At 35.8% G+C, this 57,671-nt stretch carries 51 protein-coding genes (1 of these 51 running past the window's edge); 44 read left to right on the top strand and 7 right to left on the bottom strand.

What is annotated here, in order from left to right; genetic code table 11:
* On the bottom strand, positions 1-33 hold the 5' portion of the coding sequence (locus BUB90_RS03100) for a cellulase family glycosylhydrolase (RefSeq protein WP_073282706.1). The gene continues 2,364 nt to the left of window position 1, outside the view; only the first 33 of its 2,397 coding nucleotides appear in the window; it begins with the start codon at positions 31-33; its stop codon lies beyond the left edge, outside the window.
* A gap of 563 nt (positions 34-596) precedes the next feature.
* Positions 597-2,153, bottom strand: a complete 1,557-nt coding sequence (locus BUB90_RS03095; RefSeq protein ID WP_073282704.1) for a helix-turn-helix domain-containing protein — start codon at positions 2,151-2,153, stop codon at positions 597-599.
* A gap of 195 nt (positions 2,154-2,348) precedes the next feature.
* Between BUB90_RS03095 and BUB90_RS03090 the strand changes: the two genes are divergently transcribed.
* The 16 genes from BUB90_RS03090 to BUB90_RS03015 all read left to right on the top strand — a co-directional run bounded on the left by BUB90_RS03090 (position 2,349) and on the right by BUB90_RS03015 (position 19,828).
* Positions 2,349-4,361, top strand: coding sequence for a methyl-accepting chemotaxis protein (locus BUB90_RS03090; protein WP_073282702.1), 2,013 nt, complete (start codon positions 2,349-2,351; stop codon positions 4,359-4,361).
* A 236-nt stretch (positions 4,362-4,597) separates the two neighbouring features.
* Positions 4,598-6,130: a sensor histidine kinase gene (locus tag BUB90_RS03085; RefSeq protein ID WP_073282699.1), complete on the top strand. Its 1,533-nt coding sequence runs from the start codon at positions 4,598-4,600 to the stop codon at positions 6,128-6,130.
* A gap of 340 nt (positions 6,131-6,470) precedes the next feature.
* Complete coding sequence (locus BUB90_RS03080; protein WP_170865430.1) at positions 6,471-6,977, top strand: DUF4367 domain-containing protein; 507 nt, start codon at positions 6,471-6,473, stop codon at positions 6,975-6,977.
* A gap of 64 nt (positions 6,978-7,041) precedes the next feature.
* Positions 7,042-7,674, top strand: coding sequence for an RNA polymerase sigma factor (locus tag BUB90_RS03075; RefSeq protein WP_242952471.1), 633 nt, complete (start codon positions 7,042-7,044; stop codon positions 7,672-7,674).
* Positions 7,664-8,284: a hypothetical protein gene (locus BUB90_RS03070; RefSeq protein ID WP_139241693.1), complete on the top strand. Its 621-nt coding sequence runs from the start codon at positions 7,664-7,666 to the stop codon at positions 8,282-8,284. Before BUB90_RS03075 ends, BUB90_RS03070 begins: the two co-directional genes overlap by 11 nt.
* A gap of 244 nt (positions 8,285-8,528) precedes the next feature.
* Positions 8,529-9,830 carry a hypothetical protein gene (locus BUB90_RS23770; protein ID WP_073282695.1) on the top strand — a complete coding sequence of 434 codons (1,302 nt, stop codon included), beginning with the start codon at positions 8,529-8,531 and terminating at the stop codon, positions 9,828-9,830.
* A gap of 347 nt (positions 9,831-10,177) precedes the next feature.
* Complete coding sequence (locus tag BUB90_RS03060) at positions 10,178-11,221, top strand: LacI family DNA-binding transcriptional regulator (protein ID WP_073282693.1); 1,044 nt, start codon at positions 10,178-10,180, stop codon at positions 11,219-11,221.
* A 64-nt stretch (positions 11,222-11,285) separates the two neighbouring features.
* Positions 11,286-12,212, top strand: coding sequence for a glycoside hydrolase family 113 (locus BUB90_RS03055; RefSeq protein ID WP_073282691.1), 927 nt, complete (start codon positions 11,286-11,288; stop codon positions 12,210-12,212).
* A 16-nt stretch (positions 12,213-12,228) separates the two neighbouring features.
* A complete protein-coding gene (locus BUB90_RS03050) occupies positions 12,229-14,016 on the top strand; it encodes an ABC transporter ATP-binding protein (RefSeq protein WP_139241692.1) in 1,788 nt (595 codons plus the stop codon).
* Positions 14,017-14,236: 220 nt separating this feature from the next.
* Positions 14,237-14,779, top strand: coding sequence for a beta-class carbonic anhydrase (locus BUB90_RS03045; protein ID WP_073282689.1), 543 nt, complete (start codon positions 14,237-14,239; stop codon positions 14,777-14,779).
* Positions 14,780-14,837: 58 nt separating this feature from the next.
* A complete protein-coding gene (locus tag BUB90_RS03040) occupies positions 14,838-15,521 on the top strand; it encodes an AlkZ-related protein (RefSeq protein ID WP_073282687.1) in 684 nt (227 codons plus the stop codon).
* Positions 15,522-15,592: 71 nt separating this feature from the next.
* Positions 15,593-16,297 (top strand): lantibiotic protection ABC transporter ATP-binding protein, encoded by a 705-nt coding sequence (locus tag BUB90_RS03035; protein ID WP_073282685.1) that lies wholly within the window; start codon positions 15,593-15,595, stop codon positions 16,295-16,297.
* Positions 16,290-17,012: a lantibiotic immunity ABC transporter MutE/EpiE family permease subunit gene (locus BUB90_RS03030; RefSeq protein WP_073282683.1), complete on the top strand. Its 723-nt coding sequence runs from the start codon at positions 16,290-16,292 to the stop codon at positions 17,010-17,012. The genes BUB90_RS03035 and BUB90_RS03030 overlap by 8 nt, the downstream gene beginning before the upstream one ends.
* A 2-nt stretch (positions 17,013-17,014) precedes the next feature.
* Positions 17,015-17,773 (top strand): lantibiotic immunity ABC transporter MutG family permease subunit, encoded by a 759-nt coding sequence (locus tag BUB90_RS03025; RefSeq protein ID WP_073282681.1) that lies wholly within the window; start codon positions 17,015-17,017, stop codon positions 17,771-17,773.
* A 19-nt stretch (positions 17,774-17,792) separates the two neighbouring features.
* Positions 17,793-18,467, top strand: coding sequence for a response regulator transcription factor (locus BUB90_RS03020; protein ID WP_073282679.1), 675 nt, complete (start codon positions 17,793-17,795; stop codon positions 18,465-18,467).
* Positions 18,458-19,828, top strand: a complete 1,371-nt coding sequence (locus BUB90_RS03015; RefSeq protein WP_073282676.1) for a sensor histidine kinase — start codon at positions 18,458-18,460, stop codon at positions 19,826-19,828. Before BUB90_RS03020 ends, BUB90_RS03015 begins: the two co-directional genes overlap by 10 nt.
* A gap of 8 nt (positions 19,829-19,836) precedes the next feature.
* Here the strand turns inward: BUB90_RS03015 and BUB90_RS03010 are convergent, their stop codons facing one another.
* The 3 genes from BUB90_RS03010 to BUB90_RS03000 all read right to left on the bottom strand — a co-directional run bounded on the left by BUB90_RS03010 (position 19,837) and on the right by BUB90_RS03000 (position 23,119).
* A complete protein-coding gene (locus BUB90_RS03010; RefSeq protein ID WP_073282673.1) occupies positions 19,837-20,523 on the bottom strand; it encodes a DUF6320 domain-containing protein in 687 nt (228 codons plus the stop codon).
* A complete protein-coding gene (locus BUB90_RS03005; protein WP_139241691.1) occupies positions 20,510-21,778 on the bottom strand; it encodes a hypothetical protein in 1,269 nt (422 codons plus the stop codon). The genes BUB90_RS03010 and BUB90_RS03005 overlap by 14 nt, the downstream gene beginning before the upstream one ends.
* A gap of 489 nt (positions 21,779-22,267) precedes the next feature.
* The gene (locus BUB90_RS03000) at positions 22,268-23,119 is read right to left on the bottom strand and encodes a LysR family transcriptional regulator (RefSeq protein ID WP_073282669.1); all 852 of its coding nucleotides are present in this window, start codon (positions 23,117-23,119) and stop codon (positions 22,268-22,270) included.
* A 203-nt stretch (positions 23,120-23,322) separates the two neighbouring features.
* Between BUB90_RS03000 and BUB90_RS02995 the strand changes: the two genes are divergently transcribed.
* The 27 genes from BUB90_RS02995 (at position 23,323) to BUB90_RS02870 (ending at position 54,393) form a co-directional block, all read left to right on the top strand.
* Positions 23,323-23,835 (top strand): GNAT family N-acetyltransferase, encoded by a 513-nt coding sequence (locus BUB90_RS02995; RefSeq protein ID WP_084139056.1) that lies wholly within the window; start codon positions 23,323-23,325, stop codon positions 23,833-23,835.
* Between the two features lie 86 nt (positions 23,836-23,921).
* Positions 23,922-24,620 (top strand): response regulator transcription factor, encoded by a 699-nt coding sequence (locus BUB90_RS02990; RefSeq protein WP_073282667.1) that lies wholly within the window; start codon positions 23,922-23,924, stop codon positions 24,618-24,620.
* Positions 24,601-25,968 carry a sensor histidine kinase gene (locus tag BUB90_RS02985; RefSeq protein WP_073282665.1) on the top strand — a complete coding sequence of 456 codons (1,368 nt, stop codon included), beginning with the start codon at positions 24,601-24,603 and terminating at the stop codon, positions 25,966-25,968. The genes BUB90_RS02990 and BUB90_RS02985 overlap by 20 nt, the downstream gene beginning before the upstream one ends.
* A 139-nt stretch (positions 25,969-26,107) precedes the next feature.
* The gene (locus BUB90_RS02980; protein WP_073282663.1) at positions 26,108-28,324 is read left to right on the top strand and encodes an ABC transporter substrate-binding protein; all 2,217 of its coding nucleotides are present in this window, start codon (positions 26,108-26,110) and stop codon (positions 28,322-28,324) included.
* 274 nt (positions 28,325-28,598) lie between these two features.
* Entirely contained in the window at positions 28,599-29,489 is an 891-nt protein-coding gene (locus BUB90_RS02975) for a carbohydrate ABC transporter permease (RefSeq protein ID WP_242952470.1), read from the top strand.
* Between the two features lie 222 nt (positions 29,490-29,711).
* Entirely contained in the window at positions 29,712-30,464 is a 753-nt protein-coding gene (locus BUB90_RS02970) for a carbohydrate ABC transporter permease (RefSeq protein ID WP_330393731.1), read from the top strand.
* Positions 30,465-30,702: 238 nt separating this feature from the next.
* A complete protein-coding gene (locus BUB90_RS02965; protein ID WP_073282660.1) occupies positions 30,703-32,991 on the top strand; it encodes a hypothetical protein in 2,289 nt (762 codons plus the stop codon).
* Positions 32,966-34,183, top strand: coding sequence for a hypothetical protein (locus BUB90_RS02960; RefSeq protein WP_073282658.1), 1,218 nt, complete (start codon positions 32,966-32,968; stop codon positions 34,181-34,183). The genes BUB90_RS02965 and BUB90_RS02960 overlap by 26 nt, the downstream gene beginning before the upstream one ends.
* 333 nt (positions 34,184-34,516) lie before the next feature.
* Positions 34,517-34,720: a cold-shock protein gene (locus BUB90_RS02955; RefSeq protein WP_073282656.1), complete on the top strand. Its 204-nt coding sequence runs from the start codon at positions 34,517-34,519 to the stop codon at positions 34,718-34,720.
* A 273-nt stretch (positions 34,721-34,993) separates the two neighbouring features.
* Positions 34,994-35,518 carry a cysteine hydrolase family protein gene (locus BUB90_RS02950; protein WP_073282647.1) on the top strand — a complete coding sequence of 175 codons (525 nt, stop codon included), beginning with the start codon at positions 34,994-34,996 and terminating at the stop codon, positions 35,516-35,518.
* A 378-nt stretch (positions 35,519-35,896) separates the two neighbouring features.
* Positions 35,897-38,494 (top strand): cation-translocating P-type ATPase, encoded by a 2,598-nt coding sequence (locus BUB90_RS02945; RefSeq protein ID WP_073282645.1) that lies wholly within the window; start codon positions 35,897-35,899, stop codon positions 38,492-38,494.
* A gap of 119 nt (positions 38,495-38,613) precedes the next feature.
* Positions 38,614-39,345 (top strand): DNA alkylation repair protein, encoded by a 732-nt coding sequence (locus BUB90_RS02940; protein ID WP_073282643.1) that lies wholly within the window; start codon positions 38,614-38,616, stop codon positions 39,343-39,345.
* A 504-nt stretch (positions 39,346-39,849) separates the two neighbouring features.
* Positions 39,850-40,044, top strand: coding sequence for a spore coat associated protein CotJA (locus BUB90_RS02935; protein WP_073282641.1), 195 nt, complete (start codon positions 39,850-39,852; stop codon positions 40,042-40,044).
* Positions 40,028-40,285 carry a spore coat protein CotJB gene (locus BUB90_RS02930; protein WP_084139054.1) on the top strand — a complete coding sequence of 86 codons (258 nt, stop codon included), beginning with the start codon at positions 40,028-40,030 and terminating at the stop codon, positions 40,283-40,285. Before BUB90_RS02935 ends, BUB90_RS02930 begins: the two co-directional genes overlap by 17 nt.
* Before the next feature lie 2 nt (positions 40,286-40,287).
* A complete protein-coding gene (locus tag BUB90_RS02925) occupies positions 40,288-40,506 on the top strand; it encodes a manganese catalase family protein (protein WP_073282639.1) in 219 nt (72 codons plus the stop codon).
* A 205-nt stretch (positions 40,507-40,711) separates the two neighbouring features.
* A complete protein-coding gene (locus BUB90_RS02920) occupies positions 40,712-41,824 on the top strand; it encodes a BMP family lipoprotein (protein ID WP_073282637.1) in 1,113 nt (370 codons plus the stop codon).
* A gap of 408 nt (positions 41,825-42,232) precedes the next feature.
* On the top strand, positions 42,233-43,771 hold the full coding sequence (locus BUB90_RS02915) for a YjjI family glycine radical enzyme (RefSeq protein WP_073282635.1): 1,539 nt from the start codon (positions 42,233-42,235) through the stop codon (positions 43,769-43,771).
* A gap of 72 nt (positions 43,772-43,843) precedes the next feature.
* Complete coding sequence (locus BUB90_RS02910) at positions 43,844-44,692, top strand: YjjW family glycine radical enzyme activase (RefSeq protein ID WP_073282633.1); 849 nt, start codon at positions 43,844-43,846, stop codon at positions 44,690-44,692.
* A gap of 188 nt (positions 44,693-44,880) precedes the next feature.
* Positions 44,881-46,389, top strand: coding sequence for an ABC transporter ATP-binding protein (locus tag BUB90_RS02905; RefSeq protein WP_139241701.1), 1,509 nt, complete (start codon positions 44,881-44,883; stop codon positions 46,387-46,389).
* Positions 46,376-47,464, top strand: a complete 1,089-nt coding sequence (locus BUB90_RS02900; RefSeq protein WP_073282632.1) for an ABC transporter permease — start codon at positions 46,376-46,378, stop codon at positions 47,462-47,464. The genes BUB90_RS02905 and BUB90_RS02900 overlap by 14 nt, the downstream gene beginning before the upstream one ends.
* Before the next feature lies 1 nt (position 47,465).
* The gene (locus BUB90_RS02895) at positions 47,466-48,419 is read left to right on the top strand and encodes an ABC transporter permease (RefSeq protein WP_073282630.1); all 954 of its coding nucleotides are present in this window, start codon (positions 47,466-47,468) and stop codon (positions 48,417-48,419) included.
* Between the two features lie 268 nt (positions 48,420-48,687).
* Complete coding sequence (locus BUB90_RS02890; protein ID WP_073282628.1) at positions 48,688-50,385, top strand: aryl-sulfate sulfotransferase; 1,698 nt, start codon at positions 48,688-48,690, stop codon at positions 50,383-50,385.
* 217 nt (positions 50,386-50,602) lie between these two features.
* A complete protein-coding gene (locus BUB90_RS02885) occupies positions 50,603-50,815 on the top strand; it encodes a hypothetical protein (protein ID WP_073282626.1) in 213 nt (70 codons plus the stop codon).
* 355 nt (positions 50,816-51,170) lie between these two features.
* Positions 51,171-51,341, top strand: a complete 171-nt coding sequence (locus BUB90_RS23390) for a hypothetical protein (protein WP_170865429.1) — start codon at positions 51,171-51,173, stop codon at positions 51,339-51,341.
* Between the two features lie 22 nt (positions 51,342-51,363).
* Positions 51,364-53,022, top strand: coding sequence for a recombinase family protein (locus tag BUB90_RS23035; RefSeq protein WP_084139052.1), 1,659 nt, complete (start codon positions 51,364-51,366; stop codon positions 53,020-53,022).
* A 34-nt stretch (positions 53,023-53,056) separates the two neighbouring features.
* Complete coding sequence (locus tag BUB90_RS02875; RefSeq protein ID WP_084139051.1) at positions 53,057-53,380, top strand: manganese catalase family protein; 324 nt, start codon at positions 53,057-53,059, stop codon at positions 53,378-53,380.
* Positions 53,381-53,970: 590 nt separating this feature from the next.
* Entirely contained in the window at positions 53,971-54,393 is a 423-nt protein-coding gene (locus BUB90_RS02870; protein WP_073282622.1) for a rhodanese-like domain-containing protein, read from the top strand.
* Positions 54,394-54,396: 3 nt separating this feature from the next.
* On the opposite strand, the gene BUB90_RS02865 is transcribed toward BUB90_RS02870, so the two are convergent.
* Complete coding sequence (locus tag BUB90_RS02865) at positions 54,397-54,924, bottom strand: DUF6512 family protein (protein ID WP_073282620.1); 528 nt, start codon at positions 54,922-54,924, stop codon at positions 54,397-54,399.
* 271 nt (positions 54,925-55,195) lie between these two features.
* The gene (locus BUB90_RS23385; RefSeq protein ID WP_170865428.1) at positions 55,196-55,345 is read right to left on the bottom strand and encodes a hypothetical protein; all 150 of its coding nucleotides are present in this window, start codon (positions 55,343-55,345) and stop codon (positions 55,196-55,198) included.
* Positions 55,346-55,697: 352 nt separating this feature from the next.
* On the opposite strand from BUB90_RS23385, the gene guaA reads away from it, so the two are divergent.
* Positions 55,698-57,239: a glutamine-hydrolyzing GMP synthase gene (gene guaA, locus BUB90_RS02860; RefSeq protein WP_073282617.1), complete on the top strand. Its 1,542-nt coding sequence runs from the start codon at positions 55,698-55,700 to the stop codon at positions 57,237-57,239.
* The last annotated feature ends 432 nt before the right edge of the window (positions 57,240-57,671 follow it).

Below are 57,671 nucleotides of genomic sequence, written 5' to 3'. Positions count from 1 at the left end.
CAGCCCTTTGGTGAGAAAATGTTTCTTTTTCATTGTGTAAACCTCCCTTTAAATTATCAAAGTGAATTGTGAGATTCTAGGCTGTATAGAAAGTGTATCTTTGCCTATAAATCTTTTGGAATCACAAAGATTCTCTTAGTTCCCAATAAAGCTACAATTATATTAAAACGTTTTAATATAATCCTAAAAAAATAAATTTATGCAGTAATATAATGTTTAGAAGTGATAAGTAATGCAAAAACAAAATGGAAAATACATGTGAAAATATACTAATTTATTACTTTTTTATAATATTACCATTAAAATATTAAAAAAGCAACAAAGAAAAATAATAAATAATAAAAAATATATACAAACTGTTGTAAAATACTATTAAAATAAATCAATAATTGAGTGAAACGTTTTAACTCTGGGATGTAGTATTTGGATAAGAATACCAGTTTGTATCGTTCTAAGAGATGAGTTTTGTGTAAGTTAAAAATAAAGAGACTGTTACAAAATATAGCTTGAACATCTATAATATTTTTCAGATAGAATGCATTGAAATGCAACAGCCTCCAGACGTTAAGGAACATGTAGCAATGAACTTTATAGAACTATTGGAGCTCTTTGTATAAAACTTTGATATACTCCTCTATTAGCAAAATAATATCCTGTTTATCCTTGTTAATAGGAGATATTTTTTGCCAAAGTGAATTGTAATAGGTTACAAATGCATTTACAATCACTGGATCATTAATAGACAAACGAACGTCAGATTCACGTTTGGTATCGAATACTTCCAAAAGTACCAATTGTCTTTCTTTAATAAGCAGGGTAATATTTTGGATAAAGTCATTACTATCATGATAAACCATTGCTATTTGATAAGTAGAATATGTTTTTATAATATATATAACGTATTTCAGGTAATCAATAATATCCTGGCTTTCCATTGTTATAATTTTAATTCCTGCGTATGTATATAGATATAATCTTTTTTCTTCACATAATTTATCTAATATGGATATAAAGTAGATATCCATAAAGTTATGAATGTGAAGGTTATTATAAAAACCTTCATATTGTTTTTTATAATAATATATGGATAGCTCTTTTTCCTGTTCGGACAAATCTGTTTGATTAATAAACTTTAGATACATATTCTCTGGTAATAATAATTTGCTAAAGCTATTATTGTAGCTATACTGATTTCCTCTTTTCTCGCTTACTTCGGTTAGAGTGGAATAATAGATTCCATTCATATCAGATTTGTAATGTTTAATTATATCATTGGCATTGTTTGCAATTAGTAAATCGGCATAATTGGTAAATACATCGATAGCGGAGGTGTTAGTAAGATAAAATGCACAGTCAATACCTGAATAAGAATCAGAAGGAAAACAGGATAGGGCACCTATTGCGGATACTATATATAATTCCTTTCTGGTCATGAAGCTCTCGTAATTAGTTAAGTAAAACAGTTTAAGTTTACCGGTTTTAATTAAAGGTAAAACAAAATGAATGAATCGAATTATACTGCCTATACTACTATCTAGTCGTAGTATGAATGTGATTTGCCAATCGTTCTTAATCGCTTCTAAGAGCTTTTGTTTTAGTATATTTAAGTTGTTATCAGTAAATATAAGGCTATCTAAATTATTATGGTAAGATAGGTATATTTTTTTATTTTTATTGTTTGTGTCTAGTATAGCCAGGCTCAATAAAGATAGAAAAGCATAATAAATATTTTCAATGCCATAAAGTAATTTATCTTGATTAGATAAGCTTATAGCATTATTAAGTCCAAGATTCACAGCTTCTTTATTTGAAAAATTAATCTTTTTGTTTTGCAAGCGTGAAGAGTTGTTTAAAGAATTATGTAGTATCCAATAAATCTTATCTATATTACTATCTGTGTCTGGAGGGGGGATTCGTTCTACGTTTTTGTATAATTCGCCCAGTATCTGTAGCTGCATTGGATTGGCTGGAAATTTGTTTAAATATCCAGCAATACTATCCAAGTAGGTATAGGCTGGTATTCTTTTTTCATGCACCCATCGATTCACTAGAGAACTATCAACATTTATAGCTTTTGCTAATTGGCTCATGCGTATGTTAAATGTTGTCAGTATTAATTTGAGGCACATGCCAAAGGTCATATCATTGTTCAAAGTTTTGCTCCTTCTTTTTGTCATGTCAATGTCATTGACATTTCCAGCTTTACTATTTCTATAGATCTTTTTTTCGACTATAATCTCCAGTATGTAATACATTATAATAAAAAGCTTTATTAATGAGAATTATTATAATGTATATATCATGATCTGTGCAAGATTTAATATGCAAATAGGGAGGAAAACAAAAGAATGAAAAAGACGAACTCAGGAAAAAAAGAAAGCATTAGAGTAAAATTAATATTGTATTTTACGATGATAGTTTTACTATCGTCAATTACTTTAGGAGTTATGAGTATAAAGGTAGCCAGTAACATTATTACAAAGGAAGCAGAAAGTACAATGATAACATTGGCGAATGATGCGGCCAAACTAGAATACAGCAGACTAGAAACTCAAAACAAAAGGTTGGAAACAATTGCGGCAATAGATGAAATAAGAAGTATGGATGGAGTCTTGCAACAGCCAATTCTGGTAAATATGTTGAAGGAAATGGGTTTTTCTGAACTTGGAGTTATTCACTTGGATAGAACTGTAGTATATAGCAATAACGAATCCATCCAGTTACCGGAGTCAGATCCGATTTTAAATGTATTAGAAGGAACAGAGGCGGTAATTAATTTTACGATTAGTCCTATGACAAATGAACTTGTTTTAGTACAAGCAGTTCCTATCGTTAAGGATAATAAGGTGGTAGGTGCGCTACTAGGACGTAGAGATGGAAGCGCTTTAAGTGAGATGGCTGCAGATACCGGATATGGAAAAGAAGGGTATGGGTTTATCGTTAATAATGAGGGAACTGTAATAGGTCACAAAAATATCGATTTAGTAAATAGTCAATATAATTCTATTAAAGAGGTAGAAAATGATAAAAGCTTGGAAGAATTGGCAGCAACTATGAGAAAGGCAATTACCGAAGAACATGGAACAGGTAACTATAGTTTTAATGGAACAAGACAGTATGTCAGTTTTTGCTCTATACCAGGTACGGATTGGACATTTATATTGGCCGCTAGTGAAAGTGAAATATTAGAGCCAATACGATCATTACAAAATATGATATTTGCAATTGTCATATTCGTACTTATTATCAGTATTATTATAACGTATAGCATTGGTAATTCTATTTCCAGGCCAATTATTCATACGGTAAATTATGCGAATAAAATCGCTGCGTTAAATCTTTCGGAAGATATTGATGTAAAATATATAAGCAAAAAAGATGAGATAGGTGATTTATCAAAAGCATTGCTAAGTATAACACAAGGGTTTAAGAATATTATTTATGAAATTAACAACTCTTCTTCCCATTTGTCTACGGATTCCCAAAATTTATCCATAACTTCTCAACAGACTGCCAACTCGTCTCAGGAGGTTGCAAAGGTCGTAGAGGACATAGCTCAAGGAGCTTCCGAGCAGGCAAAACATACAGAAGTTGGATCATTAAAAGCTTCGCAGTTAGGGGAAACGATTGAGAAAGTTCAGCACTATATTGGAAATGTAAATGATTCCTCGAATGATGTAACAAAAGTAGTAAAGGCAGGTCTGAATGAAATTGATTTATTAGGAAAAATAACGCAGGAAAATACAATGGCGGTAGAAGAAATATATAGTGTCATAATGCAAACAAATGAAAGTTCCATGCGTATTGTAGAGGCAAGTAATGTAATAGAATCTATAGCATCACAGACAAATTTATTATCCTTAAATGCTGCAATAGAGGCAGCAAGAGCTGGAGAAGCTGGAAAAGGGTTTGCGGTCGTGGCAGAGGAAATAAGAAAACTAGCAGAACAATCAGCAAGTTCAACGCAAGAAATCAATGAAATAGTAAATGAACTTCAAAACAATACTAAGAATGCGGTACAAACGATGCATAGAGTAACAACCATATCAAACGAGCAAGCAATCAGTGTTACAAACAGTAAATGTAAATATAAATTAATTGAAGAAGCAATGCAAACGACTATGGAGGCAGTTAAGATTTTAAGCTCTCAGGGAAATGAAATGAATTCTATGAGACAGGACATTTTAGAAATAATAGAGAATTTATCTGCAATAGCAGAGGAAAACGCAGCTGCAGCCGAAGAGGCATCTGCGTCGACGGAAGAACAGACAGCTTCGGTAGAAGAGATTGCAGCGGCCAGTGATAATTTATCTGAACTTGCTAATAAACTTAGAGATTTAATTGGTAATTTTAAATTATAATGTTGTTGAATAAATTGTCAATAGAACCATGACTTAATAAAAGGGAACATTTCTTAACAAAGGAGCTAGAGAGACATCTGTTACCAAGGATTACAATTGTAGTATATTCTTATATGGCTTTAGTCTCTCTTGTTATGGGTAGTAAGTTATTCATATAGCTGGTATACTAAACTTATGATATAATACAAGATAATATAAGCACAAGAAAAAAATTTAAAAGTGTAGGGTGGGTAATATTGAATAAGAGTAAAGTTAAAAATAGTTTTTTTTCTCTCGGTGTCCTTTGTAGTTCATTACTTATTTGTGAAATTCTTTATCGCTATGATTTTGGATATCAGAACATAAACATTATTATGTCTATGGCAATATTTATTATTACGGCGGTTACAGAGGGATATATTTATGGTGTGTTATCAGCAGTTATCGGTGTATTTGTATATGATTTTCTAATAATTTCTCCAAGATTAGGTTTTAGTTTTACTGTGAACTTTCCAGTAACACTGATTATTCTACTACTTGTAGTATTTACTAGTAGCACGATTACTAATAGGATTAAGGCACAGGCGAAGGAGGCTAAGCAAAAGCGTCAACATGCTGAATTGTTATACAGTATTAATCGTAAGCTTCTATCTACAAGAGATATGGATACCATCATAGGATACTCGATGGAATACCTCACAGATGAGCTGGTGCATTCCATAGCATTTTTTGAAGAAATTAAACCAACGGACAAATTAAATCCTTATTTTATTCGTGTGAAAAATGATGTAGACATTGATTATTTTAAGAGAGAGGGAGTAGCTAATCTAGTACGGCAAGCGGCAGATAAACAGGAAGCCTTAGAGGATAAAGACTATGGCTACTTTTTACCAGTTGTTACACAGAACATTACATATGGGGTTTTTGCTTTTGCTTTTCTGGCAAGAGAATTGAATAAGAAGCAAAAGATATTTTTAGAAATTATAGCGGAACAAACAGCTCAAGCAATTAGAATGTATCGTCTTACGGTAGAGCAACAAGAAGTTAATGTGATGATAGAAACGGAAAAGGGAAAGAACAGTTTTCTAAGAAGTATATCTCACGATTTAAGAACACCGCTTACAGGAATTATGGGGGCTAGTTCTACTTTATTAGAAGAAGGGGAGAAGATCCCTTATGATGAACGGACCAAACTGATAGAGGGAATACAAAGTGATTCTCAGTGGCTTCTTAATATGATTGAGAACATATTATCTATTACGAAGGTTCAGAAGAACAATATGGTGATTTATAAATCGGAAGAAATCCTAGAAGAGATTATAGAAGGAGCTGTACTAACTTTTCGAAAACGCTTTCCTAATGCCAAAATTACTGTAAAACTGCCTGACGATGTGATTTTGCTTCCGGTAGATGTTATGTTAATTTCTCAAGTTATTATTAATCTTTTGGAAAATTCACAAAGACATGCGCTTGGCCAAAGATCGGATGTGGCAATAGAAGTTAAGGAGATGGAGGGCTTTGTGAGTTTTATAGTAAGCGATACTGGTCCGGGAATAGATGAAAAGATTCTTCCATTGCTATTTAAATCTGCGATTACGCCAGATGCCCCGTGTAGGGATTCGACGAGAAATTTGGGAATCGGACTCTCTATTTGTAGCACCATAATTAAAGCTCATGGAGGCGAGATATATGCAAACAATCGCCCAGAAGGTGGGGCGCAGTTTATGTTTACCATACCTCTTAGCACTGAATTGGGTGAAAAGAACGGTATTGCCTTAGAGGATAAATAAGGAACTGGAAAAGGTACTTGGATTACTTCCGCGATCACCAGTAGTACTAGAAGGGGTTACGGCTTCTAAGATTTTGCGTTGAAGAATCAAATGCTGACGTGCTCAGATTTGCAATAATTTATTAGACTTTAGGTCACCGTTTCATATTAGAAGGAAACAGTGGCCTATTTTTTATGGGTTGAAAAATTTATAAATAAATTGCAACATTTCTAACTTCTCAAGTGTATATAAGATAGAACCGTTAAGAATAATGGTTACTATTTATGGATATCGGGCCAACGGAGCCAATTTTAAGAATGACCATATTAGACCGTTGACCAAGAAGAAAGGGAATGATAATATGAAGAAAATGATGAAATGCGTAATGGCATTAGTGATGGTAGCGTCAATGACAGGTTGTGGTAAGGAGACTAAAGTACCAACAGAGCCTGTTGGAGAGAATACTCAAATTCCTAATCCATTTGCGGAGTGTGAGACAATTGAGGAAGCAGAAAAACTTGCTGGATTTGATCTTGTGATACCAGAGAAAGTACCAGAAGGATTTTCTGATAAGAATATCAGTGCAATTCAGGATGAGATGATTGATATCACTTACGATAATGGAGAAGATAAATTATGTATTCGTAAGGGAAAAGGAACGGATGATATAAGTGGTGATTATACACAGTATGATGAGATATCTACGGTAGAAGTTAACAATCAAAGTGTAACATTAAAAGGAAGCGGCGACAAGATTAATGTGGCTGTTTGGCAAGACGGAGATTATACTTATTCAATTGTTATGAACAGTGGAGAAGCAGGTATCGATAGCAACGTAATTATTGATATGGTAAAAGGGATAGAATAAAAGGAATAGTGAAGCGCGACACTGTGGAAATTGGTGTCGCACTTCATATTATGTAGGAGCGGTTATGAATAATGTATGTATAAATCAAAGACTAAATATACCTTTTGTGACACGAGTAATGCTAGTATTTTGTGAGCTTTTATTAGCGGCAAGAACAAGATTTTACTTTCTACTAAAAGAAGATTGTAAAGTCTTGGATCATGTAGTAACGAAAGCTGAAATAAACAAACAAGCAGAACATCTACTTAACGATTATGGTAATTCTGTATTACGAATGGCATATTCTTATTTGCATAATGCTAGTGATGCAGAAGATGTTTTGCAAGATACGATAATACATTTTATTAAAGATAGACCAATGTTTGAATCGACAGTACACGAAAAAGCATGGGTTATGCGTGTTGCAATTAATATATGTAAAAACAAGATTAGATATAACAAGATTAGAACTACAGATGAACTAAGGGAAGAATTGATAGGTGAAGAAAAAGAAGATTTAGTGTTTGTATGGGAAGCGGTTAAAAGCCTACCTGTAAAGTATCGTGAAGTAACACACCTCTATTATCATGAGGGATATTCCACTAGTCAGATTGCTTCGCTACTAGGGAAGAATGAGCGGACAGTCCGCTCCCTCTTACATCGAGCAAGAGGAAAGCTCAAATTGATTCTAAAGGAGGCGTATGATTTTGAAGGGTAGATATAATAAAATTATGGATAATATTCAAGTAACAGAAGTGATACATGATAGAATTATGAGAAAAATTGATGAAACAGATTTTACTACCGAAACAACAAATCGTAGTTCATATTATCAATATCGAAGAATTATATCTATAGCGGCTTGCTTAGCAATCATATGTATTGGAATTATTGGAGGAAAACTAGTATTTAATAATGGTGAGAATTTAGTTGAACAAGTAGTGCCAGATATAGTGGAGTATAATTCAATTGTTGAACTAAGTCAAAATGCGGGATTTGAGATTTCGGAGGTAAAGAACGTTCCTTTTAGTATTGAAAAGACCACATACACTCTGTATTGGGGAGAGTTAGCCGAGATAACGTATTCAAATGATGAAGAAGAACTTGTATATAGAAAAGCAGTTGGTAATGAAGATATAAGTGGTAACTACAATGAATATTCTATGGAAAAGAAATGTAAAATTGACGATTATGAGGTAACCATTAAGGGAGATATGAATGGATACACCTTAGCTGTTTGGCAAAAAGATAGTGATTCCTATTCATTAGAATTCTCTAAAAGAGTATCTGAAATGGTGATTTTAGATATTATAAAAGAGTTGAAATAATAGTATATTTCAACTCCCTATGTATTGGCATGGGGAGTTGAAATCGTATAGAAGAAATACAGAAGTATTGGACTAAACCATAGATTTGCATTCATTTGCATTCTAATAAATTGTAGTTTTTTGTAGAATATTCTAGATATATCATATAGATATAGTTGACATAGTATAGAAAATTGAGTAAAATTTAGTATAAGGTTGTTTTGTTACTAAAAACAGCTAAAAATACATAAAGAGGAGATAAATAATGAAAAGACCAAAGATTGGAGTTATGAGATTATTAGTATTAACGGTGTTATGCTGTGCACTAATGGTAGGAAACTTTATTATACCAAATCAGGTGGCAGAAGCAGCAACTAAAAAGGCTTCAATAAGTGTAAAAGAACTGACAATACCTGTTGGTAAAATGGACAGTAAGGTTTACTGGAACAAAAATTCATGGGAATTAAGCAATGGAGAGGAGCTTTCTGTAAAAAACAAAATAAAAGGTGCAACGTATCAATTTACATCTAGCAACTCCAAAGTTGTAAAAATCAGCAAAGCTGGTGGTTATTTAACAGGTGTTAAGGCTGGAAGTGCAACAATTACCTGCACACAAACTTACAAGAATAAGAAAATTACAGTAGGGAAATGTAAGGTTACTGTAAAAAACGCTACATTAATATCGGAAGATGCAGTCCTCCCTGTTGGAAGCGGTGGATTTGATCTAGCAGACTATTATAGTTCTTCAGATTCTATGTTTACTATAGCATATCGAAATCCAAAGGCTACTTATACAGTAACATCAGATAGTAGTAACTTCACTATTAATGAAAAGAAATACGATGCTTCATCAGCAAAAGATGTCACAGACAATGATGAATATAAATCTGTACTTAAGGATTATATTGGAAAACGTTATTTTTATGGATATCAGTTTAAAGCAGAAAAAGCAGGTACATATACAATTACAATAAAAGAAACATATAATAAGAAAACAAAAACCTTAGGTAGCTTTAAAGTAGAAGTAAAAGATGCAAGTATTGCTGAACCGAATGTAGAGTTACTAGTAGATAATTATATCAATGTCTTTAACTTACTTAACTACACGAATGCAAGTTCATTATATTATTTTGAAATAAAGGATTATGATAAAACAAATCCAGAGAATAATGTATTGGATCTTATTCAAGATGAAAGCTCATTATATCTACACGGAAATAAAACGGGTACCGGCGAAGTTATAATAAGAGAAGGATCAGAACAAGGAACCGTTATAGGAACTGTTACTGTTGTTGTAGCTGAGGCTCCTTGTGAAAGCATTACTTTAGAATCTGAGGAATACACGGCATATGTAGGTGAGTATTTTAATATATATTATGATTTAGAGCCTTGGGAAACCACAGATAAGGTAACCATTGAGTCTGATAATTCCAAAGTTTTAAAAGTAGAATATAATCAAGAGGAACAATCATGGGAATATACACCTTTGAAGGCTGGAGAAGCAAAAATCACAATTAGGTGTGGAAACCAATCCGTAGTAACTAAGGTTATAGTTGAAGAGTGGTAAGAACTCAAGAATATGTGTTACAGTTAAAAATTTATAGCTAAGAACGTAAATAAAATACAGATTTTAAATTATAATTACTATTAATTAAACATAAGAAGTCTTTGCATAATTGCGATATAAGCAATCGTGCAAGGGCTTTTTCTTCGTCTATTTTATCTAATGCATGATACTAAAAAACTAGATTATTAAAAAAATGCACACTAAATGCACATGTGTGCATAAATAGTGCATAATTATATGCATATATATGTTGACGTTCTGATGTGCTATAGGGTATATTGAGGATAGGTGATGGAGATAGTACAAAGTAAGATTCTAAGAAGGAATTATAGTTTAGGAGGAGTTTGATGAAACGAGTAACGATTCAAGATATTGCAGCTAAGTTAGAGTTATCTAGAAATACCGTTGCAAAGGCTCTAAATGGTGGAGAAGTCTCAAATGCTACTAGAATGACAGTGATACAGAAAGCTTATGAGATGGGCTATGAAAAATTAGATGCTACAATGATTGAGCAGGCAAAAGGGTTATCAAAGAAAAATGTCGGTGGTACCATATTGGTTTTGTTTAACCGTGCAGAATCCACCTTCTGGAATAAAATCATTACTGGAATCAGTGATGAGATTAATGATAATGGTTATCGCATGCAGATGTATATTGTGGAAGAAGATGATTTGAATGCAACAGAAACATTAAAAGCTGCATCAGAGGATACGAAAGGGATTATTCTTCTGTGCAAGTTCCCACTACCATTTGTCGAAGGATTAGCCATAAGCAAATTGCCAATTACTATGTTCAATGCACCTAAGAATGGAGAGGCATATCTCCGTTTTGGTAATATTATAGCGATTGAAGGTAGACATGCTATCGCGGAAATCGTGCAGGAACTGATTAGCCAAGGAAAACGAACATTTTCTTTTGTTGGATGCAGTGACGCGTCAATGAGTGTTTCTATGCGTTATGAAGGAATGAGGCAGACGATAGTAGCGAATGGTATAACCATAGAGGAATCTTTAATGTTAACTAAGGGAGAGCCAAACAGTTACTATAACTTTAGTGTGATCGAGGAAAATATAGAAAAGCTTCCTTATTTTCCAGAGGTGTTTGTCTGTGTAGATGATGATGTAGCTAAATATGTAGCAACAGCCTTAATGAAAAAGGATATGAAACTCGCCAAGGATATCATAATTGTAGGGTTTGATAATACCATCGAACCTGAATTCTTTAAGTCGGATATTATTACCGTAGAGATAAGAATGGAGGCACTTGGAAGACGTTTGGTATCAACAACATTAGAAAAGATAACCCATCCGGAATTTGATAACGCGATTATTACTGTTGCCACGTATCCTGTACCAAGAAGGATGTGCAACGACAGACATATTACAAAATAATAGTCTTTTTACGATAAAGACTTCACAATTGCCTAGTAATAGCAATAGAAGGAGAGAAAACAATATGGATTTTATAAAAGGATTTACATTCAAGTTAAACCCAAGTAAGACACAAAAATTTGCAGGAGAGGAGACAAAAGAGTCTCTGAAAACTTTGGTAGATACTACAGGTTGCGATACCATTATCTTAGCTTTCATCGCTTTACAAGATACCCCTCAATCAGAGGAGATTGATTATATAGGGGAACATATTCCTACAGATGAGGAGCTTATAAGCGTTATTGATTATGCAAGAAAACTAGGTCTTAAGATTATTCTAAAGCCAATGCTTAATTGCAGAGACGGAGTGTGGAGAGCACATATTAACTTCTTTGATGTAGAAGTTCCTTGTGAGCCAAAGTGGAGTAAATGGTTTGCAAATTATGAAAAATATATTCTTAAATATGCTGAAATTGCAGAGAGAACTCATTGTGAAATGTTTATGGTGGGATGTGAGTTGGTTCAAACAGAACGAAAAGAGGAATACTGGAGAAATCTAGTTCAAAGAGTAAGAAACGTATACAATGGCCTTGTTACATATAATACAGATAAGTACCAAGAAAATCAGGTTAAGTGGTGGGATTGCCTCGACGTGATATCATCTAGTGGATATTACCCACAAACAAGATGGGAAGAAAATCTAGATCGTATTGAAAAGGTAGTAAAACAATATAATAAACCATTTTTCTTTGCGGAATGTGGTTGTATGTGCGTGAAAGGATGCCAAGAGGTACCAAATGACTGGACATTTGAAGGTGAACTAGATTTGAAGGTACAAGCAGATTATTTTAAGGCAATGTTTGAGACTGTAAGGGAACGAGAATGGGTGGAAGGCTATGGAATTTGGGACTGGTCTTCTAACTTTAGAGAAGACTTACCAGAACAGAGAGGATATAGTGTGTATGATAAGCCTTCAGCTAAGGTAATCAAGGAGTTTTATCAAACTCTGTAAGGAAGGAAAGGATAGAATGACAACAGAGAAAATGGATTTTGAGACAGAAGGCACTCTTACAGAAGAATTTGAAAAAAACAAGCATAACTCCTTAAAACTATTGTTAAACATATACAAAGGGAACTATGGTAAATTATTGGTATCCTCGTTCTTCTTCGTACTAAAACATACGCCGGCGTGGGCAATGCCTATTGCCATTGCAGGTATTGTGGATGTTGCTACGAATCCCGGGGATTATCCTGTAGGGAAAATTGCGTATTATGTTGGAATTATGGTGATATTAATTGTTCAAAACATACCTACAAACTATATATATGTAAGGATGTATAGTTTGGCAATTCGTGATGTGGAGGCAAGGCTTCGTGGAAGTTTAATACGTAAGCTGCAGCAATTGTCCATTGGGTATCATAAGAATATGCAGTCAGGAAGATTGCAATCAAAGATTATACGTGACGTAGAAGCGGTAGAGTCAATGTCAACGCAAGTATTTACCAGTTTATTAGCAATTGTTATAAATATAGTTGTTGCGTTTTCTGTTATTATTACAAAGAATATGGTGGTATTTCTATTCTTTCTTGTTACCATACCGATTGCAGTAATTACAATTATTGCATTTCGAAAAAAGATAAGACTAAGGAATACTGAGTTCCGTAAAGAGATGGAAGAAACCTCAGCTAAAGTAATTGAGATGGTGGAGCTGATTCCAGTTACAAGAGCGTATAGTGTTGAGGAAAAGGAAATTAATCGTTTGGAGGAGCAAATTAGTAAGGTTGCGCACAAAGGGTATAAACTAGATGTAATACAATCTCTCTTTGGTTCCGTAAGTTGGGTAATCTTCCAACTCTTTCAAGTGTTATGTCTTGCTTTCACAGGAACTCTAGCATATAAGGGAAAAATCAGTGTTGGTGACATTGTACTTTATCAAACGTATTTTTCAACCATAGTAAATAGTATCTCACAGATTGCTAATCTAGTACCAATCTTCACGAAAGGAATAGAATCCCTTAATTCCATCGGTGATATTCTTACCGTTCATGATGTGGAGAGCTATAAGGGAAAACGTAAGGTGAAGAAACTAGAAGGATATTATGAATTCAATGATGTAGTCTTTTCTTATGGAGATGGAGAAAAGAATGTATTAAATCACTTTAATCTCCAAGTTAATAAGGGAGAAACGATAGCTTTGGTTGGAGGTTCTGGGGCTGGAAAAACAACAATAATGAATCTTATTATTGGATTCCTAAAACCAACAGAGGGAACTGTACTTATTGATGGAAAAGATATGAGGGAGTTAGACATTCGCAGCTATCGCAGATTTATGGCAGTGGTGCCACAGGATAGTATCTTGTTTGCGGATACACTTCGAAACAACATAACTTATGGTTTAGATTCTATTTCAGAAGAGCAACTAGATCAAGTATTGCAACAAACCAGTTTGAAAGAATTGGTAGATTCCCTACCGATGGGTTTGGATACAGTAATAGGAGAACATGGTGGAAAGTTATCTGGTGGTCAAAGACAAAGAATATCCATTGCAAGAGCATTACTTAGAGATCCACAGGTTGTACTTCTAGATGAGGCAACCTCAGCACTGGATAGTATCTCTGAATTGAAGATACAGGATTCTTTAGAAATACTGACTAAAGATAAGACAACGTTCGTAGTTGCCCATCGTCTATCTACGATTAAGAATGCTGATAAAATTGTTGTACTTAAGGAAGGAAACGTAGAAGAAATCGGTACCTATACACAGCTGATGGAGAAAAAGGGTGAATTCTTTAAACTTAAAACATTACAGTCATAAAAGTGTGATATAATGGAAACCGTAGCAAGAATATTGCAAAATATAGTCAATTGAGAAACTCTTCTCCATGACCATAACATATCTGTGTTTTAAGGCTGCCTACTACAATTTCACTAAAATTGTAACGGCAGACATAAAACACATTGATATGTTTATCGTCATTACTAAGAATTTCGCAATTGACTAACAATGCAAAGTAGAATAAAAGGAGAGAGCAAGTATGCTTGATGAAATTCTAGAATATAATAAAATTTTTGTTGAGAATAAAAGCTACGAAAAATATATTACCAATAAGTTTCCAGAAAAAAAGATCGCCATCGTCTCTTGTATGGATACAAGATTAACAAAACTATTACCTGCAGCTTTGGGGCTTAAGAATGGTGATGCGAAGATCATTCAAAACGCAGGTGGAGTGATATCCCATCCATTTGGAAGCGTTATACGTAGTTTATTAATAGCAATTTACGAATTAAATGTTAAAGAAATATTAGTAATCGGTCATACTGATTGCGGAGCTAGATACACAGACAGCCAGAAGATGCTAGAGAAGATGAAAGAGCATGGAATAACACAAAATAATATAGATATGGTTAAGTATTGCGGAATTGACTTTGACTCTTGGCTTGGTGGTTTTATAGATTTAGAAGATACTGTTAAGAAATCAGTAGAGTTGATACATAAACATCCTTTAATACCAGAGACGGTAATGGTACATGGCTTAGTAATTGATTCTGTCACTGGCGAGTTAAGTAAGGTTGATTAGGACAGTGATTCACCGGAGGCAACAGCAGTATAATTAAGAATGAGGGAGGGGAATAGTAATGAATTCTATTCATAACTTTAATGACTTTCTGACCGAGCTATACCAAGCGGGAATGAGCGTTGGCGGTGAGAATAACGAAGGGGTTTTCTCTTTATGTAGTTATTTGGGGGAAGAGATATGCTGGCATACAGAAGATGCAGATACGGACCCATGGGAATGGCGCATGCGTGTATTAAATGAGAAAGAAGACATTGCATACGGTAAGTTCTTCTTTAAGAAGAGTGGTTATATTACGAAGGAGTGGTTTCCTTACTTCTATGCAATTCGCCGTGGACGTAGGAGATTAGAAGAAGAATATGAAGCAGGTACCATTAGTCAATATGCAAAACAAATCTATCTGCTGATAGAGGAATATAAGGAATTACCTCTGCATCTCATTAAGCAATATGGTGGGTTTACCAAAGAAGATAAATCAAAGTTTGACCGGGGGATAACGGAGTTGCAGATGCGATTCTTTATTACAATGTCTGGACGAGCTAGGAAGTTGTCTAATGCGGGAGAAGAATATGGGTGGTCATCAACCGTATTCTGTCTAGTAGAGGACTTCTGGGGAGAAGAGTTAATAATAGAAGCTGAAAAGATTGATCCAGAGCAAGCGTATGAGAAGATTCGGGAACAAATCTATAAACTAAATCCAGAAGCAACAGAGAAAAAAGTGAAGAAGTTTATTGTAGGCTATTAATCAAAAAACTTATAGAATCTTTATAAATAGCCCTTATACTTTTGTTATCACAAGAGGAAAGGGCTATTTTTATGAAAAATATTTTGGAAACACATAATCTATGTAAGAATTACAAAAAACAAAAAGCAAATCACAACATATCAATTTCACTACCAGAGAAATCAGTTTATGGACTCCTTGGTCCAAACGGTGCGGGAAAGTCTACCCTGCTGAAAATGCTAACAGGTATGATTACTCCTACCTCAGGAGAAATTGTTTTTGATGGTAAGTCATGGAGTCGTAATGATTTGCTGTCCATTGGTGCGCTGATTGAATCACCGCCACTTTATGAAAACTTGACCGCCAGGGAGAATCTAAAGGTACGTACTCTGCTCTATGGCTTGCCAGATAGCCGCATTGATGAGGTGTTAGAATGTGTAGATCTGATAAACACGGGAAAGAAGCGTGCGGGGCATTTTTCGATGGGAATGAAACAACGACTTGGCATAGCTATGGCACTACTTAACCACCCGAAGCTGCTCATCTTAGATGAACCTACTAATGGGCTTGACCCAATCGGAATCGGAGATTTACGCGAGCTGATTAGAGCATTTCCACAGCAGGGAATAACGGTGATTCTTTCCAGCCATATTCTATCCGAAGTGGAACAAATCGCTGATCATATTGGTATTATAGCAAACGGTGAACTGTGGCATCAGGACAAAATTGACGCTACAGATGACCTTGAAGCACTATTTATGGAGGTTGTACGAAAGGCAGGTGATTCGAATGCTTAACTTTCTACAATCAGAATGGCTCAAGGAAAAGCATAGCTTCAACAAGGTGATTCTGTGGCTTGCCCCAGCGCTTACAATTTTGTTGGCCTTGTTGTTAATGGGAGGAAGATACCTGCAGGCAGGTGCTTATAATTGGTGGTATACAATGCTTTTGCCTGGTTGCTTTACTATGTTTTCTACGTTTACAGTGGCAAGGGAACAAAAAAAGAACAGGCACGGTTTATTGGGTGTGGCTGTAGATAAGAAGAAACTATGGCTTGCTCAGATCATACTCTGTACTTTATTCCTATTAACCACCTGTCTTGTCTTTTATGTCGGAATTACCCTAGGTGGTCTACTGTTTGGGCAATCGATTGGCGTAGCAGTAAGCTTATTTGCAAGTGTTTTGCTATTCGTCACCTTTGCTTGGCAAGTACCATTATGGATGTTTGTGACAGAAAAAGTTGGTGCATTTTTAACTGTTTTAATCAGCTTACTCTGCAATTTTGGTGTTGCGGTTATATGCGCAGTAGAAAGTTTTTGGTTGATTCCGTTCTCTATTCCTGCAAGGCTTATGTGTCCTACCATAGGTGTATTACCGAATGGGCTTAGGGTAGAAGTGGGTAGTAATATGGAAGACCCTGCTGTTATCCTACCAGGTGTATTGATTGGTATCACGCTTTTTATCCTGCTAACCATTGCTACTTCATGCTGGTTTCAGAAACGTGAGGTGTGAGCATGAAGCAATTTGTAAGAACTATAAAATCTGACATCTACAAGGCGCTACATTCCCACGTGTTACTCATACATCTTTTTGTGCCATTCTTTGGTATGGCAGTGTTCCTTGCTTATTACACCATTTCTCCTTGGAGTGAGCCACAGAAGGTATCAGCTTATCTGCAAGTATTAGCGATGGTATTTCCAATGTTAATTGGTATTGTTACAGTTATAGTATCAGAACAGGAGGTACAAGCAGCTTCATGTCAGATGCTGTTGTCTACTCCGTGCAAAAGATATATTCCACACTTTGCAAAGCTTTTGGTCATTTTGATATTTGGTTTTTGGTCTTCTATAATAGCTGTTTTCGGCTTTGGAACCTTGTTCCGGTTGATGGGAAATGTAGTTTTTCCTCTTTCACTATACATCAAATCGGCAATTTTGTTGTTTTTAGGAAACCTGACTCTATATATTCTTCAATATATTGTAAGCTTTGCATTTGGAAAAGGCGTAGGTCTTGGCTTGGGGATGGTGGGCAGCTTGCTATCAGCACTTCTTCTAACAGGGCTTGGTGATAGAATATGGACATTCTTACCTTGGGGAATTTCCACACGTTTTTGTAGTATGTTTGTGGAGAGTAAGATCACAAATGTGTCTTTTGTGGATTTATCTGGAGTAACTCAGGGCGTAATGTTTATAGGGGTGACAAGTGCCATACTTCTTTTGATACTTGCAGCTTGGAGTACAAAATGGGATGGAAGAAAAAATAAAGAAAATTAGCTAGAAATGGAGGGATTGAATGGCTCATATATTAGTAATCGATGATGAAAACGATATTTGCAAGTTGATTGAACGTGCACTTGCAAAAGACGGATATACCGTTACCACGAAAAACAGTGCTATTAATTTGACAGCACAGGACTTTAAAACCTATGACCTTGTTTTATTGGATGTGATGATGCCGGAGGTAGATGGATTTTCTCTCTGTCGAAGTATTCGAGGGGATGTGGATTGCCCAATTCTCTTCTTAACTGCCAAATCCATGGAGCAGGATATGATAGACGGTTTTTCGCTTGGTGCTGACGATTATATTAAAAAACCATTCAGCCTCTTAGAATTACGGGCAAGGGTGGCAGCACATCTGCGCAGAGAACATAGAGAACGTCATCAGTCGCTAACACAGGGAATATACCGATTTGACTTATCTGCAAAGGAAATTACAGTAGAAGCGGTACCAGGAAAACCAGAGAAAATACTTCTGACAAAGAGTGAATACGCTATCTGTGAAATGTTGGTGCGTAATAGGGGGCAAGTCTTTTCACTGGAACATATTTTGGAGACAGTGTTTGGGTTTGATACAGAAAGTGATATTGCGGCCATTCGCGTCCATATTAAAAACATCCGTAATAAATTCTCAAAATATACGGAAAATCCGATTGAAACAGTCTGGGGAGTGGGGTATAAATGGAGATAAAGAGCAAGAAATCTATAAAACTATATATGCTGTTTTTGCGCCATCTAGCAGTTTTTACTACCCTCACAATTTTGCTTATCGCCACAATTGTTCTTAGCTTTTATTATGGAATGGCGAGTGGTGCAATTCTACCCGCAAATTATGCAGAACAAGCTATCGAGCAAGCTAAAGAAGATATTCAAAACAGTCAGCCTTTTGATGAAACAGTCATTCCGTACCCATGTACCTATGCCTTGTTTGATGACAATGATAACTTAGTATGCGGTACTATGACGAATAAGGAGATCGTAAAATCAAAAGATGTTCTTTTTAAAAATTCAAAGACACCAGTCAGTCGATATATGCTAATCCAACGTGAGGATGGCTACTGTATTATACAATACGATTTACAAGCACACTTTACATCTCCTACTCTGCATGAGTTGTTTCCAATGCCTGAGCTACTAGTAATACTACTTTTTCTTGTTGGTTTTCTTTCAATAGCATGTGTTATAGCCTCGCGCTTCGGTAAAAAGTTGAACGCTGAACTATCCCCGTTGATTACTGCAACAGATGCCATTAAACAGCAGGAACTGGATTTTGAAGTTTCGCCAACGCACATTCAAGAGTTTAATACGGTTTTGAATTCAATAGATGAAATGAAACGTGCACTTGGGACTTCACTTAAGCAACAATGGAACGCTGAGCAAAACCGAAAAACACAAATTTCTGCACTTGCCCATGACATTAAAACACCCTTGACAATAGTCAAGGGCAATACAGAGCTTCTACTGGAAGCAGAATTATCGGAGGCGGATAAGGAATTGCTTGAGTATATCCATGCAAGCTCCCATAAAATTGAACAGTATCTCGATCTTCTGATGTCAGCCGCAAAGGCAGAAAGTCATGTAGATTTTGATCCGAAATCATTTTCAGTAAGCGAGTTTATTTCGGAAATCAAGTCGGAAGCAACAGCTCTTTGCCTTGCAAAGAATATCACACTGACCACAGATATACGAGATTTGCCCGAAACGTTCTATGGGGACTCAGTGCTCTTAGTCAGTGCACTTTCCAATATTCTAGCCAATGCCATAGAATATTCTCCTACCCACGGTAATGTTACGATTAGCATTAGTGGGAGGGAAGATATGCTCAGGTTTACTATAACTGATAGTGGTAAGGGCTTTTCTTTCGCAAGCCTTAAAAACGCTACGCAGCAGTTTTATACGGAACAGGAGGAACGCTCTGGCAAGCACTACGGCATGGGTCTTTTCATTGCTGAATCGGTTGCCAAAAAGCATGGCGGTAATCTTATTATAGCAAACAAGGAGGAAGGTTGCGGGGCGGTCGTAACATTAAACGTTAAGACGCATACTGAGTAACAGGAATCCTACCAATGCAGTCTCCTTTTTAATTCTTCTTTAGCCTCTTTTGTTGAGAAAAAGAATAGCCCAGACAACGTAAGTAGACCATATAAGCAGCAACTGAGCGCAGGCCATCCTACTGAAATAATCGATAAGAAATACAGTAGTAAGGGTATGAATGCTAGGATACTTGTTCCAAATACATACATTGAGTATTCAAACAGACGCTCTTTGTTGCCGAATATACAACAAGTTGATAAAATATTCAGGGCAAGAAGCCCAAATGGTAACACATAATCAAGTGCCCAGTGATAACTATTACCTAATAAAGCAATTGCTATAAGAAACACTAGGGTACTTAATCCAATCTGATACACCTTGTGAAAGAGCTTAGAAGGTGTGGTGAAGGTATGAATAACGATTACGCCTAATATACATGAAAACACAACATAGATAGACCATAATCCAAAACCCTTACCTGATGAATTCATATAGATGAAGTCAATTATGAGGCAACATAGGGAACTAACAAGCAAGATAAAATAGAGAATCTTTTGAACGGTTTTCTCTGGCTTATGTTGTCGTTTCATTGGTGGATAGAAGAATTCCATATCTTCATCTGAGCGGTTCTCCCCTTCTAATCGATTATTACAAAACAAACAGTTGTTAATAGGAGTACGGTAATGTATTCCACAAGTCTTACAATATCTCATCTAATCCCTCCCTATAGTTCGTATCAATGGTTACAGGGATACCTGCATCGGTTAGTATTTTAAGGAAATATTGAATTGTCGATATATCCTTGAATTCGGAGTTTAACATAAGGTTAGTATGCCCTTTGATTGAGGCGATTGCCATACAAGTACCCCCTAATGCAAATTCCACATCTTCAACATATGGCTCCAATGAAGCTGGCAACATAATGTTGCCTAAGTTGGAGATATAATACGTACTAATATTCTCGGCACAGTAAAAGTAGCCAATTTGGAATGCAAGATTCTTAATTGGAAGTGGAAGTAATCTTACAAAAGGGTTTTTCTCAATACTTACATTTGAATTGATTCGCCTGTGGAGGTCTTCCTTTGTCAGTTGCTTTGCATATTGTTCTTTCGTGGAAGCAAGCATTTGCTCAAATGTCCAAGATTCTCTACCATCAAATGTTGCTTTAATGTAGAGAGAAAAATTACGTAATGTATTGGACGGAAAGAACTTTCTTAAATTAACAGGGACAAACATTTTAATTGGTTTACGACTGGAACGACAACCAAGGCTACAGTTATAGATGCTATAGGCAAAAGCAGCCGTTACGAATTGTCCAATGGTAACATTATGTGCTTTGGCAGTAGCTAGGAGTGCATCGGTTGGTACTTGAGCACGCACAGCTAAGGAGAAGTTATTCACAAAGGTTTCTCCTGATAAGTGGTAAGCGGGTTCTTCGGTAAGGTTTTTCTTGTTCGATTTATCATAAGAGCCAACAAACATATCCACTTCACCAGTTACATCATGTGGTGAGTGACTTCGAATTCGTCCGTCATGTTCTAACGTATGGCCCTGCAATTCATAGTACACATATACAATGGATTTGAGGAACTCCATAGCACCTGTTCCGTCTGTGAGTGAATGGAACGTCTCTAAAGTAACTTTATTTCCAAAGTAGTAAACCTTGAATAGATAACCATTGTTCTTTTGCCAGGAGAAGTATTTACATAAGATAGCTGGTTCTTCTTCGACATGGAAGGGTTTCTTGTTCGCAGATAGATAATACCAAAACAAACCGCTCTTTAATTCTACTGCGAATGTTTCAAATCTTGGTAGAACCTGATTAACAGCTTCTTCTAACACATCTTTTCTTATTTCCTCTTTCAGATAAAAGGAGAGGCGGAATACACTGCTTCTACTGTCCTTTGATACGGCGGGAAATATCTTGCCTGCATTATCTACAGGGTACCAATATTGATTCCGTTTCATAATTGCAATCATGCTCCTCTCTGTTATCGCAAAACTCCGATCATTTTACTCATAACTTCTTACCTAACTAACTGTGACACAAAACACGTTACGCACCTAAGTACTTCTATGTGTGTACACCACATGCACCAATTTTGCGGAACCGCCATCGATGTGGCATCCTGCCGCAGCTCAGGCTGGCTCGGCATCCATGCCTCGCCTTCCTTGGTTTCTGAGTACACACTAAGAAGTACTATACGTGCTACACTACCGTTTTTTAGTCATAGTGAGTTGGGCAAGAAGTTAATCTACATTTTAAGAGTTTTGCTTAGACTAGTTTATTGGTACATAAGTGATGATAGGCGATTGTAACGGCAGACATAAAACACATTGTTGTTGATGTCGGTATTACAAAGAGTTTCACACTTATTTATTTTCTAATTCTCGTTCTTAATATTATATCATCTAGTTTTCAAAACTATTATAAAACTTTAGAAATAAAATTACAAGTTATAATAAGTCGTATTCACATAGTTGTTTCCCATTCATCTCGTTATAGATTCGATACGAATTAATTTTTGGAGTCTTAAAATCAAGTAAAGGTACAGTTTCAAGTTCACCTGTCAAGATATATGGTGTTACAAGACTTTCTGGTAAAAAACTATAGCCGATTCCATCAAGTAAGAACTGAAGTAACTTCGTACTATTATCAATCTCAAAATGAAATTGATTGAAACTAGGAAAGAGTTCACGGATGAATAAACCAACTTCTTGAAGTGCGAAGTTGCAGAATAGATATGGAATCTCTGTAAGTTCCTCTTTGTGAATTCCATTGTGATATCGATTGGTGTTTGGTGAAGTGACTAAGACTAGTGCGTCAGTTGCGAACACATCACTTTTGTATCCATTCTTAACAAGTGGAAGATAGGAGTATACAACATCAAGAAGACCATCTTGTAGCATCTGTAGCAATGAAATAGAGTGACCAACAGTTACGGTCAGAGCGCAATCTTGCCTCGAAGTAAGTAATTGCTTGATGGTATCTACAAGGTGGCATTCATAGATGGTATTCGTTGTTCCTATTCTAAGACTATGTTCGTATTGTTTTATGGCATTCATCTCTTTTATCGAAGTTTCCTCTAAGTCAATCATACGTTTTGCATAGGTTAGAAAAAGATTACCCTCTGCTGTAAGTACAACAGTTTTATTGTCTCTGTGGAATAACTTTTTGCCTAATTGGCGTTCTAATTCTGCAATACGATTGGTAACGGTAGACTGCGCAACGAACAGTTGATCTGCCGCCTGTGTGAAGTTCTTTATATCGGCTAGTACTAAGAAAGTACGTAGATTTTGTGTATCCATAGGATTCCTCCATGTTCTAGGGTAATAACTATTATTATTTACATATCGAATTACTAGTATTAGTATAATTCATTATACAAATAATACCATTTGGATTATACTTTGGTCAAGAGGGTTTGTTGGAGTGTGGCTCTGTTAGAAACAGGAATCAAAGGACCTAGGAGTTTCATTGTTGAATAGTAAAGTATAGGAGGAATGTAGGAATGAGTAACAAGGAGAGTAACATAATCATTTGCCGTGCAACTAGTAATGATATAGAGGATATGCTCAAACTACGGATGGAATTTATTGAAGAGATTAAACCCGGATATAAAGAGTATGATTTGTTTCATATAGCTACGTTTGAAGAGAAGACAAGAGAGTACTTTCTTCATGCAATTGAGCATGAAGAACAGATCACTTATCTTGCATTCAGTGGCGATAAAGCGGTTGCGTGTGGTAGTTTATGTTTTGTGAACGTTATGCCTACTTTGGATCATATCAGTGGTAAGAGAGGCCATCTTATGAACATATACACGGAGAGAGAGTATAGACGTAAACATATAGGATTTAGGATTGTGGATGCAATTGTTGCAGAGGCAAGACAAATGGGGATAACACAGATAACCTTAGATGCTACGCAAGAGGGAGAAAAATTATATAGTCGATATGGATTTACCCCAATGAAGGAGGGTATGGAATTGTGCTTGTTGGGGAGAGAGTTCCCAAGTAGGTGATTACTTACTCCATTGACAAGAATTAGGGAATACATTACAATTACCAAAAAGTAAAAGAGTCACTATGATACAAGAGGAGGAAGAATATGAAGTTACTTTTGGTGGAGGATGACTTGAATCTATGTGATGCATTAGAGGAACAGTTAAAGGCAGCAGGTTATGAGGTTGACGTTTGCCATAATGCGATTAATGCAAGGTATTATCTAACCGCAACGTCACATGACATGGTACTCTTAGATCGAATGTTACCTGGTAAAGACGGGGTTTCGTTTTTGTCAGAGATTCGAAAGAAACAGATTATGGTTCCTGTTATATTAATAACAGCAATGAATGGGATCTATGACAGAGTAGATGGACTAGATGCAGGAGCGGATGATTATCTTGTAAAACCTTTTGCTATGGAAGAATTGTTTGCAAGAATTCGCGCATTAGCAAGGAGACCAAGACAAATAGAAGCAGCAAATTGTTTGAAATATGGAGATCTTACATATAACATAGACCGAAAGATTGTTAATAAAGGGGAAGAGAACTATATATTATCAAAGAAAGAAAGTTCATTACTAGAATTTTTTATGCGTAATTCGGGTCAAGTAGTAACGAGAGAACAGATCCTTGACCGAGTGTGGGGAGCAGATGGAACAGTGGAAGATGGTAATATAGACAATTATATTCATTTCCTAAGAAAGCGACTAAAGGGTATTGAGAGCAATGTACTGATTAAAACGGTATATGGAATTGGGTATCGACTAGAAGAGGGGGCTATAAGTGAGACCAGCAAAGGGTAGATATCAAAGAATTAGTCAACATTATAAACGTCTATTGGAAGAGAAAAATAGTGTACAGAAGGCGAAAAACCGACTTGTCTTATTATACAGTGTAAGTATGGGAGTGATTCTTTCTGCTGCACTTTTAGCAGTGTTTTTAATGAATGTTCATGAACAGAAACAGAATAAAAGTAGGATTTTTCAAAGTACAGCAACAACTGTGTATATGAAATTATCTTCTGATACAACGGTATCCAATACTTGGATTACAGAGATGGAAAGTTCTAATGAGATGATTCTTCATATTGTAGATGCAGGAAAACCATTAATACAATGGGGAAGTTGGGTACCAGAGGAAGAAAGAGAGAAAGAAGTTACCAAGGTTGAGAATCTGGCCAGAGAAGATAATTTGTTATTGAATGTAAGGCCAATTTCACAAAAAGAAGGTTTTTATCGTCATTATCAATTAAAGAATGAACAGGGGCATGAATACTATGCGGTTGCCTTTGTAATACCATTTGAAAAACAGTATAGAAGCGCTATATTGATACAATATTTTACGAAAGAAGACCAAGCATTTGATCAATTAGCAAAGGTTTTCTTACTAATTGAGATACTTGGAATTCTATGTATGGTCATATTGAATCAAATCTATGTAAGGTTTATTATGAAACCTGTTGAAGAGAGTAAGCGATTGCAAACGGAATTCATCGCAGCAGCATCTCATGAATTAAAGGCTCCTCTTACGGTAATACGAACCAGTGCCAGCGCGATTAAGGTGGTTCCAGAGAAATCAGAGCACTACATTGCAACCATTGGTGAGGAATGTAATAGAATGTCAAGTTTGGTGGAGGATTTGTTAATTCTATCTTCCACAGAGACGAAGGCATGGAGAATGGTAATGGAGAGGGTAGAATTAGATACGATATTACTAGATGTCTATGAGGAGGTACTACCGATTTGCAAGGAAGCTACTATAGGGCTTGCGATATCTTTGCCCGATAATCTATTACCCCCTGTCAATGCAGATGCTATGAGGTTAAAACAAATCATTGTGATTTTACTGAACAATGCAGTTCAATATTCTAAGAGTGTAAAACCACTTTTGTTACACGCATATACAAGTAAACATTATGTTTATATACAAGTGATTGATTATGGAATTGGAATTCCGGATGAGGAGAAAACAGCGGTTTTCGAGAAGTTCTATCAAGTGGATTCTTCACACAATGACCGAAAACACTATGGGTTAGGTTTAAGCATTGCAAGGGAACTGGTTAAGATGCATCAAGGTCTTTTGTTATTAGAAGATACGGAGGGCGGTGGTTGTACATTTACGATCAAGTTGCCAAGAGTTATAGAGGACTAAGATATATCACAGATTTATCACAATGTTTTACAAATCTTAGAGAACTTTTAGAGGATTCCTTGTTATTCTATGTTTGTCAGGTAGCGGTATTATTGTTCTGTGACATGGTATATTGAAAACAAGGAGGATTGTAGGAGTTATGAGGAAGAAGAAAATGTCTGATAACAAAAGAACTAGATTACTAGTATTATTTCTATGCGTGGTTCTAATCAGCTCGTTATTAATCGGTTGTAAGTCAAGGGGAGATAAGGAGACTTCTAGTGTTCCAATGGGAAGGTACATGGAACAAGAATTAGAATTACCAGAAGAGTATCAAGAGTCACATATTATCTCGATACTATCAAATGTAGATAACGAACTAGAAGTCTACTTAGCTACAGCTACTACTATGATAGCTTTGATTTATGATGGTGAGAGCTGGACTGAGAAAACAATTAGCTGGATTAATAATATTGATCAAAATAAGTATATGATCTATAAGGTTATTCTAGGTAAGGATAATCAATATTATTTGATCACAGTAGATTATTCTAGTGGAGAATACCAATATATGATCTATAAAGAGGATGGAGAACTAGCGCAGAAACTGGAAATCCCATGGTTAGAGACAAAGACTGAGGATTACAAGGGGGAAATGAGCTATCCCAATGTAGAAGATATACAAGTGTTAGAAGACGGGACATTGGTTATATTACCAAGTATCTACGGTGAGAGTGTTAACATGTTTGACCCTTCTACGGGTGAGTTAATACAAGATTATTCATTAATAGCGCCAGTAGCTGTTAGTAATCAAGATTTAATAGGGTATAGCACGGATCAGCAGAAGTTACTCCGTATGGATAAGAGTGGAAGAGAGACAGCAAGTTATGTCTATGATGCAGTACTTGATAATTCATTGATTCAGGAAGTAGACGGTAATATCTATAGTTTGAATTCGGCAGGGGTTTCAGTATTACAAAAAGATGGATCACTTTGGCAAACGATTGTCGAGGGAGGTCTTACTACACTGTCTGATCAAACAATGGTATTTCAGGAATTAGCGGTTATGGAGAAAGAGAAGGCTGCGTATGCTGTTCTAGCTTATGATAGCCAATATAATATTAAACTATATTATTATCAATTTGATGAAAACGTTGCTTCGATTCCATCTACGCAGATGAATGTATATTCGTTGTACCTGAATCCAACCATTAGACAGGCAATTATTAAATACCAATCAGAACATCCGGATGTGCTGATTAATTATACATATGCCATTGAGAATGGAGAGGCTAGTAACGCGAACTTATCGGATACAATACGTGCATTAAACACAGAGCTTCTGGCAGGAAATGGGGCAGACATCTTGGTATTAGATGGTTTGCCAAGAGATTCTTATGTAGAAAAGGGTGTTCTTGAAGACATTAGTGATCGTATCAAGCCACTTGTAGATGATGAAACATTGAATAAGAATATTATGCAAAACTATCTATCAGATAGTAGTTGCTACTATGTTCCGTTGCGTTTCCAAGTGCCATTAGCCTACGGTAATAAACAGGTAGTTGAGGCAATGCCTTCTTTAGATGCTATGATTGCACTATTGGAAAATAAAGACGTTACGGGTCTATTCAACAATATAGGTGCAGAGAATTTTGCAAACCTCTTTTGGGCCTTATATAGCAAAGAGTTAGTTACGGATGAGAAAACAATTAATGAAGAAATCCTAGGTAAATATCTCGATATGTTACAGTTGCTGATGGAAAAGCTGGGAGAAGAGAATATATTCAACTTCGGTACATCACAGTTACAAGTAGATAATGCCATTGAGTTAGACCGTGGTTTTAGTATGTATTTTGGAGAGAATAATAAAAGTGAGACGTTCGTAGAACAACTACTGTCATTGTCAGATAGTCAAGTTACTTTAGCGGGAGCTAGAGAAGTAGGAATGTATTATGACACATTTGATAATCAGTACATTGAAAGTGGTTTGGTAGGTATTAACAAGGCTAGTAAAAACAAAGAGTTAGCAAAGGAATTCTTGGCATATCTATTAGGGGATAAAGTGCAATCATCTACGGCATTTGATGGGTTTCCTGTGAATGCAAAGGCATTAGATGGAGTTATGAATGAAGTGGATACGCTTCAGGGTATGTCAATTGCTATAGATACTGAAATTAGGCAAATTGAAGCTCCAGATGAGAAACAAGTAAAAGAACTATACGATAAAATAAAAGAATTAGATAATCCAATATCATATGATTGTATGTTATCTTCATTAGTAATTGATCAGGTTAAGGATTTCCTTGAAGATAAGGTTAGCAAAGAAGAAGCTGTTCAGAATATTATGAATGTAGCTAAGGGATATTTGGCAGAGTAAGAATGAACTATAAAGTATTAGGGGGCAAAGCCGATAAGTTGGTTTTGCCCCCTTTAAAAGAGAAATATAAAATATGGTGAATAATACAAAGAAAGATACCAATATATCAAAGTGTTTTAAAGATTATTTAGAGATTTACATGGTATTCTTTTCTTATCTTTGACGCAGAGTGTCAAAAAATCGCTAGGGGTATTAAGATGAGCCAATGTATACCTAAGCAAGTAAGAATTAGCATAGCTTTTTGCTATGACTTTATTATATCAGGTGGTAAGGAATGAAGATGGGAATGAGTAAGTACTTTAAAACAAAGCGTGCAAGGAAAGAAACTATTCTTGGTTTCGTTTTTTTGCTTCCTAGTTTTCTAGGAGTTTCGATATTCGTACTAATTCCGTTTATTGACGCGGTTAGGCGATCTTTTAGTGAAACAATGACAAGGAGATTTGTTGGATTAGAGAATTATAGATTAGTATTTGCGAATGAAGCCTTTAAGTTAGCAGCGAAGAATACAGGGAAATTTCTATTAATATGTATACCGCTTCTATTACTCCTGTCATTATTCTTCTCTGTCCTTTTGTTTTCAATAGGGGGATTACAAAACGTTATTAAAACCACCTTCTTAATACCAATGGTAATACCGGCAGCGTCCATTGTATTACTATGGAGAGTATTCTTTGATGAGTATGGAATGTTGAATAAGATTATCGTACATTTCGGTGGTAGTGGTACAGATTGGATGAATTCGAGTAAAGCATTCTATATCTTGGTATTCACGTACATATGGAAGAATATTGGATATGACATTATTCTATGGCTTGCTGGTTTGAATGGAATTTCACAAAGTGTATACGAGGCGGCTTCTGTTGATGGAGCTGGCACGTTTACTAAATTCATATATATTACGCTACCTAATCTTATGTCGACCTTATTCATTGTTACGGTTTTATCGTTGATTAATAGTTTTAAGGTGTTTCGAGAGGCATATCTAATCGCAGGGGATTATCCACATGAGAGTATCTACATGTTGCAGCATGTATTCAATAACTGGTTTACGAACTTAGATATTCAAAAGATGTGTGCGGGAGCAGTTCTTGTTGCAATCACGTTATTGACGGTCATTATAGGCATTCAGAAGCTAACAGGGAGTGATAAGGAAGAGGTACTATGATGAATGGAATGCGCTTACTAGGTATTGTATATAGTTCAAGTATGAGAAAGATACACAAAAACACTATGACTCAAAATACTTGTAGATTTGATTAAGGAGGAATACAGATTGAGGGATAGAAAGTCAACAATTCATAAAAAGCATATCTTCACATACATCCTTTTAATCCTGTCATGCTTACTCATATGGATTCCCATCTATATGGTATTAAGTGGATGTTTAATGAGAGGAGAAGAACTTACCGAGTATATTGGTGTTGTATTAGACCAAGGAAAAGGTTATGTTTCATGGCCGTTAGTGCCCTTATATCCAACTCTTAAATCATTCGTAGAGTTGTTGTTTGATGCACCACAATTCTTCGTTATGTTTTGGAATTCTTGTAAGCAAGTATTGCCTGCAGTACTTGGTCAGTTTTTCGTTGCAGTACCTGCGGCTTGGAGTTTTGCAAGATATCGTTTTCCATGTAAGAATATCTTGTTTTACATATACATTGTGTTAATGATCTTACCATTCCAGGTGACGATTGTTTCTAGTTATTTGGTACTCAACAAATTACATGTGCTAGATACACACCTAGCAATTATATTGCCAGCTATATTCTCAACATTTCCTGTTTTTATCATGACAAAGTTCTTCAAAGGGATACCCGAGGAGATGTTAGAAGCAGCAAGGTTAGATGGTGCAGGAGAGGGATATATATTTTTTCATATTGGTATTCCTCTAGGGAACGCAGGAATTATATCAGCATTGATTCTTTCCTTTATTGAATTGTGGAACTGTATTGAGCAACCATTGACCTTCCTGCGTGATAAGTCGTATTGGCCACTGTCCTTATATCTACCACAGATATCAGCAGATAACCTAGGCGTGTCCTTCATCGCATCATTAATAATGATGTTACCCGCTGTACTGATATTCCTAAAAGGGCAGGAGTATCTAGAACAAGGAATCGTTGCGTCTGGTATTAAACAATAGGTGTTATAGGCAATTGCGAAACCCTTCTCCGTGCATAAAGCATATCTGTGTTTTAAGGCTGTCTACTACAGTTTTCCTAGAATTGTATGACCTACGCATACAATAAAAAACATGGTATGTGTCGTACACGCAATTCGTCAAACAGTAACGACAGACATAAAACACATTGATATGTTTTATGCACTACAAAGAGTTTCGCAATTGCCCAAAAGATATTAGATGGAAAGGATTGAAATCTATGAATAAGAAAGATAAGAATAAAGGCGATAATAGATTGCAGAAAAAGGCAGGAAAATGTCTAGCAATATTTATAGTTGTTATGATGGTGTTAACAGTGGTATCACGAGTAAGTGCTAGCTTGACAGTACCACTTGTTTCTACACAAAAGGCAAGAAAAGATGTATTGAATTATAAAATCAAAGGAGATGGAAGAATTGATTCTGCGAATGCCATATACCTAGAGCTACTTGGTAATCTACAGATTGCAGAAATTTATGTGAAGAAAGGACAGAGTGTAGCGAAAGGAGATCGAATCTTTCGATATAGTTTGGATCAATTGAAGGAACAGATTGAAAAGGCTACAGATGAATATGAAGCGAGTAAGAGGGCGTATGATAAGGCAATCTTGACAGCTTCATTAGAGACAGAGGAGGCCGATGGTAGTGATGAGCAGAAGGCTGTAACACGTGCCAAGGAAGATTATAGGAAGGCACAGGAGGACTATAAGGAGGCGAAGGTAGTCTATAAGGAGAAGTTAGAAGAGATTAAAGATAAGCTAAGTGATACACAAAGAGAAGAATATGATAAAGCCGAGGAAGAGTATGATACAGCAAAAGAATCTTATGATGATACAAAAGCTAAGTATACGAAACAGCTAGCGCAGGCCAATGAAGCATATGCCACGGCAGGTGAAACAAGTAATAAAGAGATTCAAAATGCCAAGAATGAACTTGCAGATGCACAGAGTGAGTTAGATGAGGTTATGCTCAAGAAGACAACGTTAATCAAATATATGAATACATTAGAACAACACGCAAAGAATCAAAAGTTTGCCGAGATGTATACAGATTTAGAGAACATCTATAATACGTATTTCGGTAAAAATGAATATACGGAGATTAAAAGTAAAATCAGTGAGACGCAAAATGCTGTTGATGATGCGGAAAAAAATCTAAAGGCTGTCAAGGCAAAATGGAAATTGACTATGGAAGAAGAGGACCGTGAACTTGCTAAGATAGATCCTAGTGATCCTAGTTATGAATCTGCATTAAACAAATACAAACTTCAACAATTAGAAGGGGAGAATGCAATAAGAGAAGCCACTGACGCAGTGGATCGTGCTAAGAAGCAAGTTAGTAGTGTATCTCCTAAATATACGGAAATATCAGATGCGGCAATAGCCTACTTTAATTATCTAGCAGCGAATCCATCGGGAAGTAATGTTACTTTATACAAAAATTACTATACTGCTATATTAGATTCTTCTGTAGTAGATGAATCAGCCTATAAGGCAAAGAATAAAGCAGTGGAGAAAGCAAAGAAAACAGTAGAGGAAACAACAAAAGAGCAAGCAAAACTAGTTGCTAAGGCGCAAACTGCAGTGAATGATATTACAGCTGAGAAGAAGAAAGAAGAAAAAAAGGCGAAAGATTTACTGGCGAAGAAGGCTAAGGTTGTAGATGAGTTATTAGATAAGGTATATGAAGATAAAGATGGAATACGAGCTGCAAGAGAAAGTTTAGAAGCCAAAGAAGATGGAGTTGATATCGCTAAACGAGCGGTGGAAGATGCAGAGGATAAATTATCGGATTTTCAAAAGAGTAATTTGATTAAGAATGAGAACAAAGGAATTAATGCAAAGATTGCAGAGTTAGATATGGAGCAACTCGAAGAGGATATGGAAAGAAAAGCAGAGATTCTTGAGAAACTGAATCAAGTAATTAAGGTAGATGGTGAAGTTTCTGCAGACATAGATGGAATGGTTACTGCTCTTGATATTGAACCGAAGACGACAATTTCGGGAAGTGAAAAGGTGGCTATTACACCAAGTAATTCTGTATTCGCTGGTAGTTTTGAAAAGGATTATATGGAATATGTACAAGAAGGTGACAAGATTAGTTGCCAACTTACAGGTTACAAGAAACCGGTAGAAGGTGAAGTAATTGATATCGCCTATAATAGCGAAGGGGATTGCTATTATGTGACGGCTAAACTTCCAGATGGAGAATTCGCACCTGGAATAACGGGTCAATTTACAATAGAAAAATCATCTGAGAAGTATAATAATTGTATTCCATTGACCGCACTTAGGAACGATAACTCAGGTGACTATGTACTTGTTATGAGAGAAACTAGTACAATACTTGGCAAGGAGTTTAAGGCTTATCGTGTTAATGTCATTGTTGATAAGAAGGATTTCCAGACAGCTGTTATCAATGATGTGCTAGGTTACGATGAGGAAGTTATTATAGGAAGTAATCGTAATGTTATGGAGGGCGATCGTGTTCGTAAAGGAACCTATGAATAAAGAGCGTTTGTGGAAGATAAAAAATGTAGTACTAATGGCTCTTGCTCTTGCTTGTTATAGCGTTGGAGTTATGAAGTATTATGAACTACGGGAGAATTATCAAAGTGTGAGTGTGCAGTTACAGGGGGAGGGGGCAACGAAGGAACAGTTGAAGACACTCCTAGAGGAAGAAAAAGAGAAGTATGGAATGGAAGAAGAGGAAGAAGGACGGGATGAACAGCAAAAGAAACAAGTAAGCCAGCGAAATAAAGTAAAAAAGATACCTGAGATAACTGCATATGAAAAGGAAGAACATAGGAAGGTTTCAGACACGAAATTCGGAAAAACTAAGAATGTAACGAAGTACCTTGTTTATGGAGGCATGAATCAGATCCTACCAATACAGATCTATAGCGGAAATTATGTATATGAGAATGATTATGAGGGGTGTATGTTAGATAGAGATACCGCATATGCATTGTTTGGAAGTTTAGATGTAATTGGTCAACAGGTAGTAATTGATGAGAAAGTAATTAATAAGAATGCAGAGAGTAATAGCAACAGTTCACAAGGAGAGCAAGTGACTACGATTAAACAACGAGAATATTATGTACGAGGAATACTTGATACAAGCCATCCGGTTGTAATGGTACAGACAAGAGAGGATAAGACACAGTTTCATTATCTACAATTTGATTATGGCAATAGTTCAAGAGGAAGAGAATACGTAGAACAATTAATGATGGTTTATCCACTAGGTTCCTCAGGGGTAATGGTTGACCAGAATTTGATTGTAAGGTTACTTGGGAATGTACTATTTCTACCTTGGTTATTAGCAGGAATCATTATCATCTGGAAGAGAGTTCATCAGCTTACGGAATATTTCAAATTGCAGGAATTCTTAAAACAACCGCCACGGTTTTTTGCTAAATTGATTCTGCCTCCTATACTGGCTGTAATAGGTATCGTAGTTACTGCGAAACGATTTGCCTTTTTCCCCTTACAATATATACCTACAAAATGGTCAGACTTTAGTAGTGTTAGTCGGACTATAAACCTGATACGTGAACATATAGATGAATTTAACTATATGACTCCTACGATTCGTGATGTTCTACTCAAAGAGAATATAGCTATACTTGTCATAGCGGTGGTAAGCATGATCGTTCTTATGTGGGTAGTAATAGAAAGAATTCGTGCTAGGGAGACATAGGTTTTTCAGGTGGACGCTCACTTTATATAGAGTGGGAATATGATAGTAACCTCAGATAAGTAGTTAAAATGCAGTCTTGATAGATGAAATCAGGCTGCATATTTAAATTAACATTAAAAATAGTATCAATTGATATTGACAATGCCAATTTCATGTGTTAAACTAGGTTTAGTATTTTAAATGTTTTATTGATTTCACATATTTTTGCAAGTCATTATTTCACTTAATGATTTACAAAAGTATGTGATTTTTTTATTCGTATCTTTGCTTGAGTAATCATGTAAGTAACCTCAACATTTAAAGTAAAATAATATAATTTAGGAGGTATCTTTCATGAATAAAGGTACAGTAAAATGGTTTAACGAACAAAAAGGATTTGGATTTATCACTGACGAAAGCAATGGAGAAGATGTATTCGTACATTTCTCAGGAATTGCATCAAATGGTTTTAAATCATTAGCTGATGGACAAAGAGTTAGTTTTGAATTAACTCGTGGTGATCGTGGTATGCAAGCTGTTAACGTAACAGTAGATTAAGTATCAAAACCAAAGGAGGAGCCTTTGCACTGTAGATGAATAATCTATGGAGTAAAGGCTCCTTTTTTAAGCCTTATTGAAAGGGAATTTTGAGAGAATCTTCTTGTGGATAATTTTAAATGGCCACATTTCATATACTAATACATATAAACAAGTTATCTTCAAGTTTTACTTGATTTTTAAAATATATTTGCCAAAGAAAGCTAATTGTATGATATCATATAGGTATAACTATTTATGAAGTATGGATTCTGAACTATGAAAGGAGCAAATATGAAATATGCGATAGTAGTAGTAGATGTACAGCAAGCACTAATGAATGACGGATTATATATTAAAGAGGAATTTGTCTCAAACATCCAAGATATGCTTCAGTTTGGGCGTGAAAAGAATCTGGAAATTATCTATGTTCGTCATGACGATGGTAAAGGAGAAGCACTTACCAAAGGGGCGCCAGGATATGATGTCTTTGATGGAATTGCACCAGAAGATGGGGAAATCGTATTCGATAAATCATATAATAGTATATTTAAGAAAACAGGGCTTAAGGAATACCTAAAAGAAAAATACATAACAAATCTAATTATAATGGGATTACAGACGGAATATTGTATAGATGCCACGCTTAAAGCAGGAGTTGAGCATGGATATCGTATGATTGTCCCAGTGGGAACAATTACAACAAGAGATAATGGCGAATTTACAGCAAGACAATTGAACGAATTCTACCAGTATACAATATGGAATGGTCGCTTTGCTAAGGTGCTTCCTATTAATAAAGTAAAGGAATTAATCTAGATTGACGGTGTCTTCGATTGAGATTATATGCGCTAAGAAAATGTTAAGAAAATATTAAGAAAAAATAAAGTGATTGACACCCATATTAATTTGTTGATAGAATAAATGAAACCAAAAGGGAGTAGCTTACATTGAAAAATGTTTGCGATGTCGTCAATACGATTTTATACTTGGTATAAAATCCGGTATCGTGATCAAGTCAGAGATCATATGATTTGAGTAGCAAGACTTTTGTTGTAGGATAAATACAGCAGGAGTGTTGCTTTTTTTTGTATAATTTTAAAATATTTACAAAAAATACTCCAATAATGCTGAAATACTCGGAATTCATTTATTAAGAGTCATAATTAGGAGTTATCGAAAAATGGAGGGATTGATATGTTAGAGTATCAAAAGGACAAAGAAGAGATTATTCGCGAGTTTGGAACCTCGTGGAAGGGCCATTCGGAAGAACAAGCGAAGGAAGCCAGAAAGAAATATGGATCCAACGAATTGGTTGAACTTAAGAAGAAAACAGTAGTACAGATTTTCCTTGAACAATTTAAAGATTTTCTTGTTATCATCCTTATAATATCGGCTATTATTGCAGCTTTCTTAGGCGATTTGGAGAGTTCTATCGTTATTGGAGTAGTTATCACCATGAATGCTATACTTGGAACTGTTCAACAGAAAAAAGCAGAGAAATCACTTAATAGTTTGAAACAGCTTGCGGCACCAATTGCTAAGGTTATTCGTAATGGTGAGACAGTTCTATTACCTTCAAAGGAAGTTGTTGTTGGTGATATCGTAATGCTTGAAGCGGGAGATTATATCTGTGCGGATGGTAGAATCCTTGATAATGCAAGTATGAAAGTCAATGAAAGTGCATTAACTGGTGAAAGTATTAGTGTTGAAAAAGAAGATATCACAGTAGAAAAAGAAGTTCCTCTAGGGGATCAGAAAAATATGGTTTTCCAAGGTAGTTACGTTACATATGGACGTGCAACCTTCCTTGTAACACGTGTTGGTATGATGACTGAAGTAGGTAAGATTGCAAATCTACTCAATAATGCAACTGAGAAGAAGACACCATTACAGAAGAATCTTGATGACTTTGGTAAGAAACTGTCTATTCTTATATTAATAATCTGTGCTATTGTTTTCGGTATAAGTATGTTCCGTGGTGAAGCAGTAGTAGATGCATTCTTATTCGCAGTAGCATTAGCAGTAGCTGCTATTCCTGAAGCATTGAGTTCAATCGTTACAATTGTATTAGCTTTTGGTACTCAAAAGATGGCAAAAGAACATGCGATTGTTCGTAAGTTACAAGCAGTAGAAGGTCTTGGTAGTGTATCTGTAATCTGTTCGGATAAGACTGGAACACTAACACAGAACAAGATGACAGTTATGAATTATTATGTAAATAATAATGATTATAATAAAGACATACTTGATAATGGACGTTTGGTAGAGAAGCTTGATAATAAATTAATCCTCTATAGTGTCCTTTGTAACGATTCTACAAACAAAGGCGGAGTAGAGATTGGTGATCCAACGGAAGTAGCATTATGTAATTTTGCTAAGACCTTCCGAATGGATATAACAAAAACCAGAGAAACATACACAAGAGTTGCAGAGATTCCATTCGATTCCGATCGTAAGTTAATGTCAACGGTTAATATGATATCATCTGAGAAACGTATGATTACCAAAGGTGCAGTTGATGTTTTATTAGATCGATTGAATTACATTGAAACAGAAGCAGGAGTTGTAAATATCACTTCAGCTGATAAACAAAGAATACAACTAGCTAACCTACAATATTCAGAAGATGGATTACGTGTCTTAGCAATTGCATATAAAACATTAGATAATGCATCTGTTAGTTTAGATGATGAGAATGATTTGATATTCTTAGGCTTAATTGCCATGATGGACCCACCAAGAGAAGAATCGAAAGAAGCGGTTCGTAAATGTATCGAGGCAGGAATTAGACCAATTATGATAACTGGTGATCATAAAATTACAGCAGCTGCCATAGCTAAGGAAATTGGTATTCTTACAGAGGGAACAATTGCGGTAGAGGGTAGTGCAATTGATGAACTAGATGATGAAGAATTAAAGACATTCGTAGAACAAGTATCTGTATATGCGAGAGTTTCGCCGGAGCATAAGATCCGTATCGTAAAAGCATGGCAAGATAAGGGCAATGTTGTTGCGATGACAGGTGATGGAGTTAATGATGCACCAGCACTAAAACAAGCTGATGTAGGTGTTGCAATGGGTATTACAGGTACAGAAGTATCCAAAGATGCTGCTGCAATGGTTCTTACAGATGATAACTTCGCAACAATCGTTAAGGCGGTAGAAAACGGTAGAAATGTATATCTGAATATTAAGAAAGCAATTAAGTTCTTGTTATCAGGTAATATGGCTGCAATATGGGCAGTTATGTATGCTTCTATCATGGCATTACCAGTTCCTTTTGCGCCAGTTCACTTATTGTTTATCAACTTATTAACAGATAGTTTACCAGCAATTGCTTTAGGTCTTGATCCACATACGGATTTGGTAATGAAAGATAAACCACGTAGAGCGAATGAATCTATATTAACTAAGAATTTCTTAATAGATATATTAGAAGAAGGTTTTGTTATAGCATGTATGACCATGACTGCTTACTATTTTGGATACCAAGTAGACGCAGCTACAGCTAGTACAATGGCGTTCGCTACCTTATGTTTATCTCGATTGGTTCATGGATTTAACTGTAAATCCGACAGAGCAATTTTATTCTCAAAGAGAATCGTTGATAATAAATTTTTATGGGGAGCATTTGGACTTGGTTTCCTATTAATTAATGGTGTTCTTCTTATTCCTGGATTAGCATCTGTATTCAAGGTAACAGCATTAACAGTTACTCAATTACTTCTTATCTATGGATTATCATTAGTAAATCTATTCATAATTCAATTAATCAAATGGATTAAAAATTAATATAATGATTGCGAGCGATTCTATTCTTAGAGATTCTAAGAGTAGAGTCGCTCTTTTTATGCTATACTTTACGTATATTGCGCTATATGCTATAAATAAGAAAGAAGGGGTTATGATGCATGAATAATTTGACGAATAAAAGACAAAATAATGAGATTAATAAACAAAATAGAATAATTAGAGAACAAATCGAGGCATTAGCAGAGCCAGAATATCAAGTGTTTACAAGTCGGTTATTGCCAGGGGTATCGAACATAATCGGTGTCAGACTCCCGATTCTTCGCAAAATGGTAAAAGAGATCGTTAAGGGGGATTGGAGAACGTATCTTGAGTATGCCAGCGACGAATCCTTTGAAGAAATCATGTTACAAGGCATGGTAATTGGTTATGTTAAGCATTCTTTATATGAAATTATACCATACATAGCAAAGTTTGTTGAGAAGATCGATAACTGGTCTGTTTGTGATAGTTTTTGCTGTGGACTTAAAATAACAAAAGAATGTAGAGAAGACATGTGGGATTTCTTGAAGCCGTATTTTCATAAACAAGGAGAATTTGAAGTAAGGTTTGGCGTTGTTATGTTATTAAATTATTATCTAGAGGAAGAGTATATAGAGCCAGTGTGCAAGATATTCGACGAGATAGAACATGATGGATATTATGTTAAGATGGCAGTTGCTTGGACAATATCCATCTACTATGTTCATTTTCCAGAAGCGATAGAAGGGTATCTAAGGAATAATAAACTAGATGAATTCACATATAAGAAAACCTTGCAGAAGATCTGTGAATCAAGAGCTGTAGATCATAAAAAGAAGGAACAGATCAGAGAATTAAAAAGGTATCATTAGAAACTAATTAATACAAGGAGCAAGTGAGGGGAAAACAGTAAAATAGTTGAGGTAGGAAGGGGAAAGAGAGAAACACAACCCCCTTCTGGATAGAAAAGGAAATGGTGTTTTGGCGAAGCAGAAGTTAAGTATATAATTATTTTAGATGAAATGAATAATATATCACAAAAAATGATTGAAGTTTCCAAGATTTCTTAAGAAGTTAAAAACTCTTCATAAAATCTGTGAATGAAAAAAGTCTTACATTGTTAACTTATAAACGAAGATAAAGAAGTTTTCTGACGTATTAATAGATACGAATAACCAATTATAATGAAGAAACAACTTGTTTGATTTGTAAGCAAGTGCTTATGATAACGATTCTTTTTTGCTTAAAGAGAATCGATATTAGATACTTGAAATGGATTACTATATAAGGTTCTGAGCAAGGAACAACATGGTTTAAGAGACATAAGATATCTTATCAAAAGGAAATAAGTAGTGATATGTTGGAGGGAATTCATTATGAGTAGTGCTCCATATGAATATAGTTCGTTAGAAGGTATAGAAGGTAAAGTAAGTGTATCCGCATATGTTGCTAGACAAAAGTGGAGTTATGTGTTCGATGCTGATACTGCCCTTATGGAAGGAACCATCTTTCCAGGATTAATAAAACACTATAAGGGGAAAGAAGGAAATATCAGTGAAGGAAATCAATAAAGAGGAATTATTCTATAAGATACAATCGGTAAGTTTTGCGATGGAGGATGTTAGGCTCTACTTGGATACACATCCAGATGATATCGCGGCCTGTGAGTATTACGATGCTTATAAGAAGATTCGGACGAAGTCTGTGAATCAATATAATCGATTCTTTGATCCACTTGATGCTTACAACATAAAGAGAGAAGAGTATTGGTCTTGGTGTACCAAGCCTTGGCCTTGGGAAGGAGAAGATTGACGATGTGGATATATGAAAGAAGGTTACAGTATCCAGTATATATAAGACGCCCGGATAAGAAGTTGGCAGATTATATTATTGAATGTCTTAATAAGGCACCATTCGAAACTAAAGCAAGTTGTCAGTATATCTCACATAGATATCGTACTCATTATAGAGAGATTAGTGGGTTACTTACTGATATTGGTACAGAAGTATCGGTAGTGACATTCTATGCCTAAAATATTTATAAAAAAAGGAAAATATACGCAATTTATAAGTAATATTACTAAATACTATTAGTACCGCTAATAATAGTAAATTCAAAGGAAAACTACAAAATTATGGCTTGCAAAAATGCAAATATGATAGTATTATATTAAATTGTAATGTAACGTATAAGTTTATATTATGGTAACCGTTTGGTTAAAAATAAGGAGGAAGACAATGAAAAAGACAAAATTATCTAAACTTGTAGCTCTTATGCTTGTTGTTGTTTTGGCGTTCACGGCATGTAGCTCAAAGAACAACAACAAAAAAGACGAAACTCCATCAACTGAAGACACAACTGATGGTGCAGCAACAACTGATGATACGGCTTCAGATGATACAGCAGCAACTACTAAACTTAAAATCGCAATGGTAACTGATGTTGGTGGTATTAATGACCAATCATTCAACCAAGGTGCTTGGACAGGACTTCAAAAAGCAGAAAAAGAACTTGGTGTAGAAGTTAGCTACCTTGAATCAGCAACAGAAGCTGATTATGTTTCTAACATTGAAACTTTAGTAGATCAAGGAAATGACTTAATTGTTGCTTGTGGTTTCTTAATGGCAGATACAATTAAGGAAGCTGCAGAAGCTTACCCAAATCAAAAATTTGCTATCATTGATGACTCTACTAACGCTGATTTACCAAACGTATCATGCTTAATGTTCAAACAAAATGAAGCTTCATACCTTGTAGGTGTTGTAGCAGCATTAATGTCTGAAACAAATAAAGTTGGTTTCGTACTTGGTATGTCTACTCCAGTAATGAACCAATTCGGTTACGGATATGTAGCAGGTGTACTTGATACGAATCCAGATGCAAAAGTTGAATTATACAATGCAAACGCATTCGGCGATGCAGCAGCTGGTAAAGCAGCAGCAGTTCAAATGTTCACAAACGGTGCAGATGTAGTATTCCACGCAGCTGGTGGTACAGGAAATGGTGTTATCGAAGCAGCTAAAGAACAAGGAAAATATGCTATCGGTGTAGATATTGACCAAGCTTACCTAGCTCCAGAAAACGTTATTACTTCAGCTATGAAGAGATGTGATAACGCTATCTATGACTTAGTAGAAAAGATGACTAAAGGTGAAGAAATTCAAGGCGTTCAAACTTATGGTATGGACAACGGTGGTGTAGATATTGCACCTACACAGGATTTACTTCCAGAAGAAGTTATCGCTAAAGTTCAAGAAGCAAAAGACAAGATTCTTGCAGGAGATATCGTAGTTCCTGAAACACAAGAACAATTCGATGCTAAATATGGTGATGTATATAATTTAGATTAAGTATAACGATTAACAAGTACGTTGTTAATATCTTAATAATATAAGTGAAGCGAGGAGGCAGTCCTATATTGTATGAATGGACACCTCCTTGTTTTACGGAATAAAATAACCAAAATAGGGTATGTTTTTTCCTATGAGTTCTATTTGGTGGAAGTTTGATAAAATTAGAAAAATAAAGCAAATAGGAAAGAATATAATTTTTATTTCCAAATAAAAAATGTGGCGTTTGGAAGCGATAAATTGTATAATGATAATATATGTAATGTTATTAATACTAGAAATATTGTAATGGGTAATTATAGTATTATCGGTATTAATAAAACTAAAGAAAAATAAACGAATGTACACGAAACTCATAGTTATGTTTAGGAAGCTAAACAGTTTGATGTTCAGAAAAGGAGCTTAAGCATGCGAGATATTAGTATGGATAGAGTAAATACAACACGAAACGAAATTCTAGGTATAATTAAAAACAGAACATTAACTCATGAACAAAAAGTTGCGGCTTTAGCAGGGAAGGCAGATTCATTAATGGAAGTGCTTGAATTACCTGAAGGTCTAGAAGAACGCTTAAACTTAGATCCAGCGGATAAGATTATCTGTGATTTAAATGAAGGTCATGCACCAATGCGTCCAAGATACATCATTCCTGATTACGCTAAGTTTATGAAAAATGGAAGTGAGTTTTTGCAATTAGATCCACCAACAGATATTTGGGAAGCCGTAAACTCGTTATTAATCTTTTATAAGAATGTACCAAGTGTAACAAACTTTCCAGTATACGTAGGTAATATTGACGAGTTACTGGAGCCTTTTGTAGTTGATGAAGCAGAAGCAAAGAAAGCAATCCGTCTATTCTTAACGCACATTGATAGAACAATTCTTGATTCTTTCTGTCATGCGAATATAGGACCAAGAGCAACAAAAGCAGGCAGATTGATCTTAGAAGTAGAAGCAGAACTTGAGAACGCGGTTCCTAACTTAACATTAAAATACGATAAAGATATTACACCAGATGACTTTGTGTTTTTAGCAATTGATACTGCATTAAAGACTGCAAAACCAAGCTTTGCAAACCATAAGATGTTCTCAGAGGAATTATCGGAAGACTATGTAATTGCAAGTTGCTACAATGGTCTTAAATTAGGTGGCGGTTCTTATACCTTGTGTCGTGTGTTACTTGGTAATCTAGCTAAGAAAGCAGATAATATTGACCACTTTAAGAAGGAAGTATTACCTGAAACACTAGAGATTATGGCGGCATATATGGATGAAAGAATCCGTTTTATGGTAGAAGAAAGTGGCTTCTTCGAAAGTAATTTCTTAGCAAAAGAAGGATTTATCACAAAAGAAAACTTCACCGCTATGTTTGGTATGGTTGGAATGGCTGAATGTGTGAATACACTTCTTGAAAAAGAAGGAATACAAGGCAGATATGGTCATTCAGAAGTAGCAGATAATCTTGGTATTAGCATAATGGAGATTATGGACGAATTCAACAATAACCATGTAAGCCCATATTGCTATGGTGCAGATGGACATTTCTTATTGCATGCACAAGTAGGACTTGATGTAGATGTTAATTCAAGTCCAGGATGTAGAATTCCAATTGGTGAAGAACCAGAAGAATTAATTGAACACTTAGCACATAGTGCGAAGTTCCACAAATATTTCCCATCGGGAGTAGGTGACATCTTCCCAATTGATACCACAGTGCATAAGAATATGGATTATTTACTTGATATAATCAAAGGAGCTTTCGATAACAAAGTTCGTTATATGTCTGTTTACGAAAAAGATAGTGATGTAATTCGTGTAACAGGATATCTAGTTAAGAAATCAGAGATGGAGAAATTAAAGAAAGGTGAGAATGTTTTACAAGATACCACAGTACTTGGTCTTGGTGCATCAAGGAATTCTCACATATTAGAACGTAAGGTTAGATAGAAGAGTTAGTTTTGGGGTACAATACGAAGGTGAGGTTTATTCGATTGTACCTCTTAATCTGGAGAAAAGAGTATGCAAGTGAATACAGCAATTGTTAATAAGATAATTCGTTTTAGCTCTGTAGATGGACCAGGTAATCGTACAGTTGTCTTTCTTCAGGGATGTAATTTTAATTGTAGATACTGCCACAACCCAGAAACAATTGGAGCTTGTAGACAATGTGGAGCATGTATTCCCTATTGCAAAACAAACGCCATAACCCTAGTTGATGGAAAGATTCTATATGATAGAGATCGATGTGTTAACTGCGATGAATGTTTTCATCATTGCCCACATGGAAGTTCGCCTAAGACTGAGAGAATGACTCCAGAAGAGGTATTTGAGGAAGTAAAGAAGAATATGCCCTATATTCGTGGAATAACCATATCAGGGGGCGAATGCACCTTATGGAGAGACTTCTTGGTGGAGTTGTTAACATTAGCTAAGAATGTAGGATTATCTACAATGTTAGACAGTAATGGTACTTATGATTTTTCGAAGGATAAAGAATTAATGGCTGTGGTCGATGCTGTTATGTTAGATGTGAAAGCATTCGACAGAAGTGAACACGAGAAGGTAACTGGTATTCATAATGATATGGTGTTATCAAATCTTCGTTATCTAGCTGAGTGTGACAAGTTGTTTGAGGTACGTACCGTAGCAGTGCCAGAATTGTTTGATACAAAGCATACGGTCTATGAGACAAGCAGATTGCTTCATGAGGTTGGAAAACAAGAAGGGATTCGGTATAAGCTTATTAAGTACAGACCGATTGGGGTAAGAGAAGAATATCGTTCGTATGAAACACCGACAGAGGAGTATATGAATCAGTTACGTGATATTGCTTACAATAACGGTATGAAAGACATCGTTATTATATAAATAACTGTGTGAATATCTGTTGTTAAGCAGAAGCTACCACCGAATAGTAATATAATCTAGTTAAGATATAAGGGAGTAACGTGAATTCCATAAGGATCGTGCTCACTCAAATATAAATATGTGGAAGAAGGGGGCGTTTTCGCTTGCAAAATAATTCAAACATAGACTTAAATGCTAAGACTATTGAAATGAAGAATATTGTTAAGATGTTTGGTAATTTTAAGGCTAATGACGGTGTAAATCTAACGGTTCACAAAGGGGAAATTCATGCGATACTAGGTGAGAATGGTGCTGGTAAGAGTACACTTATGAACATCTTATACGGTTTGTATACACCTACATCTGGCGATATCTTCGTTAATGGAGAAAAGGTTACAATTGACGGACCAAACAAGGCTATTGAACTTGGAATTGGTATGGTTCATCAACACTTCATGTTAATTCCACCATTCACGGTAACAGAGAATATCATTCTTGGTATGGAACCTACCAAAGGTGCTGGCGTTGTCAACATCAAAGAAGCTAGAAAGAAAGTTGTTGAGATTTCTGAAAAGTATGGTCTTAAAGTAGATCCAGATGCTAAGATTGAGGATATCTCAGTTGGTATGCAACAAAGAGCAGAAATTCTTAAGGTTCTTTACCGTGGAGCGGACATCTTAATCTTAGATGAGCCTACAGCCTCCTTAACACCACAAGAAATCGTTGAGTTAGTAGAGATAATGCACAACCTTACTAAGGAAGGTAAATCTGTTATCTTGATTACGCATAAGTTAAAGGAAATCAAGGAGTCAGCTGATTATTGTACAATTATTCGTCAAGGTAAATATATTAACACAGTTAATGTTAACGAAGTAAATGAGAATGAACTTGCTGCAATGATGGTTGGTAGAAATGTAGAATTCAAAGTAGATAAGAAAGATATGAACCCAGGCGAACTTGTACTTAATGTTGAAGATTTACGTGCAAAAGATTACCGTGGTGTTGAGATCTTAAAAGGCCTTAGCATCAATGTTAAAAGAGGTGAGATCGTAGGTATCGCCGGTATTGATGGTAATGGTCAGTCTGAATTAGTGGAGATCCTTACTGGCCTTCGACGTGCTGATAGTGGACGTGTTACTCTACTTGGAGAAAACACATTCAATAAAACACCAAGAGAATGCTTCTTAAAGGGAATCTCTAGTATTCCAGAAGATAGACAAAAGCATGGTCTAGTGCTTGAATTTTCAGTTGCAGAGAATATGGTACTACAAAATTATGCAGATGAAAACTTCTCAAAAGCAGGATTTATGAGAAAGGATGCCATTGATAAACATGCAGAAGTGTTAGTAGAAAAATTTGATGTTCGTCCAGCTGATTCGGCTGAAAAACCAGCGGGTCACTTATCAGGTGGTAACCAACAAAAAGTTATTATCGCAAGAGAAGTAACGAACGATAAGGACTTATTAATTGCAGTTAACCCAACAAGAGGTCTTGATGTTGGTGCGATTGAATATGTACATCGCTATATTGTTGAGCAAAGAAACAAGAACAAAGCGGTATTATTAGTTTCTTTCGAATTAGATGAAATTATGAGTTTATCGGATCGTATCGAAGTAATCTTCGACGGACAGATTGTGGGTAGCGTTCCGGGTAAAGACGCTGACGAGAATACATTAGGTCTCATGATGGCGGGAGGTGACACGAATGGATCAAAATAATTCAAAACCTACAGTAAGAAAAGAAAAGATAGCAAAAGACAACAAAGCATTATATACCGTAATCTCGATCTTAGTAGGTTTTACAATTGGTGCTATTATGCTTCTTGTTGTTAAAGTAAGTCCAATTAAAGCATACGGATTATTGATTGAAAGTGTCTTTGGTACTCCTAAAAACATCGCTCAATCGGTTGTATATGCCACTCCATTAATATTAACTGGTTTGTCAATAGCATTCTCCTTCCGAACAGGTATCTTCAATATCGGTGCAGAAGGTCAGTTTGTTATGGGTTCATTAGGAGCCATGGTAGTTGGTGTTCTAGTGGATGCACCCGCAATTATTCATATTCCATTATGTTTGCTTGCTGCAGCTTTAGCAGGTGCTCTATGGGGTGCAATAGTTGGTTACTTAAAAGCGAAGCTTGGTGCTAACGAAGTACTTTGTATGATCATGTTCAACTGGATTGCTTATTACTTCTCTAATTATGTTGTTAAGAGTAAGCTTTTCAATGATGCAGGTAAGCAAGTTAGTAAGAAAGTAGCAGATACAGCTAAGTTATCTGTAAACAGTTTGAAAGCTTCCTTAGGTCAAAAAGTTAACTGGGGTATCATTATTGCGATAATCGCAGTTATTATAATCTATTTAATTATTAATAAAACAACTCTTGGATACCGTTTACGTGCCGTTGGCTTTAACCGTAATGCAGCAGAATATGCAGGTATTAATGTTAAGGTTGCAATTGTATCAGCAATCGCAATCTCTGGAGCACTTGCAGGTTTAGCTGGTGCGACACAAGTACTTGGTTATAATTATAGTATCAGTGAGTTTGCTGGACAAGAAGGGTACGGTTTTGAAGGTATCACGGTTGCCATGATTGGTGCAACGCATCCGGTTGGAGTATTGTTTGCAGGTTTATTCTATGGAGCTATGAAATATGGCGGAAAGAATATGAACCTTCTTGGTGCTCCGACAGAAGTTATTGATATCATTATGGGTTCGATCATCTTCTTCATTGCAATATCAAGTATAATAAAGACAATGAAAACTAGATTTAGTAAAAAGGGAGGTACAAAGTAATATGGATGAATTAATCAAGAATTTGGGTCTGATTTTAAATACTACTCTTATGTACACTCCACCACTTTTGTTTGCAGCACTTGGTTCTGTATTCTCAGAACGAAGCGGTGTAGTTAATATCGGTATCGAAGGTATGATGACAATTGGTGCGTTTGCTGGTGTTGTTGGTACCTTATTAACAAGCAATCCATGGTTAGGATTCTTAATCGCTGGTTTAGCGGGTGGTATCTTCGGTTTACTTCATGCATTCGCAACAATTACTTGTAAAGCGGATCAGACAATCTCTGGTACTGCTATTAACTTCTTAGCACCTGGTTTTGCAATCTTCTTATGTCGTGTATTATATGATTCAACAGAAACACATAGTGTTGATTTAGCACATAAGATGCCACGTTTCCTTAAGGGATTATTCCAAGGTACAGAAGGAATATTCCGTAAAGGTGGATTCCTTGATAATGTATTTAATACGTATGCAACTGCATACTTAGCATTTATATTAGTAGCTGTCGTTTGGTTTGTATTCTACAAAACAAAATTCGGTCTTCGAATTCGTGCTGTAGGTGAGCACCCAAAAGCAGCGGATACACTGGGTATCAACGTAATTCGTATTCGTTACATCTGTGTTATCTTATCAGGTGTTTTAGCAGGTTTCGGTGGTGCATCGGTTACCTTAGCAACCGTATCACAATTCCGTCCATCTGTAATTACTGGTCAAGGTTTCATCGCAATCGCAGCTGTAATCTTTGGTAAATTCAAGCCACAAGGTGCAATGCTTGCATGTATCTTATTCGGTTTCTGTAATGGTGTCAAAGTATTCGTAGGTTCAGGAAGTGCCGTATCACCTCACTTGATCTCTATGATACCTTACGTAGTAACAATTATCGTATTAATCTTATTCGTTGGTAAATCACATGTACCAGCTGCTAATGGCAAGCCATACGAAAAGGCTAGATAATCGTGGATAAGTTTTAGCGATTGTGGATTAAAGCATTAAAATAATCATATGTTGTGGATAACAAGAAAGAGTTATTGTATAGGATTAGAGTACAATAACTCTTTTTCTGTTGTTCATATGAGTCAAAAGTCTCAAGTGATTATGAAAAGGATTCTTTGACAGATGGAAGAAATATGTATAAAATAGTAATATAAAAGTGTCGAATAAAAAAGGTATAAAGCGAAGAATGTGCCTTATGGTTGATTATAGCTACAGGAGGATTAATGACATGGATGTGAAGAAAAGATCAGGTAAAGGATTGCTAATAGCTTTGCTTTTTAGCGTTGCTGCACTTGGCATTGTTTTAGTTTTGTGTACTACCATAGGTACAGGGGTTAAAAAAACAGATCGAACAGATAGTGGAGAAAACTACATAGCTTCTGAGACAATTCAAAAGCAAGTTATGAAATCATTGAGTATGGAGACAGTAAAGACGGTATATGATGAACAGTATCAATCAGCAGTAAAAGCAAAACTTGATGCATTGAAGAAGAATTATGATTCTACATTCAAAGAACCGTTGTTTGTTATGAATCCATTCGGAACAAATGTTACAGGAATGTACGTGTATTTTAATACAGATGAAGCGGTTAATGTAGAATACACGGTATCTGTCAGTGACGTATCTATACCTGAATTTACTAGAACCTTATACACCGATGAAGAGGGAAATGCGGTGAAGGAACATGAGGGACAAATCATTGGCTTGATTCAAGGCATGACGAATACCGTTACACTTCGTATATATGGTAAGGATAGTAAGTTTCTTGGTGAGAATACATTCAAATTCGATGTGCCTGACTTCGGAACAATTAAAGAACAGCAGTTAAAAGTAACGAATAAACAAGATAGTAAGAAGTTAAGTGATGGACTGTTTGTAATCTTTGGTTACGATAGAAGAAATACGAAAGAACCTAGACATATGTTATTTTACGATAATGATGGAATTATTCGTGCAGAAGTACCACTTAATGTTACCTATGGCGATGTGAATATTGAGTTCATAGACGGTAAGATGTTCTATGCTTGTACAGATGCAAGTTATGCATTAGTGAATCAAGCAGGGCAAGCAGAGACAATTTATAAGACAAAAGGGTATACGACACATCACGACTTTGATTATGATGAAACGAATGAAAGAGTGATTATTCTAGCAACCAAGAAAAAGAGCAAGACAAAACAAGACATTATCTTGTCACTGAATATGAAGACAGGAGACATAGAGGAAGTAGTAGACTTTGGGAAATTAATGCCGGATATGGAAAAAGGTGCAGTGATATCGAAGGATTCACCAGACAAAGAACAAGTGGATTGGGTACATTTTAATTCCGTACAAGTTGTTAATGGAAAACATCTGATTCTAAGTTCTCGTGAATTAAGTTCTATTATTCGAATTAATAATTACTATACAACCCCTAAGATTGCTTACATCATCTCGGATTCAAAAATCTATCAAGGAACGAAGTATAGTAACTTGGTACTTAGAAAGAGCGGTAACTTTACCTCACATGCAGGACAACATTCTGTTAACTACGTAACAGATGGTTCGTTAAAGACTGGCCAGTATTATTTGACGTTCTTTAACAATAATTATGCACAACGATTATCCTATCCTAACTTTAATTGGTCCTTTATCAAAGGTGCTGGTACGCAAGAAAAGGATGCGAAGAACTCCTATTACTATAAGTATCTAGTTGATGAGAATAAAGGTACATATAAGTTGGTAGAGAAAATCAACGTTCCTTATTCGAGTATTGTAAGTAATGCGCAGGAATATGAAGGAAATCGTGTGATTTGTTCTGGTGTACCTGGAATCTTCGCAGAGTACGATAGTAAAGGCAAATTAATTAGCAGTTACAAGATGAAGGTGAAACATCTAACCTACCGTGTAAGGAAGGAAACCATGGAAGGATATTGGTTTAATTAGAGAAATTAATACAGCGTCAGTCATTTGGCTGACGCTGTATTAAATATATTCCATATGTATAAAAAAAAGTACATTAAAAAAAAGTTTTTTAACATACCTTATGGGGTTTTATTCATATATATATAATATAAGAATAACTTTTCAGAACTGCGTCCATTAAGTCTTCAGGAAATAGTTCTAGATGGTCTTGTATATTATAATATATGGAGCGTGATCTATGCATAGGAGTATGAATGTAACCAGACATGATACGTTAGTAAAGACGTGTCCGAGTATTACAAGAGAGGATCTTTTACATAAGCACCATTTTATGTCCAGTTATCAAAAAGCAAATCTGTATTCTATGGTGGAGCAGAATAAGATAACAAAGGCCCAATATGAGAAATGTATAGAAAAGATGAAGGACAAAAAAGATAGTAGTAAGGAATAGCATATGCAAGGAATGAGTAATACAAGAAGAAAAAGATAATCCCACTATACACGGTGCAGGTGTAGTGTAGGGGTTATCTTTTTGTTTCACAGGAAAGTTACTGGTTAGAGTGTCAAAAGCTAGTTTAGTTTTTATTCCGTCAATTTGCACAGATTTAAGTGTGAGCATGTTATGTCAAACGTAGTTCACTCGCAACGCGCTCTCGCGTGGCTTTTGACACACTAACCAGTAACTCTAATGCTAGGAGTAAGAAGGTGGAAAGGTATATTCTATGCTCTTTCTGAATACAGGACAAAGGTGAATACATATATTATAAGGTGAGTAGTTTGGTATTGAAGAAGGAGTGAGTAAGGCGTTGGAAAAGAAAGAAGTAATTGTGGAATCAAAAGGTGAGCAGCAAAACACCAACAAGCAAAATACCGATTTTATAGAGGTATATGAAAGTGCCTTACTGTTAGCACTATTGAAGAATGATTTGATCACGAAGGAAGAATATCAGTGGTGTTTGGAACAATTGAAGAAGTAGAAATTGTGAAGAGGGAGTAAACATGATCTACGTTGCAGCGTATTGCAGGGTTTCTACCGAGAGAGAAGATCAAACCAATTCTTTTGAGAGTCAACAGAGATATTTTCGCGAATACATAAGACGAACTGACGGTTTTGAACTATATCAAATCTATGCAGAGGAAGGGATCTCAGGGACCAGTACCAAGAAAAGAAAAGCCTTCAATCGTATGATTGAGGATGCAAGAGAAGGGAAGTTTCAGATGATACTTACCAAGGAGATCTCACGTTTTGCTAGGAATACCCTTGACAGTATCTATTATACCAGAGAGCTTAAGAGACACGGAGTGGGAGTATTCTTTTTAAATGACAATATCAATACATTAGACCCCGATGCAGAGTTACGTCTTACCATTCTTTCTTCCATTGCACAGGAAGAAAGTAGGCGTACTTCTGAACGTGTCAAATGGGGGCAGAAGAGGCGAATGGAACAGGGAGTGGTATTTGGTTCTAGCATGCTTGGATATGATGTACAGAATGGTCAGATCTATCGGAACGAAGAGGGAGCGAAAGTGGTATGTAGAATCTACGATAAGTTCTTGTTAGAAGGAAAAGGGACGTATGTGATTGCTAAGGAATTACAAGAAGAGGGAATTCTACCTCTTCGAGCAAAGAGATGGTCAAGTTCCGTGATCTTACGTATCTTACGTAATGAAAAGTACTGTGGTGATTTAGTTCAGAAGAAAACCTATACACCAGACTATCTAACCCATGAGAAGCGATATAATTACGGTGAAGAGGAATATGTAATAGTACAAAATCACCATGCCCCTATAGTTGATAGAGAGGTATTCAACCAGGTTCAAGTAATATTAGATAGTAGAGCAAAGAAGATAGCGAGTAAGGAAAGAGAAAGCAGTCGCTACGCCTTCTCAGGAAAGATTCTATGTGGAAGATGCGGGAAGTACTACATAGCAAGAGCAAGGATCCGAAAAGATGGAAGTACATATCTTGTTTGGAGATGTTATCATAGAGAGACAGATGTGGAGGAGAGTAATGAGAATGAGAAGGTTGGGGATAACATAGATGAGAATAAAAGAGTTGGTAATGGTATAGATAAAGGCTGCATATTCTCCTGTATTAAGAATGAAGAGCTTGTAGAGATGATTAAGAAAATAACCATACAGCTACCGATAGACAAGAAGAAATTCATGGTTCAGATGATGGAACTGTTGAAACGGTGCTTGGATAGGGAGGAAGGTAGTAAGGAGATACAAGATAGACTTGTGGAGATAGAAGAAGAACAGAAACGTTTATTGCATGCTTATAGAAAAAGCTACATAACAGAAGCAGAGTTTGTAGCAGCGAGAGAAGAATGTAGGCAGGAAGAAGAAAGGTATAAGAGTATATCTAGAAGGGATAGCAAGGATAATGCTCTAGTAAGTGAAGTTGAAATTACTTTAGATATGGCTAAAGCAGATAATAACAATTTGAACGATAAAGTCATGGAGGAAAGAGTGGAATCCATTAAGGGGATTTTACAGGATATAATATATGGAGTCGGATTCAACGATACGGTTTGTCAAGAAATTGTGGAGAGGATCGTCCGTATCGCTTTAGATACATATGATGTATATTATAAAGGATTACCAGGTGGTTGGAGGGTATATTGGGTAGAAGAGGGGAGGAAAACTGGTTATTAGCGATGCTTCTGTAGGGACTGAAGAGTTAGCCCATATGGAGGTTGTTAGTGCTATCTTATATCAGTTGACAAAGAATCTACAGGAAGACGAATCCAGTGATCTGTTTGCAAGGTTGGACTTTTGTGTACCGGAGTTTGAATTTCCAGCCTATAACACGAAGGAGAATGTTCTTATGTTCCTACATGAGGATATGGTTGCAGAGCAAAAAGCACAATGCTTATATGAGACCATCTTATCCAATGTGCATGATACGGAGGTAAGTGATCCAATTCGATTCTTACGAGCAAGAGAAATTGTACACTATCAAAGATTAGGTGAGGCAATTCAGATTGTGCAGGGAAAGATTGAGAAAGAATAGAGATTAATATAATCTTCACGAATTGTATGTCTATATAGACACGGTGTGACTACTCTTGACAGACAATTCGTAGAAGATTATTTTATTTAAGTTACATATCAATGCCTTCTGCGTATGATTTATGTTATAGATCTTCAAAGTATATCTATCAACAGTCTTAATTTCTCATTAGGAAATAAAAGAATTGACAATAGGGTAAGTGAGAATCTATATTGTAAGTGATGAGCTAATAAGAAAAGGGATTGTTGAAAGAGAGTTGAATGAAAAACATACGTTAGTCTAGCCTGCCAAGTAATTGAATTTAGATGATTATTCATTCATTGGTATAAATACAAAACAATAGAAGAAACTATACTTAACTTAAACTTTGCACATAAAAAACTTCACTTAGAGTAGATAATTGCTATATTCATAAGAAAAACTATCTGAACACGTCAGCACTTGATTTCGCAATGCGAAATCTTAGTACTGCTACGTGTGAAAGCTAAGCGAGAGCGGGTTTTTCGTTGAATATAGAAGTTAGCTACTCCTCGAAATCTTCAAGTGCGAAGTTTGAGTTACTTAACTTATTGTTTAAATGGAGGGTGCTTATGAAGAAATTGTTTTGGGTTATACTACTAATCGTGTTTATCGCCGCGTGCAATCGAAAAACAATACAGAAAGGAACAGAAGAAAAGAGTATGAATACCAGTCAAGATATTATATTATATGAGCAAATAACTGCTATAGATGCTAAGAAGATAATGGATGAACAGAAAGACTATGTGATTCTTGATGTAAGAACACAGTCAGAATACGATGCAAGTCATATAGAAAACGCCATGTTACTTCCTCTTGATGATATTGATGAGGAAGCAACAGACATTTTACCAGATAAGGACCAATTGCTATTGGTATATTGCCGTAGTGGAGTACGAAGTAAGGAGGCGGCATTACAACTGGCGGAACTAGGCTATACGAACATAAAGGAATTTGGCGGAATTATAGATTGGCCATATGACGTAGTGAGGTAACAGCTATCTTCCATAAGTACCACTAGGTGCGTCTTGAAACAACGGAATTCGAGGAGGATTCACAGTGAATATGACAAAACCTAGGATTAATAGAACTAGGATAATCAACATTACAATTCTTGATAACTGGGAACTAAAACAGGTAGTTTGCAGAAAATGATAACTAAATAGATACGCCACGAGCGTACCGAGTATAAAGGTTCCAATATCAGCAATTAGAAAACCCTGTCCAATGATCCCAGTGTAGGTGTAATAAGAAGCTATAATGACTGCGATACCAATCAGTATAGATAATACTTTCACTGGAAGAAAATTAGGAAGGTCTTTTCCGTAAGCGAATAACTCGATGATTGTAAATAGAATCATTGGTGTAAACAATAATTTCTGATGCTCCCAGATGCTTTCGTTGATTGGTGCAAGATAAGAGATGAACTCATTATTACCCGACCAATCATAAGCAAAATGTAGGAGTGTACTAAAAATTAAGGTAAAGATTGCGCCTGCAATATGCCATTGTTTTAGATGCTCCATAGGAATCCTCCTTTAATAATACAAAATAATATTGATATATTACTAATTGTAGATTTTATTAAGGCTACATATGCATGATTTTTATTTTAATTTATTATTAGGATTGTTTATTGTGAAAGGTATTATTAAACTTCATGTAGGACTGTAGAAGGTTATACAGAGAAGGATAAATTAATATTTCAACTATATAGATTATAAAAAATCAATATTCGATTATAATATAGGATGAAGGGGCATTACAAAATAAGAATTTTGCAATGCCCCTTATGAATTAGATTAAGTTATACTCTTTTAATAAACGGTCACGTTCCGCTTGATCTTTCGTTGCTTTTTGTACATCTTCCATGCGATTATCAGCGATTAACTTATCAATAAGAACAGCGACTAATTCTGCTAATTGTTTGGTACTCATATCTTCCATTGTTTTAGCTCCTTTAATTAAAGTCTGTATAGTGTATTGTATATAATAGATGGAGGGATTGCAAGAGCTATAAGTAAACAGAATAAGTAACATAAGTATATATTAACCCTTGGTCATAATTGGTTGTAACAAAAGTACAATCATTTATGATAAAATAAGAGTACATGTGACATATTATGAAAAAATACATTTAACTCTAGTTAAAATAGAAATATTGTTGTATGATATAATTATTGTGTGACGATTAGTAGGATAGACGATAGTGAAGTTGTGGTACCAGTGCCATGAGCTAGATTACCATAATGTTACTACAATTAATACGAATCAGATGAAAGAAATAGGAGGAATTCACGTGAATAAGGAAAAGGTTATTGTACTTGATTTTGGTGGACAATACAATCAGTTAATTGCAAGACGTGTTAGAGAATGCAATGTATATTGTGAAGTGTTACCTTACGATACAAGTATTGAACGCATTAAAGAAATAAATCCTAAGGGTATTATCTTAACAGGAGGTCCTGCTAGTGTATATCTAGATGAATCTCCACGTTGTGGCAAAGAACTGTTTGAGTTAGGTATTCCTGTACTTGGAATCTGCTATGGCGCTCAGTTAATGACATATTTACTTGGTGGTGAAGTAAGTGCAGCACCAGTTAGAGAATACGGTAAAGCAGAAGTAACTACAGATCCTTCTTCTAAATTATTTGCAAATGTTTCAAAAGAAACAGTATGTTGGATGAGCCATACCGACTACATCGCTAAATTACCAGAAGGATTCAAAGTAACTGCAACAACACAGTCTTGTCCAGTAGCAGGAATGGAATGTTCAGAGAAAAATCTATATGCGGTTCAATTCCACCCAGAAGTTGTTCATACAGTAGAAGGAACACAGATGTTCCACGATTTCGTATACAATGTATGTCACTGTTCAGGTGATTGGATTATGAGTTCATTCGCAGAAGAATCTATCAAAGCGATTCGTGAAAAAGTTGGTGACGGTAAAGTATTATGTGCATTATCAGGTGGTGTAGATTCCTCTGTAGCAGCAGTTATGCTATCGAAAGCAGTAGGAAAACAATTAACATGTATCTTCGTTGATCACGGTCTATTACGTAAAAACGAAGGTGATGAAGTAGAAGAAGTATTTGGTCCAAATGGACAATTCGATCTAAACTTCATTCGTGTTAATGCGCAAGAACGTTTCTACGGCAAATTAGCTGGTGTAACTGAACCAGAAGAAAAACGTAAAATCATTGGTGAAGAATTCATTCGTGTATTCGAAGAGGAAGCAAAGAAAATCGGTACCGTTGATTTCTTAGTTCAAGGAACAATCTACCCAGACGTAATCGAAAGTGGTCTTGGTAAATCAGCAGTAATCAAGTCTCACCACAACGTTGGAGGACTTCCTGACTATGTAGATTTTAAAGAGATCATCGAACCACTTCGCCTATTATTCAAAGATGAAGTACGTAAAACAGGTCTTGAACTTGGAATCCCTGAGAAACTTGTATTCAGACAACCTTTTCCAGGCCCAGGTCTTGCAATCCGTATCATCGGTGACATCACACCAGAGAAAGTTCGTATCGTTCAAGATGCAGACTTCATCTACCGTGAAGAAATCGCGAAAGCCGGAATCGACAAAGAAATCGGCCAATACTTCGCAGCATTAACTAACATGCGTTCTGTAGGTTGTATGGGTGACGAAAGAACATACGACTACGCAATCGCATTACGTGCCGTAACAACTTCAGACTTCATGACAGCTGAGTTTGCTGAACTTCCTTGGGAAGTAATCGGTAAGGTATCTAGCAGAATTGTAAATGAAGTGAAAGGTGTTAATCGAGTACTTTATGATTGTACGGGGAAACCACCTGCTACGATTGAGTTTGAATAACAGACATGTCCCGAGGTACCCCATCTCATCGTTGAGGCAACCCCGTTTATCCTCGTCGACAGTAGAAAATGAAATAGAAAATACCGCGAAATCATCTTCGCATTCAGACCTAGATAGGGCATTAAACCGCCCCGTCTCAGGTCTGTTTTTTTACCCATTTCAGACCAGACCACGCAACGCTTCTAAAATTAAACATTAGAAAAATCCCTGAAGAAATACAGAAAAATCAAGCATCCCAGCTCTTATGACTTCCTTGAGAGAAAGAAGAAAGAACAGAAAAAGAGGAAGAAAAGAGAAGAAAAAAGATAGAAGAAATTATGAACGAAAAACGCAATCTTTGAAGATTATTGTGGATAACTGCAATGAAGATAGACCTCGTTGGTGGATAAATGAAATTGCCCCTACGAGGCGAAAGAGAGTTACCCGATGACA

Origin of the sequence: Anaerosporobacter mobilis DSM 15930, from assembly GCF_900142955.1 — a bacterium.
Classification (GTDB): Bacteria; Bacillota; Clostridia; order Lachnospirales; family Lachnospiraceae; genus Anaerosporobacter; species Anaerosporobacter mobilis.
Note: the sequence above shows the minus strand (reverse complement) of the source record. Positions and strands in the feature narration are given on the sequence as shown.

What these genes read in the sequence shown, in the direction of transcription:
- BUB90_RS03090 (WP_073282702.1), top strand. Translation starts at nt 2,349, where the DNA reads ATGAAAAAGACGAACTCAGGAAAAAAAGAAAGCATTAGAGTAAAATTA.
- BUB90_RS03080 (WP_170865430.1), top strand. Translation starts at nt 6,471, where the DNA reads ATGAAGAAAATGATGAAATGCGTAATGGCATTAGTGATGGTAGCGTCA.
- BUB90_RS03075 (WP_242952471.1), top strand. Translation starts at nt 7,042, where the DNA reads ATGAATAATGTATGTATAAATCAAAGACTAAATATACCTTTTGTGACA.
- BUB90_RS23770 (WP_073282695.1), top strand. Translation starts at nt 8,529, where the DNA reads ATGAAAAGACCAAAGATTGGAGTTATGAGATTATTAGTATTAACGGTG.
- BUB90_RS03060 (WP_073282693.1), top strand. Translation starts at nt 10,178, where the DNA reads ATGAAACGAGTAACGATTCAAGATATTGCAGCTAAGTTAGAGTTATCT.
- BUB90_RS03055 (WP_073282691.1), top strand. Translation starts at nt 11,286, where the DNA reads ATGGATTTTATAAAAGGATTTACATTCAAGTTAAACCCAAGTAAGACA.
- BUB90_RS03050 (WP_139241692.1), top strand. Translation starts at nt 12,229, where the DNA reads ATGACAACAGAGAAAATGGATTTTGAGACAGAAGGCACTCTTACAGAA.
- BUB90_RS03045 (WP_073282689.1), top strand. Translation starts at nt 14,237, where the DNA reads ATGCTTGATGAAATTCTAGAATATAATAAAATTTTTGTTGAGAATAAA.
- BUB90_RS03040 (WP_073282687.1), top strand. Translation starts at nt 14,838, where the DNA reads ATGAATTCTATTCATAACTTTAATGACTTTCTGACCGAGCTATACCAA.
- BUB90_RS03035 (WP_073282685.1), top strand. Translation starts at nt 15,593, where the DNA reads ATGAAAAATATTTTGGAAACACATAATCTATGTAAGAATTACAAAAAA.
- BUB90_RS03030 (WP_073282683.1), top strand. Translation starts at nt 16,290, where the DNA reads ATGCTTAACTTTCTACAATCAGAATGGCTCAAGGAAAAGCATAGCTTC.
- BUB90_RS03025 (WP_073282681.1), top strand. Translation starts at nt 17,015, where the DNA reads ATGAAGCAATTTGTAAGAACTATAAAATCTGACATCTACAAGGCGCTA.
- BUB90_RS03020 (WP_073282679.1), top strand. Translation starts at nt 17,793, where the DNA reads ATGGCTCATATATTAGTAATCGATGATGAAAACGATATTTGCAAGTTG.
- BUB90_RS03015 (WP_073282676.1), top strand. Translation starts at nt 18,458, where the DNA reads ATGGAGATAAAGAGCAAGAAATCTATAAAACTATATATGCTGTTTTTG.
- BUB90_RS03010 (WP_073282673.1), bottom strand. Translation starts at nt 20,523, where the DNA reads ATGAGATATTGTAAGACTTGTGGAATACATTACCGTACTCCTATTAAC.
- BUB90_RS03005 (WP_139241691.1), bottom strand. Translation starts at nt 21,778, where the DNA reads ATGAAACGGAATCAATATTGGTACCCTGTAGATAATGCAGGCAAGATA.
- BUB90_RS03000 (WP_073282669.1), bottom strand. Translation starts at nt 23,119, where the DNA reads ATGGATACACAAAATCTACGTACTTTCTTAGTACTAGCCGATATAAAG.
- BUB90_RS02995 (WP_084139056.1), top strand. Translation starts at nt 23,323, where the DNA reads ATGAGTAACAAGGAGAGTAACATAATCATTTGCCGTGCAACTAGTAAT.
- BUB90_RS02990 (WP_073282667.1), top strand. Translation starts at nt 23,922, where the DNA reads ATGAAGTTACTTTTGGTGGAGGATGACTTGAATCTATGTGATGCATTA.
- BUB90_RS02980 (WP_073282663.1), top strand. Translation starts at nt 26,108, where the DNA reads ATGAGGAAGAAGAAAATGTCTGATAACAAAAGAACTAGATTACTAGTA.
- BUB90_RS02975 (WP_242952470.1), top strand. Translation starts at nt 28,599, where the DNA reads ATGAAGATGGGAATGAGTAAGTACTTTAAAACAAAGCGTGCAAGGAAA.
- BUB90_RS02970 (WP_330393731.1), top strand. Translation starts at nt 29,712, where the DNA reads ATGAGAGGAGAAGAACTTACCGAGTATATTGGTGTTGTATTAGACCAA.
- BUB90_RS02965 (WP_073282660.1), top strand. Translation starts at nt 30,703, where the DNA reads ATGAATAAGAAAGATAAGAATAAAGGCGATAATAGATTGCAGAAAAAG.
- BUB90_RS02955 (WP_073282656.1), top strand. Translation starts at nt 34,517, where the DNA reads ATGAATAAAGGTACAGTAAAATGGTTTAACGAACAAAAAGGATTTGGA.
- BUB90_RS02950 (WP_073282647.1), top strand. Translation starts at nt 34,994, where the DNA reads ATGAAATATGCGATAGTAGTAGTAGATGTACAGCAAGCACTAATGAAT.
- BUB90_RS02945 (WP_073282645.1), top strand. Translation starts at nt 35,897, where the DNA reads ATGTTAGAGTATCAAAAGGACAAAGAAGAGATTATTCGCGAGTTTGGA.
- BUB90_RS02940 (WP_073282643.1), top strand. Translation starts at nt 38,614, where the DNA reads ATGAATAATTTGACGAATAAAAGACAAAATAATGAGATTAATAAACAA.
- BUB90_RS02935 (WP_073282641.1), top strand. Translation starts at nt 39,850, where the DNA reads ATGAGTAGTGCTCCATATGAATATAGTTCGTTAGAAGGTATAGAAGGT.
- BUB90_RS02925 (WP_073282639.1), top strand. Translation starts at nt 40,288, where the DNA reads ATGTGGATATATGAAAGAAGGTTACAGTATCCAGTATATATAAGACGC.
- BUB90_RS02920 (WP_073282637.1), top strand. Translation starts at nt 40,712, where the DNA reads ATGAAAAAGACAAAATTATCTAAACTTGTAGCTCTTATGCTTGTTGTT.
- BUB90_RS02915 (WP_073282635.1), top strand. Translation starts at nt 42,233, where the DNA reads ATGCGAGATATTAGTATGGATAGAGTAAATACAACACGAAACGAAATT.
- BUB90_RS02910 (WP_073282633.1), top strand. Translation starts at nt 43,844, where the DNA reads ATGCAAGTGAATACAGCAATTGTTAATAAGATAATTCGTTTTAGCTCT.
- BUB90_RS02905 (WP_139241701.1), top strand. Translation starts at nt 44,881, where the DNA reads ATGAAGAATATTGTTAAGATGTTTGGTAATTTTAAGGCTAATGACGGT.
- BUB90_RS02900 (WP_073282632.1), top strand. Translation starts at nt 46,376, where the DNA reads ATGGATCAAAATAATTCAAAACCTACAGTAAGAAAAGAAAAGATAGCA.
- BUB90_RS02895 (WP_073282630.1), top strand. Translation starts at nt 47,466, where the DNA reads ATGGATGAATTAATCAAGAATTTGGGTCTGATTTTAAATACTACTCTT.
- BUB90_RS02890 (WP_073282628.1), top strand. Translation starts at nt 48,688, where the DNA reads ATGGATGTGAAGAAAAGATCAGGTAAAGGATTGCTAATAGCTTTGCTT.
- BUB90_RS02885 (WP_073282626.1), top strand. Translation starts at nt 50,603, where the DNA reads ATGCATAGGAGTATGAATGTAACCAGACATGATACGTTAGTAAAGACG.
- BUB90_RS23035 (WP_084139052.1), top strand. Translation starts at nt 51,364, where the DNA reads ATGATCTACGTTGCAGCGTATTGCAGGGTTTCTACCGAGAGAGAAGAT.
- BUB90_RS02875 (WP_084139051.1), top strand. Translation starts at nt 53,057, where the DNA reads ATGGAGGTTGTTAGTGCTATCTTATATCAGTTGACAAAGAATCTACAG.
- BUB90_RS02870 (WP_073282622.1), top strand. Translation starts at nt 53,971, where the DNA reads ATGAAGAAATTGTTTTGGGTTATACTACTAATCGTGTTTATCGCCGCG.
- BUB90_RS02865 (WP_073282620.1), bottom strand. Translation starts at nt 54,924, where the DNA reads ATGGAGCATCTAAAACAATGGCATATTGCAGGCGCAATCTTTACCTTA.
- BUB90_RS23385 (WP_170865428.1), bottom strand. Translation starts at nt 55,345, where the DNA reads ATGGAAGATATGAGTACCAAACAATTAGCAGAATTAGTCGCTGTTCTT.